The organism is Adlercreutzia equolifaciens, from assembly GCF_029076695.1.
GTDB classification, from domain to species: Bacteria; Actinomycetota; Coriobacteriia; order Coriobacteriales; family Eggerthellaceae; genus Adlercreutzia; species Adlercreutzia equolifaciens_A.
In genome coordinates this window covers 749,731-807,401 of sequence record NZ_JARFIK010000002.1, presented here as the reverse complement: position 1 = coordinate 807,401, position 57,671 = coordinate 749,731, and the positions used below count along the sequence as shown (strand labels likewise).

Here is a 57,671-nt window from a genome sequence, read left to right as displayed (position 1 = left end):
AGGCCGTCATGCCCTTGCCGCGCAGCTCGCGGTGGAAGGTAATGGCGAAGCGGTGCGCCTCGTCGCGTACCTGCTTCACCAGATACAGCGACGCCGAGCCGCCGGGGAGCACCACGGGGCCCGTGTCCTGCCAGGGCACGAACAATTCCTCGTCGCGCTTGGCCAGACCGCAGATAGCAATGTCGTCGATGCCCATCTCCTCGAACATGGCCAAAGCCGCGGTCAGCTGCGGCTTGCCGCCGTCCAGAATGATGAGATCCGGCTTGCTGCCGAAGCGCTCGTCGGCCATGCGCTCGGGGCTGTAGCGACGACGCATCACCTCTTGCATGGACAAAAAGTCGTTGGCCTCGTCAAGCGGCGTCTTTATCTTGAAGCGCCGGTACTGGTTCTTGTCCGGCTTGCCGCCGGTGAACACCACCATGGAAGCCACCGTGTAGGACCCGTGGATGGTGGAGATGTCGAAGCACTCGATGCGCATGGGCGGAGCGTCCAGGGCTAGAGCGCTCTCCAGCTGCAGCAGGGCGTTGTTGATGCGCTTGTCATCGTAGTTCGTGCGCACTTTGTAGCGCATAAGCGTGTGCTTCGCGTTGGTTTCCGCCATGGCCACCAAGTCGGCCTTCTCGCCCTTCTGGGGAGCGGTGAAGCGCACCTTCGCCCCATGGGCCGAGTCCAGCTTCTCCGTCAGCCACTCCCCCATGGCCTCGGCGTCTTCGGGCAGCACCCGCACGATGACCTCATGGGGAATGGACGTGGTGGTGTCGTAGTAGCGCATGAGGAAGTTGCGCAGCAGGTCCTGATCGGGCACGTCAGTACCGCGGTTGAGCACGAACTCGTTGGCGTTCACAATGCGCCCCTCGCGGATGACCAGCACATGGACGCCGGCCACGGTCTCCTCGCGGAAAAAGCCGATGACGTCGGCATTCAGGTTACGCGAGCTAACGGCGTGCTGTTTGTCGGCCAACGAGTTGATGGTGTCGATGCGGTTCTTGATGCGCGCCGCCCGCTCGAAGTCGAGTTCGGCGGCCGCCTCCTGCATCTCCTCAGTCAGCTCCTCCACAAACTCGCGGTGGTTGCCGGCCAGAAAACGCTCGATGCGCCGCACGTTCTTGGCGTACTCCTCGGGAGTGATCTGACCGCAGCAGGCGCCCGGCCCCAAACCCACATGGGCATCGAAACAGGGGCGGCTGCCGCGCTTGAGCGCCGCCAGCGGATCCTTCTCCAAGGCGCGCGTCAAGCTGCGCCAATCGGCGCAAGACGCCGCGCACAGGGGCACGACGCGTCGGGCAATGTCGATCATCTCGCGGGCGGCCCGGGCATCGGTAAAGGGACCGAAGTACTTCGTGTCGGAGCGATGCTTCTCGCGGGTGTACTTGATGGCGGGAAACACGTCGCCCTTGGTCAGCGCGATGAACGGATAGCTTTTATTGTCCTTGAAATCCGCATTGAAGAAGGGGCTGTACTGGTTGATGAGGTTTTTCTCCAGCACCAGCGCCTCGTGCTCGTTGTCCACCACAATATAGTCGAAGGACTGAAGCGCCTCCACCAGCAGCGGAATCTTCGCCCGCTCGTCCTGGAAGTTCACATACTGGCGCATGCGGGCGCGCAGCTGCTTGGCCTTGCCCACATAGATGACCTCGCCGGCGGCATCCTTCCACAGGTAAACCCCGGGCAGGGTAGGCACCGCGTCGAGCTCGCGTTTGATGCGCGCGAGTTTTTCCTGCTGGGATTCTTTCTTGTTCATAGTGCCAGTATACCCGCCTTCGCGCCCCTCTTCGAAATATCCAGAAGCCCCGAGACGGTCGCGAATTTGCGTTCTGTTAGCAGCAATCCGCTTGCCACCGGCCAGCGCTCCCCCCTTGCGTTTGCTTCGCAAGATTTCACCAGGAGTTTTGCTTGCCTTGTGCTGGAGACTGGACGAAATAGCAGCCGCCGAGCCATCCAAGAGGCTTCCCCCTGCTAACAGATCGAAAAAAGCGACCCCCTTTCCTTGGTTTCCAGAAAATCGAACCTAAAACCGTGCTCAGCCGCGCAGATGCCACAGAAACAAAGGCAATACAGGGAGTTTTTGCGAGTTCGAGGCATAGAAAGCCGCCTCATGATACTTTAGCTGTCTGCAATAAAACTTTCTCAGGGGGGAAGATTCGACACCGTCGAGGCTCTGCGCCCTTGCGTTACCAAAGGACTACTGCATTCATGAATATCGTCAGCAAAGGAAAAGGCTCCGCGACCCCGGCGCCCAACGCCGCTTCAGCCGCGGGCTCAACCTCCGCCACGCTTCTGCGCGTGGCCTTCTTCGCCATCGCCGTGGTGCTGGGATGGCTGCTTATCGAACTACCCTGGAACGATACCATTACCGGCATCGCCCCCAACTACGTGGCTGCCAACCTGGCCATTGTAGCCCTGCTGGGCGGCGTTATCTTCCTGATCGGCCAGCGCACGCGCGCCTCGCTCGCAGTCTTCGTGGCGCTCTGCCTGTTCATCGGCGCGGCCAACTTCTACATCATCACGTTCAAGGGGCAGCCCATCCTTCCCGCCGATCTCTTCGCCTTAAGTACGGCCGCCTCCGTGGCTGGGGGTTACACCTTGTTCCTGACGCCGCGCCTTGTGAGCTGCTTGCTCGCCTTCGCCGCCTTCTGTGTGGCCCTGCGCCTGTGGTGTCCGGCACGGCGCATTACCCAGTGGGACGTTATCGTCAACTGTGTCGCCGCGGCCCTGCTCATTGCGTTCTGCGCCATCAAGTACCAGAGCACCGACATAAAGAACGAGTTCAACGTCACCGTGGACGTCTGGGACGTGCGCGGCTCCTACGGTTCCCAGGGCACGCTGCTCTGCTTCCTCTCGCGTGCCCAGGAGTTGACCCCGGCCGAGCCCGAAGGCTTCTCCGACGAGGTGTTGTCCCATGTGTTGGAGCCCTTTGAGTCCTCGGCGCACCAAAGCGCCTCTTCGGCTCTGGCCGCCAAGGGCGGCTCGAAAAGCGCCGCACCGGACACGGCAGATTTCCCCAACGTCATTGCCATCATGAACGAAACGTTCTCGGATCTGTCCAGCTATCCGGGCCTGGAGGGCAGCAACGCCCAGCCCGCCTACTTCAAAGAGGTGCAGGCCGACTCCCTGGTGGCCGGCGATTTGTACGTGTCGGCCATGGGCGGCGGCACCTGCAACAGCGAGTTCGAGTTTTTGACCGGCTCGTCCATGGGCAACATGGGGGGCGGTGTGTACCCCTATGTGCTCTATGACCTGGACGGCACCGAGAACCTGGCCGCCTACTTCGACCGCCTGGGCTACGACACCCACGCCATCCATCCCGCCGAGGCCAGCAATTGGCGCCGCGACCGCATCTACGAGCAGCTGGGCTTCGACAGCTTCGACGACATCACCACCATGGAAGACGCCGACACCTTCCGCGATCTGGTCACCGACAAGGCCACCTACGAGCGCGTCCTGGAGAAAATCGACGCCGGCGACGGTCCGCAGTTCGTGTTCGACGTGACCATCCAGAACCACGGCGGCTACGACACGGGCCTAGTGCCCGAGGAGGATCAGGTGCATCTGGACTCCGACGCCGTGGACAACCCTGAGATCGACGAGTTCTTGGCTGCCATGCACCAGTCCGACGAGGATCTGCGCTGGCTCATCGACGAACTGAACCAGCGCGACGAGCCCACCATCGTGGTGTTCTTCGGCGATCACCAGCCTGGGTTCGCCGACTGGCTCTTCGAGGAGACCTACGACAAATCCGTCGACGACGCCACCATCGAAGAGGTGCAGGCGCGCTATCACACGCCCTATTTCATCTGGGCCAACGCCGCTGCCCGCGCCGAGGACTCCCCTCTTGAGCTGGAAAAGATCGGCACCGATACCGTCACGAGCCTCAACTATCTGGGCGCCATGCTGGTGGAAGCCACCGGCCTTCCCGGCACGGTGCACCAAAAGTACCTGAAGCACCTGCGCGAGACCCTGCCCGCTGTGAACCTTAACGGCTACCAGGACACGACGGGCACGTGGCACTGGTTCGAGGAGGAAATTTCCACCCCCGAGCAGGAGGCGGCCCAAGAGGCCCTCGACGACTATGCCATCGTCCAATACGACGACCTCTTCCGCAAGAACTCGCCCTACAAGGAGGAGTAAGCCCGAACACACGAGAGCCGCCCCGCAGGCGGCTCTCTCGTTGCAGGGCGCTGTTACAGGTTGTCCCTCGCCCACTGGATATTGCCCATCACCGTGGCGATGAGCTCCTCAGTGGAGTCGAAAGCGCGCATGGGGCGCAGCCATTCGATGAACTCCACTTCAATGGGCTGCCCATAAATATCCTGGTCAAAGTCAAGAATATGAACCTCGACGTTGCACTGGGAGCGATCGGCGAAGGTTGCGGGCACACCGATGTTTACGGCGGCCTTGTAGCGCGCGCCCTCCACCGTGGCATAGCAGGCGTAGACGCCCTCGCCGATGGCTAACAGCATGGGCTCTACCTCGAGGTTCGCCGTGGCGAATCCGAAATCGTGACCTTCACCGCGGCCCGGGCGCACGGTGCCCGACAGCGCATAGGGGCGCCCCAGCAACTCCGCAGCCTCGCGCACTTTGCCCTCTTGCAAAAGCCCGCGAATACGGGTGGACGTGACGGGCACGCCGCCCTCGGCTACCAACTCGTGGCCGTGCACGGCCATGCCGAAACGCTCGCCCCAGGAGCGCAGATCCTCGACGTTGCCCATGGCGCGCGCGCCGAAATGAAAGTCCGAGCCAATATGGATGGACGAGGGCACGCCGCCTCCGAAGCAGCGCTCCAAGAACGCATCGGGACTTTGGGCGGCAAACTCCCGCGAGAACGGCAGCACCACCACGGCATCCACATCCTGCTCGGCCAGCTTGGCAATGCGCGCCTCATTGGTCATAAGCTTCTTCAGGCGATCGGGTCGGAACAGCTCGTCAGGATCGATATCGAACGTGATGACGGCGCTGGGGCGTCCCTGCTCGCGAGCGGCATTGACCGCTTCGCCGATGATGAAGCGATGACCCTCGTGCACGCCATCGAAGACACCGAAGGCCACCGCGGCCCCGTCGAGCACTTTGCCGTCGAAGGCCTCATCGGCCCTAGAGATCACCGTAGCCACGAGCTACTCCTCTCGGAAACACGCAGCGGGACACGCACAAGGCCTTGTCCTGCTGATATTGGTACAGCGCAATGATGCGATTATCGTACACCAAAGCGACGATTTCGCCATCCTCCCACGGGGCGCAACTCTCGCGCACCCCCGAGGTGCAGGCGCAGATCTCATCGGCCAGGGCGCCGAAGGACCGCTCGCACAGGGTAAGCTCGGAGGCCGGGAGCGCATTGCCGTGAGACACGCGCTCGGCTTGGCTCTGGTTCACGTAGACAAAGCGCAGGCCCAGGGCGCGCAGCGGATCCAGGGCCGCGCGCTCCCCAATTTCCTCGAGCGTCTCCAGGCTCACGCAGTCGTCCAAGCCGATAAAGCCGGCCTTGGTGCGACGGAGCGCCCCCACATGGGCCGGGCAGCCCAAGGCGTTGCCGATATCGCGGGCCAACGCCCGAATATAGGTGCCCTTTGAGACGGAAAACCCGATGTCCCAACGGGCCGGCTCGGTGCCATCGGCCCCGTAGATGCCCAAAAGCTCGGCCGCGTACACCTCGATGTCCCGCGGTTCCAAGTTGATGATGCGTCCCTTGCGAGCAGCGTCGTAGGCCTTCACACCGTCCACCTTGATGGCGGAATAGGCCGGCGGCAACTGCTTGGACTTCCCTACCAGGCTAGCCAAGAAGGTGCTGGCGAAGAAAGGGTCGAAGACCTCATCGGGCACATCGCCCGTGCGGATGATGCGCCCTTCGCAGTCATCGGTATCGGTGGCAGCCCCGAAGACAACGGACACGATGTAGGACTTATCGTGCCCCGTCAGATAGTTGTCGAGACGCGTGGCCGGCCCAATGCAGATGGGCAGCACGCCCGAGGCCAAGGGATCGAGCGTGCCCGTATGGCCCACGCGGCGCTCGCCGAAGATGCGCCGACAGCGATTGACCACGTCGTGGGAGGTCATGCCCGAGGGCTTGTCCACCGCCACCATGAGACAGAGATCCGTGGTACCGCGCTTCACAGGCGCTCCTCCGCCACCACAGGACACGGGATGCCCAAAAGCTGAGCCACGGCGGCCACGGCCTGGGGCAGCGGCTTATGAATGGTGAAGCCCGCGGCAGCGCGATGGCCTCCCCCGCCGAACTGCGCCGCCAAGGCGGCCACGTCGGTGTCGTCCTTGGCACGGAAGCTGCCGCGCACCTCAGTGGGTTGCTCGCGCAGCATGCATGCCACTGACACGCCCGCTACCGAGCGCAGCACGTCGATGAGGGGCTCGGCGTCGGACTTCACCGCGCCGCAGCGGGCAAAGTCTTCCAGCGAGAGCCACGACATAACCGCGCGGCCATCAGGTGAGAAAGCCATATGATCGATGGCCACCGCCTCCAGGGCCACCGAGGCCCGAGAGCGATTCTGGTAGAAGTTGCGCGAGATAATCGAGGGCTCGGCGCCGGCAGCCACCATTTCGGCACCGGCCGTAAAGGCAGCCCCGTCGGCATTCTGGTACTGGAAGCGCCCCGTGTCGGTCATAAGTCCGGTGTAAGCGCAGGTGGCGATAAGCTTATCACGATCGCAGCCCAGAAGCGCCGCCAGCTGCCATATCAGCATGGTGGTAGAGGCCACGTCGGGATCGGTATAGCTGAGCTGGCTCATGGCTTGGGGCACCGCATGGTGATCGATGGTAACGGTAAAGGCCGCCTGTTCCTGGAGCCGTGCGCCGTCGCCCAATCGTTCGGGCGTAGGAACATCGACGGCAATAAAGCTGTCGCAGGGCCCTTCAAACGAAACCGCCGGCACCAGCTCTTGGCTTCCCGGCAGAAACGCCAGCGTGCCATCGATGGGCTCGTTGCGCGCCAAAACGCCCGTCACCTGCTTGCCGCACTGCCGCAGGGCCCAAGCTAAGGCCAGCTGCGAGCCCAGGCAATCGCCGTCGGGACTCACATGACCGCAGATAACATAGTTATCGTGCACCAGTAGCTGTTGGGCAATTTCTTCCAGGGTGGTGTTCGTCTGAGGGGTTACCGCCATAGATTAATACTCCCGATCCTCGCCAATGGTGTCGTCGACGATCTTGCTCTCCAAATGCTCGCGCTCGGTGTTAAGGGCGTAGTTGATAGCCTCGGCCTGGTCCACCGACTTATCGACGAAGAAGCGCAGCTCGGGAGCAACGCGCCACGAGAGCTTCTTGGCCATGAGCGAGCGGATATGACCCGCAGCAGCCTCGAAGGCAGCCTGCACGTCGGCATAGCGGTCGGGATCAACGGTGTAGTACACGTTGCACACGGAGCGGTCGTAGCTTACCTCGCACCCGGTGATGGTAACCATATGCAAGCGCGGGTCGGACACGTCGAACAGAAGAATGCTGGCAATAACCTCGCGGGCCTGCTCGTTCACCTTACGGTTGGAAGCACTCTGTTTCATAATGCCATCTCCTCAATTGAGACTTATAGGATGCTTCAAAGTATAAATAAGAAATGACCAGCAAGTACGCCGAGTGAATTACGTCACAAAACTGGAAACCTTGCGGTGCTGGAAATGCAGCTGCCGGACAGGGGGTGTGCCTCCGCGCGCAGGTTCCGCAGCGAACAGAACAGCCCAGTGGGCTGTTCTGCCGAGCGAGGACTGTTTGAGCACGGAGGTATACCCCTGGCCGGCAGCGAACGAGCGAGATTTATTCGGTGCGCTCGACTTCCTTCACCTGATAACCCTCGATGGTATCCCCCACCTTCAGGTCCTGGAACTTCTCGATGCCGATACCGCACTCGTAGCCCTGCTTCACGGTCTTCACGTCGTCCTTGAAGCGGCGCAGTGAGGCCATGACGCCCTCGAAGATAACCGTGCCGTCGCGCACGATGCGCACCTTGTCGTCGCGGTTGATCTCGCCTTCCACAATGTAGCAGCCGGCAATGGTGCCCACCTTCGGCACCTTGAAGGTCTCGCGCACCTCGGCGATACCGGTGTCCTCTTCCACGATATCGGGGGACAGCAGGCCCACACGGGCGGCATTGATGTCCTCGATGGCCTGGTAGATAACACGGTACAGGCGAATGTCCACCTTCTCCTTCTCGGCCTGCTGGCGGGACTTGCCCGTGGGACGCACGTTGAAGCCGATGATGATGGCGTCGGAGGCGGCGGCCAGGGTGACGTCGGTCTCGGTGATGCCGCCCACGGCGGAGTGCACGATGTTGATGCGCACCTCGGACTGGTCCATCTTCTCGAAGGCGTCGCGCAGAGCCTCGATGGAGCCCTGAACGTCGGCCTTCACAATGAGGTTCAGGTCGGTCTGCTTGCCTTCCTCGATGCGGCTGAACAGGTCGTCCAGGCTCATGTGGCTCTTGGTTTCCTGGGCGGCCAGGCGGGCGCGCAGGGCACGCTCCTCGGCCAGCTTGCGGGCGTCGCGCTCGTCCTCGAAGACGCGGAACTCGTCGCCGGCGGTGGGCACCGAGTTCAGGCCCAGAATCTCCACCGGGTCGGCGGGCTTGGCCTCGGACACGTGCTCGCCGCGCGGGTTCACCAGGGCGCGCACGCGGCCGTAGCTGGTACCGGCCACTACCACGTCGCCAGTGTGCAGGGTGCCGCGCTGGATAAGCACCGTGGCCACAGGACCGCGACCCTTGTCCAGGTTGGCCTCAATGACGAAGCCGGAGGCCTCGGCGTCGGGGTTGGCCTTAAGCTCCAGCACGTCGGCCTGCAGCAGGATGGTTTCCAGCAGGTCGTCGATGTGCAGGTTCTTCTTGGCCGACACCTCGACGAACATGTTGGAGCCGCCCCACTCCTCGGGGATGACGCCGTACTCGGTGAGCTCCTGGCGCACGCGGTCGGGGTTGGCGCCCGGCTTGTCGATCTTGTTGACCGCCACCACAATGGGCACCTCGGCGGCCTTGGCATGGTTGATGGCCTCGATGGTCTGCGGCATGACGCCGTCGTCGGCGGCCACTACCAGGACGATAACGTCCGTGACCTGGGCACCGCGGGCACGCATGGCGGTAAAGGCCTCGTGACCCGGGGTATCGATGAAGGTAATCTGGCGACCGTCGATGTTCACCACAGAAGCGCCGATGTGCTGAGTGATGCCGCCGGCCTCGCTGGCCACCACGCCGGTGTGGCGGATGGCGTCGAGCAGCGACGTCTTGCCGTGGTCGACGTGGCCCATGACGGTAACCACGGGCGGACGGGGCTTGAGGTCGTCCTCGGAGTCGTTGTACACCACGGCATACTCCTCCTCGGGCGATACCACGCGCACCTTGCGGCCCATGTCGTCGGCGATGAGCTCCATGGTCTCGTCGTTCATGGACTGGGTAAGGGTGAGCACCTGGCCCAGCATGAACAGACGCTTGATGACCTCGTTGGGCTGCACGCCCAACAGCTCGGCGAACTTCGCCACCGTGGCGCCCTGGGGAATTTCCACCACGGAATCGTCCAGCACGAGCGACGGATCGAGACCGCGCTCGATGGCCTCGAGCTCGGCGCGCTCGCGGGCCTCGGCCTCGCGCTTCTCCTTGCGCTTCTTGCGGCGTCCCTCGCCCTCGTGGGTGTTGGCGGCCTCGACGGCAGCGCGGGCCTCGGCGAGCACCTTGTCGCGCTGCAGCTTCTCGGCCTGGACGGCCATCTGGGCGTAGCGATCATCGCCCGTGGCGGCCTGCATTTCCAGCTCGGGCACCACCTGGTGGGCGCTGCCCTTCTTGCCGCGCTTGCCGCCGGCGCCGCGGGCGGCCTTCTTGGCCTCGGCCGCAGCGGCCTGCTGGGCCTCCATGCGCTGCTTCTCGGCCTCGATCTGCGAAAGCAGCGAGTCGAAGTTGTTCTTGGGACGGCCGACCGGCGCCGGAGCGGGCGCCTTGGGGGCCTCGGGGGCCGGAGCGGCCGTCTTGCCGTGCTTCTTGTGGCCTTGGCGCAGGGCCTCCTCCACCGCGCGCTTCTTGGCTACCTCGGCCGCGGCCTTCTCGGCGCGGGCGCGGGCGCGAGCCTCTTCGCGCTCACGCTCGACGCGCTCCTTCTCGGCGGCAATCTGCTGCTCCAGGCTGGCGAAGGCCGACGGGGCCTGGGGCGCCTTGCGCGGCGCCGGGGCGGCCTCTTCCTCGGCCTTGGCGCTCTCGCGGCGGGCGCGGGCAGCCTCGCGCTCGGCCAGCTCGGCCTCGACGGCGGCACGGCGAGCGGCCTCTTCCTCGGCCTTGGCGCGGGCGGCTTCTTCCTGCTCCTTCTTCAGGGCCGCTTCCTCTTCGGCAGCCAGGGCGCCGGCGCGGGCGCGAATTTCCGGCTCGATGTTCTTGCGAATGGTTTCGACGTCGGCGTCGGCAAGCACGCTGGCATGCGACTTCGCCGCGATCTTCATATCGCGAATGCGGTCGAGCAGCTCCTTGCTCGACATATCGAATTCCTTCGCCAACTCATGTACACGCATGCTGGCCATATATCACTCCTCAATCTTTCCTGGTGCCTCGGCGAGAGCAATCTCGCGAGCAACGCGCTCGTAATCATCTTCCGTTACCGGGCAGCGCAGAGCGCGCTCCAGCTTTCTTGTCTTTCTCGCCTGGGCGAAACACGCGGTCGAGCACACATAGGCGCCTCGTCCCGCCACACGACCGGAGGGGTCGAACTGCACGCCGTCCTCCTTCGAGCGCACCACGCGCCAGAGCGTTCCCTTTTCCTGGGAGGCTCCGCATCCAATGCAGCTGCGCTGGCGTTTTTTCGTCGTCGTGGGCACCGGGAAATCAACTTCCTTCGCTGCTACTCGTCCTCGAGGGAAGCATGGATGCCACAGTACCGGCTGCCCGGGCGGGCATGGTTGCGGCAGCGGCTGCCGTCCTCGTTCACAAAGACGCAGAACTCGTCGTCTTCCTCTACCTCTTCCACCAGCTCGGTGTCGTTGACCAGGGACGCGCCCTGGAAGCTGGCGGGCTTGATGTCAATGTGCCAACCGGTGAGGCGGGCGGCCAAGCGGGCGTTCTGACCCTCCTTGCCGATGGCCAGCGACAGCTGATCATCCGGCACCACCACGGTGGCGTAGTTGTTGTCCTCGTCGATGGTGACGCGGCTCACCTTGGCCGGCGAAAGGGCGTTGGCCACGTAGACCGCCGGATCGTCGCTCCACTGGATGACGTCCACGCGCTCGTTGCGCAGCTCCTCGACCACCATGCGCACGCGGGAGCCCTTCGGGCCCACGCAAGCGCCCACCGGATCGAGATTGGCCTCGCGGGAGTACACGGCCACCTTGGAACGGGCGCCGGGCTCGCGGGCCACCGACTTGATCTCCACCACGCCCTCGTAGATTTCCGGCACCTCGATCTCGAAGAGGCGACGGATGAGGTCGGGGTGCGTGCGGGACACGATGATGGCCGGACGGGCCTGCTCGCCGCGCAGACGCGGCGCATCGGAATTGGGATCGCGCACGTCGATGATGAGCACCTTCAGGCGCTGGTTGTGGCGATAGTGCTCGTTGGCCGGGCGCTCGTTGCGCTCGCCGGGATTGCGCTTGGCATCGTAATGGGGCAGCTCGGCCTCGACGCCGTCGCGAATCTTGATGATGGTGAAGTCGGGCGTGCCCTGGAGCACCGTGCCCGTGACCAGATCGCCCACGCGACCGGAGAACTCCTCGTAAATGGACTGCCGCCCCGCTTCGCGCACGATGGAGGCAATGACGCCCTTGGCGTTCTGGGCGGCAATGCGGCTCACGTCGTCGGGGGTGACGTCGCGCTCCTCGAACTCGGCGTACTCGCCGGTTTCCTCGTCGGGCTCACCGACGGGCACCAGCTCGTACACGTAGATCTTGCCCGTCTGGCGATCGATGGTCACGCGGGCGTCCCATTCCAGATCCAGAATGCGCTCGTAGCTTTTGGCCAGCGACTGCTCCAAACGCTCGATGAGGTAAAACTCATCGATCTTGCGCTCGTGGGCCAGCGCCTGCAATGCCTCGATCAGTTCCGAACTTGCCACTTCTGTGATTCCTTTCCCTAAGCGCTGAAATCTACGGTGCCCTTGATGCGGGCTCGCTTGATCTGATCGAAGGGAATGGCAACCGTGTTGCCGTCCACCTCGATCAGCACCTCGTCGTTCTCGTAACCCTTGAGCGTACCGGTGAACGAGCTGCGGCCGTCTAGCGGACCGCGCGTCTTCACCACGGCCTCCTCCCCGGCAAAGCGCTGGAAGTGCTCCGGCGTGCGCAGGGGGCGGTCGATGCCCGGGGACGACACCTCGAGCATGTAGGCGCCCGGGAACGGGTCGATCTCGTCCATGAGATCCCCCACCCAGGCCTGGGTGGCCATCAGCTGGTCGAAGCTGATGCCCTCCGGGGTATCGATGTACACGCGAATGGTGGGCGCCTTCTTCGAGCCGACGATCTCGACGGTGACGATCTCCACGCCCTCGGAGGCCGCGCGGGGCTCCAAGGCCGCCAAGAGCGACTTCTCTTTACCAGTGAGCATGACTACCTCCTTTTCGCGTTCGCAGGTTTCCACTTTCGGGGCATTTTGCCCTAACAACAAAAGAAAGCGGGAGCGATCCCACTTTCTCAGATGCGAAAGTATGTCCGCGCACCAGGGTGCGCAGCTTTTTCTTTATACCACAGTTGTCGCCGTTACGCTAGGGATTTCGCGGCTTTTGCACGGCCGCCCGTCAAGCACGGCCCCAACGGCGCGCCCCTGCGGCCCAGCGGCGCGCGCTTCGGACAGCGCGGCGCCTCTCTGCAAACGGCTAGTCGGCCGCCTGCTCTTCCTCCACCACCTCGGTCTCCTCGACGACGTCGTTGCCCGCATAGCTTTTCACGAAGTCGATGAAATCGGTCACCGTGCGCGAGTGCACATGCTTCTTGTGGTAGGCCAGGTACACGGTGTAGAAGTGCTCGGGCACGCCGTTCACGCGCACCTGCCGCAAGTTCGAGAACAGCTGGGCGCCCAGCGAGTCCAGCATCAGGGCACCGGCATTGCCGCCGTTGTAGGACAAGAAGGAGCCCATGGACACATCGTCGTCGTAATTGAACGAGGCGCTGTGCACCTCATGCTCCTCCAGCATGGCGCTGACGCGGTCGCCGATGGGTGTGCCGCGCCGGTAGGTGCACAGATCCACCCCGTTGAGGGCCTCGAACTCCACCTCGGCCGTGCCGGCCAGCGGATGGTCGTCGCGTACGTAGAGGGCCAGCTCGCACAGCTTCACGGGATAGTACTCGATTTCCGTCTCGTTGGGGCGTTTGCCGCAGAAAGCCACATCTAAGGTGCCGTGGCGCAGCTGCTCGGTCAGATAGTTGGTGAAACCCTGGGACACCTTCACAATGACGCGCTTGTCGAAAGCGTCCTCGAAATCGCGGATGAGGGCGGGGAGGTAGTGGTCCTGGGTGGTAAAGGTAGTGCCCAGGTTGACCGTGCCCAAGCTGGCGTTGGACCGGGCGCTGACCGCGGCCACACCGTCGTCGATAGCCCGCAGCGCCAGGCACACGTGCTCGTAGAACACCTCGCCATAGGGAGTAAGGGAGACCAAGCGCCCCTTGCGCTCGAACAAGGGCGCATCAAGCTCCTTCTCCAAAGAGAGAATAGCCCCGGAGAGCGTGGGCTGGGTAATGAAGAGCTCTTGGGCGGCCCGGGTGTAGTGCAGTACTTCGGCAAGCTTCTTGAAGTACTTGAGCTGAGACAGATTCATGCTTTCCCCTTGCGGATGTCGGACCCTGCACAAATTTCTTACGACCGATCGCTCCCCCTCGATCGTGGCTTTTCCGCCTCATTCGCCGTAGCAAACAATGCCATTCGAATGACTCAAGTATACTCGAAGCGAAATGTTTGCACCAGCAAAATTCACCCCTGCCCCGGGAGCATTGAGCAGGACGCACAAAAAGCGGGGAGCTTCCACTCCCCGCTTTCTAGATCGACAGAGGTTTGCGCAATAGCGACGTTACTCGGTCGTCCAATCCTTCTTGTAGCCCGCAGCAGCCTTGAAGATGTACAGGCCCAGCAGCAGGATGACCACCAGCATGACCATAGCCACGATGAAGGCCACGGTGAAGCCGAAGGAGGAGCCGATCCAAGCCCAGATCATAGCCGCGAAGGCAGCGATCAGGTTGAACACGGTGGACACGCGAGAGTAGATGATGGAGTACTCGCGGGTGCCGAAGGACTGACGGCAGATAACGGGAACCAGCACCACGGCGGTGGCGTAGCAGCCGCCGAAGATGAAGGCGCCGGCGTACATGGCGTACTCGCTGAAGGTGCACAGCCAGCAGAGCAGAATGCCGATGATGCCAGCGGCGAAGGCGAAGATCAGAGCGCCCTTGGCGTTCTTGTCAGCCACAGCGCCCAGAACCACCTTGAAGATAGCCTGGCCCACCATCATAACGGTGGACATAACACCGCCGACGATAACCACGTCGAAGGCCACGTCGGTCAGCGACTTGGTGTAGGTGGGGAACTGCATGGCGATGAGGATGGCGATGTTGATAAGGCCGGCGAACACACAGATGGCGTAGAACATCGGGGTCTTCATCACGAAGGAAGCGTCCAGGCCGGAGGGCTTGGCGGCCACTTCAGCACCGATGGCGTTCTGATGCATGGAAGCACCGTAAGGAGCCAGGCCGCAGTCCTCGGGAGAGTTGCGCACGCAGAACAGCGTGAAGGGCAGCGAGGTGACCAGAGCAATAACGCCCCAGATCAGGTACAGGGTGTGGAAGTCGTAGCCGTTCGTGATCAGAGCGGTGAACACGGCGTTCCAGATGGCGCCGCCGATGCCGGTGAAAGCCATGCACAGGCCGATGAAGAAGCCGGCGCGCTCAACGAACCAGCGGTTGATAAGCGTGGGGATGGCCAGCCACAGGATGGTGATCTCGCCCAGGCCCAGCATAACGGCAGCCACGTAGAACAGCACGATGGTGTCCGAGAAGCTCATCAGCAGGAAGGCGCAGCCAACGAGGGCGGCGGAGATGGACAGCAGAATGCGGATGTCCATAGTCTGCAGAAGCTTGCCCGCGAAAGGCGAGGCAATGGTCATGGTCAGATACATAACAGTCACGTACATGGCGAAAGCCGTAGTGGGAACACCCAGGCTCTCGGCGACGACGGGCTGGAACATACCCCACGTGGAAAAGCACAGCGCCGAACAACCGAACGTGATCATGATGCCGGTCAGTACGACAAGAAGGTGACGCACGCTCATCTTCTCTTTGGTAGCGGTCGCGCTCAAAATGAACCTCCTCTAATAGCGAAACAGAAAAACTTGCGCAAACTTCGAACCCCTGTTGAACGAAAGTTCACGGGCATTGCACCCGCACTGCACAGTCTAGCGAACTCGCCGTCGCATTTTGACGGTCAATGTTGAGCAGTTTGTCCCTATTTAGATATAAAAATGGGACAACTTATTTTTGTTGTCCCATTATTGATAATAATTATGCCGATTTACCTATAGTCAACGCCAATATATCCCTGAAGTATTCCGATAGAAACTGGACATATTTTCTAGCTTGAGTATTTCCTAGAAGCTGCGGTACTTCTCCATGATCAGCGGCGCGGCAATATAAACCATCACCTGATCGGTACCTTCGGCAATTTGATTGCCGCGGCTGTCCTCCCAGATGCGACTTACCCGCGAGCCCTCGGTATAGCCCAGGCCACCCAAAATTTGCATGGCGTCCGAGGCCACTTCCACGGCGGCCCGGGGCACGTAGCGCTTCATGAGGGCCACCATGAGCCGCTCCTCTTCCCCGGCGTCCTCAATTTCGCAGGCGGCGCGGTACACCATGGAGCGCATATTCTGCAGGCGCACCTCCATGTCAGTAAGCATGGTCTCGATTTGCTGGAAGCGCCCTACCTGAACACCGAAGGCCTTGCGGCTGCGCGCATGGGCCACGGCATCGTCCATGGCCGCCTGGGCAATACCCAGCGACGAGGCGCACAGAAGAACACGACCGTATTCCAGCAAGTGGAACAAGCGGCGGAAGCCGCCCTCGGCATCGTCGAGACGCCACTCCGGCTTGAGCTCTACATCGTCGAAGGAGATAAGCGCGAAGGGCAGCATGGATTGGCCGATCTTGCTGATGGGCACCGCATTGATGCCGGGCACATTGCGGGGCACCAGCCAGAAGGAAAGCGAAGGATGGCCGCCGGTCTCCTTCTCGTCGCGATCGATGGCGGCGGTCAGGATATAGGGCGCATATTCGCCGTTGTTCACGTAGGACTTACGACCGTTGAGGAGGATCTTGCCGTCGACGGTTTGGCAGGAGGTCTTCATAGCCATGGTGTCCGAGCCGCCGTCGGGCTCGGAAATGGCCAGAGCGAACATGAGGCGTCCGCTTTGGCGATAATCGGCCGTAATGCTGGCCGCTTCTCCCCCTTGGGCGAAACCCTGCATAATATGAAGGTTGAAAAGATCATTTTGGAAAGGCAGCACCGTGCCCGCGCAACGCGAGAGCTCCTCCACAATGAGCACTTGGGAAAACAGCGTATGGGCCACATCGGCGGGCACGTTGTCCTCGGAGGTCTCGTAATAAAGATCGACGAACTCCTTCATAACCATATCGGGAAGGCCCTGATCGCGGCACCAGCGGCTTACGCGCTCGGGCGCAAAGGTTTCCATGCCGAAATTCCGAAAAGCACCGACGAGCTTCTTCTGCTCATCGCTTAGAGTGAAGTCCACCGTCTCTCCCCTTTCATATATAAGAGTTGTCTCCCATTAAAATAGTGATGGATGCGAAGCGCAAGGATCATTCGCAAAAAATTGTCCAACGGCAGCCGCCATCTGCCCCATTTTGCTACCCAATGTGAAACATAAAATTAATCTTGTCCTGTTTGTTTCCCGTATTAATCACTCAATATAGCTAATTTTTATAGAAATTGAAGCCTTTTTTACTCATATCTTTCATATTGTCCATAGTTGGATGTCAACAATCCTGCGAATATATAACTGCAAACAAACGAACCGCCCGACCGACACCAAAGAGAGGAAGGAGAGTCGTTCCATGACCGTCACTGAGAAACTCAATGGCTACGGACCGCTCGCCGGCATCAAAGTAGTGGAGATGTGCACCTACGTGGCCGCTCCCGCCACCGTCCGCGTTCTGTCTGAGATGGGCGCCGAGGTTATCAAGATCGAGTCCTTCGCTGGCGATACCCAGCGCACCCAGGGCCCGGGCTTCGGCTGCGAGCTGACCGACACGGAAGATCCCACCATCGACCTGAACAACACCAACAAGAACTGGGTGTCCCTGAACCTCAAGGACCCCGAGGGCCTGGCCATCGCCAAGAAGATGATCGGTGAGGCCGACATCTTCATGAACAACATGCGTACGGCCGCTCTGCAGAAGCTCGGTCTTGACTACGAGACCCTGCATGCCGAGTTCCCGGGTCTGATCTGGGGCCAGATGCGCGGCTACGGCGAGTTCGGCGAGTTCGCCCATGCCCCCGGCTATGACGCCGTGTGCTGGGCTGCCCGCGGTGGCGTTGCCGGTACCTTCCCCGAGAAGGACACCTCCCCGGCCATTCCGCCTCAGGCCTTCGGCGACTACAACACCGCCATCATGATGGCCGCCGGCCTGCTCGGCGCGCTGGTGAACAAGCTGCGCACCGGCCAGGGCGAGAAGGTTGTCGTCAACCTGTACCACTCCGCCATCTGGGGCGGCTCCATCGGCCTGTGTGCCCAGCAGTTCGGTGCTGACTACCCGAAGTCCCGCACCGACGTGCCGAACCCCTTCAACAACACCTACAAGACGGCGGACGACAAGTGGCTGTACATCTGCCAGCCGCAGCACAACCGCTACTACAACGACATGATGAAGATCATCGGTCGCGACGACCTGGTGGACGATCCGCGCTTTGCCACCATCGAGAACGTCAAAGAGCATCATCTGCAGCCGGAGCTCATCACCATCCTCGACGAGGGCTTCTCCAAGAAGGACCTGGAAGAGTGGCTGAAGATTCTGGCCGAGTGGGATGTGCCCAGCCAGAAGGTGTTCCGCTTCACCGACATCCTGAAGGACGACGAGGCCTACGTCAACGACGCCATCCGCAAGGTGAACTACGAGGCCTTCGGTGAGCACGCGCTGCCCACCACGCCGATCCGCTACGCCGGCTTCGGTGACCCGCCGATCATCCTGTCCAAGCCCATCGGCTACCACACCGCCGAGTACCTCGAGAAGTACGGCTACACCCCCGAGCAGATTGCCGAGCTGGAGGAGAAGGGCGCTGTGAAGTGCTACCACGGCGAGGAAGTGCCGGACACCATCTTCAAGTCCGAGCGCCAGGTCAAGGGCGAAGCCGCCTGCAACTGGTAGGCCCTACCAACCCAACCTGCACCTGGCAGGTACGACAACCAGGCTCCTATCTCTCGAAACCCCCTCTTCGGAGGGGGTTTCCTTATGCGGCAACCCTGAAAGGGAGTGCTATACTGGCCCTATGAACAGCAATTTTCGTCACATGTTTTCCGCTCTTGACCTTCGCTTCGTCGCCGGCCTTGCAACCATCTGGTTTACCCTGATGGTCTCGCCCTACTACCCGCTCTCTCTTTCCTCGGCCACTATGGCCAACTCGGCGGCTCTGCTGTCCACCTACCACCTGCTTTACTCGCTGTTCCTTATTCTTGCCTACGGCTGCCTTATCGGCGCCCGTCGCCCTCTTGCCGGGCACCGTCCCGTTTGGTTGCGCCGCGTAGCCGGTGCGGCAGGCTTTGTCGGCTGCCTGTTTTTCCTCCTGAGGCCCGACCAAGGTCCGAACTTGCTGGCCTTCGATGTCATCGCCCTGGCTCTGACGGCCTTTTCTACGGCGTTCTTTTTCATTGCATGGCTCGCGGCCTGCTCGCAACGCGGCCGTGCCCGCAGCGTTCTGACCATCGGCTTTTCCTTCGTGGTTTTCAGCGCTCTTTGGATTGTGCTCATCTTCCTGGGCAAAGGGCCCCTCAGCTTCGTCTCGACGCTGTGCCCGCTCTTGTCTCTTGCGCTGCTCGAGGGCACCGGAGCCCTTCCCCGTGAGACGCCGGTATCGGAATCGGTGCGCTCGCTGCGCCCCCTGCCCTGGGGCCTCATTGCCCTGCTCGTGGTTTTCATCTTCTTCGGCGCCCTATCGGTGCGCCTGTTCACCACCATGGGCTCGGGCATCGATATGATCGGCCTGCTTCAGCCCGTGGCCCAAGTCACGACAGCGGCCACCGGTCTCGTCCTTATCGGAGCCGCCACGGCGTTCTTCTCGCGCAGGGAAGCCTCTACCTCCAACATCATCTCCATGGTGGCCCTGGTGGCGCTCATCTACATGGCTATGCTGCTGGTGCTCAACCTCGCCCATCCCGACGGGCTCTGGGCCACCTTCGCCAAACGCGTTCTTGTCGGTGCCGAGCACAGCACCGAGGTTCTGCTGCTCATTTGTCTGGCAAGCAAAACAGCGCGGCGGCACCTCTCATGTCCGCTGGTCTACGGCCTCGTCGGCATCGCGGCCTTCACCTTGCCCCAGCTGGTATCTCAGGACGTCATGCTCTCGAGTGGCGCACTGGCTTCACTGGCAGCCTCTCCCTTGGTAGCCCCGCTCGCCTCGGCCGGCGCCTTCTTTATTGCCGCTGCCGCCATCGGCCTGCTCGTCGCGTATTCCCGAGGCACCGTAGAGCGCTTCCAACTTCAGGGCGACGAGTGGCAGGCCGAGGTATGCCGACGCGCCACGGCCTCCTACGACATTTCCTCCCGCGAGCTCGAGGTGGTCTCCCTTACCTATCGCGGCTACTCCGCCAAACGCATTGCCGAGACGCTTCTGGTCTCCGAATCGACGGTCAAAAGCCACCTTTCTCACGTGTACCGAAAACTGTCCGTTAAAAACAAGCAAGAACTTATTGCCCTGCTCGACACCTATCGGTCAAATTAATTTCTTGTCAAATCTGTTATTCTACCTGGGAGTTGTTCGTTTAGTCTAGGCGCTACACCCTGGGCTAAACCAGATTTGTCCCTTTGGACGGTTGTCCCTTCCCCACCATTTATCCATAGTTCTTCCCACGACGGAAGCAGCCAAGCTTTCGCCGTGGCCGGTTTGAGGATACCGGCTGTTTGCACAATGAAGGAAGGATGGATACATGAGTAACTTCATGGACGAATCTCGCTCCGATGGTCTGTCTCGCCGCGCTTTCCTGCGCGCCGGCAGCCTGGCTGCCGGCGGATTGGGCCTTATGGCTTTGTCCGGCTGCGCTCCCCAGGAGGCGTCTGAGAAAACCGACACCGCCGCAACGGGCGATGCGGCATCGGGCGAGACGCGCGTCACCACCGAGTTGGCTATCCCGGCGGCCGCGGCTCCCGAGAAGACCACCTACGACTGCGACGTGCTCGTCATCGGCGGCGGTTTCGCCGGCCTGAACGCGGCCATGGCCGCCAAGGACGCCGGCGCCAGCGTCGTCATGGTGGACAAGGGCAACCCGGGTTATTCCGGCCTGTCTCCGTGGCCCAGCTCCCACCGTTGGTTCGATCCCGATATGGGCGACGACGCCGATGCCTTCAAGAAGGCCATCACCATGGGCGGCGAGTATCTGGTAAACCAGAACTGGTACCAGATGTGGATCGACCACTCCAAGGAGACCTACCAGCGCCTGGCCGACTGGGGCCTGATGGATCGCTACGATCGCTGCGCCGACACCGAGTACTGGAACGATCTGGATTTCCAGGGCTACTACGACGCCAATGCCAGCGTTGACCGTCATGCCCGCTGGCTTCCGCTCATCGAGGAGGCCGGCATCGAGGTAGCGCCCTTCACCATGGTGGTGGATGTGGCACGCGACGGCGATGCGGTCTGCGGCGCCGTGGGCTTCCATGTCCCGTCCGGCACGCTGGTTACCTTCAACGCCAAATCCGTGATTATGGCCATGGGCGGCGGCTGCTACAAGCCCACCGGCTACCCGGTTGGCGGCAACACCTTCGACGGCGAGTACATTGCCTACAACCTGGGCCTGCCCATTGCCAACAAGGAGTTCGATGACTTCCACGTCACCACCTCCTATGCTTCGGGCAACTCCTTCGTGGACAATCAGTGGGACTGGCTGGAGAACATCTGGCTGTGCGGCGGCGACATTACCGCCGACACGGCGGAAAGCTACGCCACCGGCAAGGAGAAGGCCATGGTAGTGGCCCGCGTGACGGGCACCATCGACGGTATGGCCGTGAACGACGGCACCAACATCGAGGATCAGGCCGCTGCCGACATCGGCCGCCGCGGCGGCACGCTGTCGGGCAACGAGGACGATATCCGCATCGGCAAGATGCTGTCCCCCAAGCCCAAGGGCGACTGCTACGGCGCTGCCGTGGGCATGCAGTCCCACTTCTCCGGCGGCGTGTTCTGCGGCCTGGACGACGTCGAGGGCGCTACGGGCATTCCGGGCCTGTGGGTGGCCGGCGACGGTATCAACGGCTGCGCCGTGACCGGCTCCGCCTACCCCGTGGGCGTGGGCTTCACGTCGAACTTCACCTCCATCCAGGGCCACATCGCCGGTGAGGCCGCGGCCAAGTACGCTGCCAGCGCCTCCACGTCCGGCAAGGTGCCCCAGGACACCATCGACGCGGTGAAGGCCGAGATCGAGGCGCCGCTCAACCAGGAGAAGGGCTTCAGCCCCGACTGGGCCCGCGACGAGCTCCATGGCATCATGTCGCCCTTCTGGGTACTGGTGGACAAGAGCGAGCCGGCGCTGAAGGCCGCCCTCACCCAGGTGCAGCAGATGCGCGACAAGGTGGTTCCCAAGCTGCAGGCCACCAACCCGCACCAGCAGCGCCTGTGCATCGAGATGAAGCACAAGGTGCTCTCCGCCGAGATGAAGCTGCGCGCGAGCCTGGAGCGCCAGGAGAGCCGCGGCGCCCACTACCGCAGCGACTTCCCCTATCGCGACGACGACAACTTCCTGTGCTATATCACCATCACCAAGGGCGACAAGGGCGACATGGTCATCGACCGCGTGCCGCTCAAGCAGGACTGGGTTGGCGACACCAAGCAGGACTACGCCACCCGTTACGCCGTGCGCTTCCCCGGCGAGGCGAAGGCCAAGGGCCTGCCCGAGGAAGAGTCGACCGGCGGCTGGGGAAAATAGGCAGGAAAGGAGAAGAGATATGAGCGTTGTACGCTACGATTTGAACAATTGCATCGGTTGCCAGCACTGCGTGACCGTATGTCCCATGGACGTGTTCCGCTTCGACACCGACAACAACAAGTCGGTCATCGCCTACCCCGAGAACTGCCAGAGCTGCGGCCAGTGCTATATGGGGTGCCAGGGACGCTCTTTGGATATGAGCTACTACCAGACCTCTATGGTGAATGCTGCGGCCCGCGCGGCCGTGCCCGACTCGGTCACGCCGGATTCCGTCAAGGAAGCCACCATCGCCCAGCCCGAGAAGTCGGCCGAAGAGGCCGCGGCCAAGGAGGCCGAGGGCGGCGACAAGTCAGGCGGCTGGAGCGGTAAATAGCCCCTTTCAACAGAGTCGGCCCGACCGCATCCTCCCTGGCGATCGAGCCGACTCCTCTTTTTTCTATCCTCCGGGAGCTTCGCGCGCAACCGCACGCGAAGTTGGGCTTAAGAACGCGCTTCGGGATCAATACCCCAGGCGCGTTCCCATTTCTACCACATCAAGGCCCATCTGACGGGCCAGATCGAAGCCGATGGGATCGGCCTTCACCGAACGCCACTGCGGGCGCCCCTCCTCGTCCAGGCCGGCAAAGCCCGTGGCAATGGCACCCGGCGCCAGCACCGGGCCCTTGGGGCGCGGATGCACGGCGATCATCTCATGGGTGGCCAGCCAATGATCGATGAGCTCCAGCGTGCCCTCGGCGCCGCAGTTGTTCAGACCAGCGGTGGCCAAGCCGCCGCCCAGCTTCCCCTTGAGCACGTTCTCCACCATATGGAAGGGACGGGTGCGGTCCATGAAGTTCTTCATGCGCGCACTGACCGTACCGAAGTAGTCCGGCGAGGCCAGCAGAATGGCATCGGCATCGCGCATCTTCTCGTACAGATCGTTCATGTCATCGGACAGCGTGCAGCTGGTGCGCCCCAAACAGGCATTGCAGCCGATGCAGAATTGAATGTCGAGCTGCGCCAATTCCACGAGCTCGGTCGACGCGCCCGCCTCGGCCGCCGCGTCCAGCGCCGCCTTCAGCAGCGCCGCCGTCCCCTTCCCCGGCCGATGGCTCCCATTGATTCCCAATACTTTCATAGCGTTCCTTTCAAAACTCTCTGGTTATTCAGCTAAGGCTGAGTGTAGAGGGGTACCGGGTGGTGCTCACCAAGCGAGTTCACCCCAAGGGTACTTCCTCGCTTCGCTCGGGCGCCGACACGCAACGAAAACAGTCCACTGGACTGTTTTCCAAAGCGAGGACTGTTTGAGCGACTGAGCACTAACCGGTAGCCCGACCCCGGAAGAGCCCCAAACAAGAAAGAGAGCCCCGGCCATGCGGCATCGGGGCTCTCAAGGTACGAACGATTATCCTCGTCCGAACTCTTACATGTTGTGGAAGGCGTACTTCTCGGGGTTGGCCTTCACGTCCTCGCGGTTCTTCGGGTTCATCTTCAGGGTGCCCATGATGCCGTCGTTGGTGTTGGAGGCCAGAACCTGGTTGCGGTTCTCCATCTTGATGACGTTCTCGAAGGAGGTGCCGTCGAGCGAGGACTGCAGGCACTCCTTGGTCAGGCGCAGACCGAACGGAGCGGTCTCGCGGCAGATCTCCTCGGCCAGGGCCACGGCGGTCTCAAGCACGTCGTCGTCGGCCACGACCTGGTTGGCGAAGCCCCACTCCAGCAGCTTCTGAGCGTCGAAACGACGGGGGTTCATGAGGATCTCGCAAGCGCGAGCATAGCCCACGATCTTCGGGAGGAAGAAGGCGCCGCCCATGTCGGTGCCGGTGTAGCCGATGGACAGGTAGCCGGCGTTCATCTTGTAGGACTCGCCCAGGATGCGCATGTCGCAAGCGCAGGAGATGGACAGGCCACCGCCCACGGCGAAGCCCTTCAGGGCGCCGATGATGGGCTGCTCGCAGCGACGCATGTTCACGATCTGGTCGGAGCACATACGCTGCATGATGTAGAAGTCACGCTGGATGCGGCCCATGTCCTCGGGGGGCTCGAGCGCGAGGTCGTTCAGGTTGAAGCCGGCGCAGAAGGACTTGCCCTCGCCGGTCAGCACGATCACGCGGCAATCCTTGTCCATGCGCACCTTGATGAGGAAGTCGTTGAACTCCGCCATCTGAGCGTAGGACATGGCATTCAGGTTGCCGGCGTCGTTGAAGGAGCAAATGTAGACCGGGCCGCGCTGCTCGATCTTCAGCTTCTCGTAGTCGTAGGTGAACTCGGGAAGATGATAAGCCTCCTGGTACACGCTCATGTAAAACCCCTTTCTCAAACCTTTACTCAAGTTGGTTGATTTAGCCCATCGGAATTCCCGTTCCGTCAAGCTTTGCTCTTATCATGCCTGGATTCGAACGCTATTTCCACGGACAAAAATTAATCTTTGTCCTTTTAGATACACAATTATTAAAAAGTGTGGGGTAAATTTCTCGCTGGTATTGCTGAGCTCTATTGAAGTATCGCTTCTTCCAATAATCTTTTCTCATTTTACACTGTTTGTCCCACATACAAGTTTGTATGCTGAAAGCAAGCAACAACTCGTGGGCTATCGGCGGACGGCTTGCTTCGCATTACTTGAAGGCTTCTCAGGGAAGTCCAACGGAGCGGCAGTCGACTGCTTTTAGATTGAAGGTTCTCTTAAGGAAGGAAGCCTATGATCACCGATCTGAAGATCAACGAGGAGCAGCGGAAGAAGTACTACGAGAAGGGGTACTGGACCGAAGACACCATCCGTGATGTCTGGGACCGCCAAGCAGCCGCCCATCGAGATGACGAGTACGTCGCCGACGACCAGGGTGCACGCTATACCTATGGCGAGATCGACGATGCCGCCAGCCGCCTGGCCGCGTGGCTCGTGGACCAGGGCATCGAATCGGGCGATGTGGTGACCCTGCAGTTCCCCAACTGGGCCGAGTTCTGCATTGCCTATGTAGCCTGCTTCAAGGCCGGCGCGGTCATCCAATCCCTGGCCCGCAACTTCAACGGCGCCGATTTGACCTACGCCATGAACCTGGTGGGCTCGAAGGCCTACATCGGCCCTACCTATTTCCACGGCGTGAACTACGAGGAGCAGATCCTTTCCATTGCCGACGACATTCCCACGCTGAAGGCCATTGCCCTGGTGGACAAGAAGGCCCCGAAGGCCGTGGGCAGCACGCTGCCCACCATCAACGAGATCGTCGCCTCCACCGAACCTCTGGCCAGCTATCCGCCGGTCAAGTCCGACGAGGTGGCCTGCCTGCTGTCTACCTCGGGCACCACGGGCAAACCCAAGGAGGTCATGCTCACCCACAACAACATCCTCTTCTCGGAGGGGGTGTTCGTGAAGGGCCTCGAGCGCACGGAGAATGACGTCATGTGGATGCCCGCGCCGCTCAACCACGCGGTGGGCTTCTTCCATGGCCTGCTCTCCCCCATGCTTCTGGGCGGTCGCTCGGTGCTCATGCAGGACTTCGACGTAGAGAGCGCCATCAAGCTCATCAACGCCGAGAACGCCACCTGGTCCATGTGCTCCACCCCGTTCATCTACGACATTCTGAAGTACCTGGATGCTCATCCCGACGAGTCCATTCCCACCTACGTGCTGCATTCCTGCGGCGGTGCTCCCGTGCCCGGCGCCCTCATCGACCGCGCCCATCGCCATAACATTCTTCTCTGCGAGATTTTCGGCTCCACGGAAAGCTGCCCGCACATCTACGTGCCGCCCAGCAAGTGCGTGGAATGGAACGGCGACTGGTCCGGCGTGCCCTTCGAGGGCATCGAGGTACGCTACGTGGACGAGCAGGGCAACGACGTGGCCCCCGGCGTCCAGGGCGAGCACATCAGCCGCGGACCGCACCAGTTCGTAGGCTACCTGAACGAGCCGGAGCGCACCGATCGCGCCTTGAACGACGACGGCTGGTGGTTCTCGGGCGACCTGGGCTACATGGACGAGCAGGGACGCATCCGCATCAACGGCCGCCGCAAGGAGATCATCATCCGCGGTGGCGAGAACCTGTCGGCTCGCGAGATCGACGACAACTTGGTAGGTTGCCCCGGCGTGGGCGAGTCCGCCACCATCGGCATGCCCGACGATCGTCTGGGCGAGCGCATCTGCACCTTCGTGGCGCCCCTCGGCGACGCGGTGCCCACCCTTGAAAGCGTCACGGGCTACCTGGCGGAGAAGGGCGTTCCGAAGCGCCTGTGGCCCGAGCGCATCGAGATCATCGAGGAGATCCCCAAGACGCTCATGGGCAAGGTGCGGCGCAATGTGCTCACCGACGAGCTGGCAAGTCGCATGGCCGCCGAAGTCTCATAGAACATTCCTATCGAAGCACGCCCACCTACGATGATCAGCGAGGTCAAACGTAGGTATCATAGTGTCAACAGGGTAATTCGGCTCTTGGGGAGGAAGGCCGAAAAGAGAGAAGTCAGAAGGGGCTGGCATGATTGATGATCTGAAAATCAACGAAGACCAGAAGAAGAAGTACTACGAGCAAGGGTACTGGACCGAGGACACCATCGCCGATGTGTGGCATCGCCAGGCAGCGGCCCTGGCCGAGCAGGAGTACGTCTGCGACGACCAAGGCGCCCGCTACACCTACGGTGAGATCGACGACAAGGCCTCGCGTCTCGCCGCGTGGCTGGTGGCCCAGGGCATCGAGCCCGGCGATGTCGTTACGCTGCAGTTCCCCACCTGGGCCGAGTTCTGCATTGCCTACGTGGCCGTGCTCAAGGCGGGCGGCGTGCTGCACCCGGTGCCGCGCAACTACAACGACGTGGACCTGGAGTACGCCATGAACCTGGTGGGCTCCCGCGCTTACCTGGCGCCCACGTTCTCCCACAATGTGGACTACGAGGCCCAGATCCTCTCGGTCCGCGACCAAATTCCGTCCTTGAAGGCCATTGCCGTCCTGGCCAAGGTGGCCCCGAGCCACAGCGATTTGCCCACCTTCGAGGACATCTTTGCCACCTGCGAGCCACTGACGGAGTACCCGAACGTCTCGGCCGACTCCGTGGCATGCATCCTGCCCACCTCGGGCACCACGGGCAAGCCCAAGCAGGCCATGCTCACCCACAACAACATTCTGTTCTCGGAGCGCGTCTTCACCCGCGAGCTTCTGCGCACGAGCCACGACGTCATGTTCATGCCCTCGCCGCTGAACCATGCCACGGGCTTTTTCCACGGCCTCATCTCCCCCATGCTTCTGGGCGGCCGCTCCGTGCTTCAGCAGGACTTCCATCCTCGCGAGGCCATCGAGCTGATGAACCGCGAAGGGGTCACCTGGTCCATGTCGGCGACGCCCTTCATCTACGACATGCTCAACGTGCTGGAGGCCGACGACAGCCTCAAGTTCGAGACGCTGAACCTCTTCGGCTGCGGCGGCGCTCCCCTCCCCGCCTCGCTCATCGAGCTGGCCTACAAGCACGGCATTCTGCTCTGCGAGATCTACGGCTCCACGGAAAGCTGCCCCCACGTCTACGTGCCGCCGGCGAACTGCATCGAATGGAACGGCGCCTGGTCCGGCGTGCCCTTCGAGGGCATCGAGGTGCGCGTGGTCGACGAGTTCGGCAACGAGGTGGAGCGCGGCGTTCAGGGCGAGGAAATCTCCCGCGGCCCCCATATGTTCGTGGGCTATCTGAACGAGCGTGACCGCACCGACGAGTCCCTCGACGACGAGGGCTGGTTCTTCAGCGGCGACTTGTGCTACCAGGACGAGGAGGGCCGCATTCGCATCAACGGCCGTAAGAAGGAGGTCATCATCCGCGGCGGCGAGAACATCTCGGCCCGCGAGGTGGACGACGACCTGATCGGCTGCCCGGGCCTGGTCACGAGCGCCACCATCGGCATGCCCGACGAGCGCCTGGGCGAGCGCATCTGCACCTTCATCGTGCCCGCCGATCCCCTGAACCCGCCCAGCAAGGAGGATCTCATCGCCTACCTGCAGACCAAACACATCGCCAAGCGTCTGTGGCCCGAGCGCGTCGAGGTCATCGCCGAGATCCCCGTCACCGCCACGGGCAAGGTAAAGCGCTTCGTGCTGGCCCAAGAGCTGAAGGCCCGCATGGAAAGCGAGATCTAGCACAGAGTCCAGACAACCATCCACCAGCAAGAGAAAAGGGCCCACGGGCCCTTTTCTCGTATGCGCTTGAAGCTCCCCGAGGGGCGGACTGCCCAAATCCCTGCGACGTTAGTTCCCAGATCGGCCTGTTTGGTACCCCAACAAACGACAAAAAAGCCCGCTTTGGTTCCCCCTCCTGATAAAACACCAGGTCAGACTCTTGCTTGGAAATGAATCAGGGAACCAAAGCGGGCAATTTGGGAACCTAGGATACCTAGCGGTCCGCCTGCTCCTTCACTCAACCGAGAAAACGCCAAGCGGACCGCCGGGTGTCCTGACCGAGCGAGTTCCGCACGAGCCGAAACGTCCAGTGGACGTTTCGCGCGAGCCCAGGACTGTTTGAGCGAATCAGGATACCCGGCGGTCCGCCCCCGGGGAGCTTCAAGTTTTTTTGCAAGCTACTTGTACTCGCGGTCGAGTTCTTTGGCGATGGTCATGCGCTGGATTTGGTTGGAGCCTTCGAAGATCTGGAAGATCTTGGCGTCGCGCATGAGCTTCTCCACGGGGTAGTCCTTGGAGTAGCCGTAACCGCCGAACACCTGGACGGCGTTGCTCACCACTTCTTGCATGGCATCGGTGACGAAGGTCTTCACGATGGCGCCTTCCTTGCGCACCATCTGCCCGGCGTCCATCTGGCGCATGCAGTTGTTCACCAGAATGCGGGAGGTCTCGGTCTTGATTGCCATATCGGCCAGCATCTGCTGCACCATCTCCATGTCGATGAGGCGCTTGCCGAACTGCTTGCGCTGCTTGGCGTAGGCCACGGCCTCGTCTAAAGCGCGCTGCATGATGCCCACGGCCAGGGTGGAAATGAAGGCGCGGGACAGGTTGAGGGCGTTCAGGGCAATGCTCATGCCCTTCCCCTCCTCGCCGATGACGGCCGAGGCGGGCACGCGCACGTTCTCCAGCACCACTTCCGTGGTGTCAGACAAGCGGAAGCCCATCTTGTGCTCCTTGGCCCCGGCCGAAAGGCCCGGAGTGTCGCCGTCGATGAGAAAGCCGGTAATGCCGCGGCCGCCCGCCTCGGGGTCAGTCTTGGCGAACACCACGTAGGCCGAAGAGATGGAGCCATTGGTAATGAAGGTCTTCGTGCCGTTGATCACGTACTCGTCGCCATCGCGCACTGCCGTGGTGCGCATGGCGGCCACATCGGAGCCAGCACAGGCCTCGGACAGGCAGAAGGCAGCGAAGCCGTTGTTCTCGGTTAGCTCCACGAAGTGTTGCGCCTGCTCGGGCGTACCGTGGAGATGGATGTTGCGGAAGGCCACGAAGTTGGTGACAAAGGTGTCGGCGTAGGCGGCATCCACCCAGGCCAGCTCCTCGAACATCATGGCGCAGGTCTCATAGTCCAGACCCATGCCGCCGAATTCCTCGGGGATCTCCACCATATGGAGGCCCATATCGAAGCCCCACTGGAACAGCTCTCGGGGGCACTCCCCCGCCTCATCGGCAGCAGCCACGTGGGGCATTACCTCGTTGCGCGCCACATCGCGCACCAGCTGGACAAGTTCCTTCTGTTCCTCGGTCATGGTAACGGCCATGCTCTTCCTTCCTCTCCATATATCCTTCTCTATGCTTCAAAACGCTCAAGGCGATGGGAAACCATCGACGGACGAAACGTTCTGCGAAGTCCTTGGCGCTGCGGACGGACGGCCAAACCGGCCGTCGCATGCCCCAGCTGCCCCACGCGTGCGCTTGGACCAACTCACAGAGGCCCCAAAACGCGTCTATCGTGCACGCTCTCGATGCTCCTCGAGAATTCCCTGGTCGAATGCGTAGCGCAGCTGGGCGTTCACGCTTCGCAGGGCGCCCTCGTGCAAATTGGGGGGCACGTCGTTGTACACGGCGTCCACCAAAGGCTCCGCCTCGGCCGGAATGCCGCTGCGCACCGCCGACACCACCTGGTTCAGCCGCTGGATGCGATGACGACGCGCCTGCTCGATACGCGGTCCCGGGTTCTCGATGACCGGTCCGTGACCGGTCAGCAGTTGGCGCACGCCCTGTTCGCGCACAAGCGCGGCCAGCTTGTCCAAACTGGCCAGGTAGGCCTCTAGGCGCCCGTCGGGCCAATAGACCATAGTGGAGCTTTGGGCAAATAGCATGTCGCCGGTGACCACCAGATCGCCGTCGGGCACGTAGATGCCCACTGAATCGCTGGAATGGCCCGGCAGCGGCACTACCTCCAGCGCCAGCGACATATCGTCGAAGGTCAAGGGCCCTTCGCCTAAGGTGCCGTGCTTGGCCGAGAGAATGGGCGCGCTGAACACCCGCGAGGCCAAGCTGGCGCAGCCGGCGTGGTCGAAATGGTCGTGGGTCAGCAGAATAGCGGCCACCTCGAGCCCCCGTCGACGGCAGGCCGCCGCCAGACGATCGACGCAGCTCTCATCGGGAGGACCGGGATCCACCACCACGCAGCGCTTCTCTCCGGGCTCGGCCAAGACCCAGCTGTTCGTGCCCCGATAGGTCAGCGGCGACACGTTCTCGTGGCGCACGCATTGCGCGTAAGGGCCGACAAAGGCCTCGTTGGCCGGTATTTCGCCAAGACGAGCAGCCATGATCAGACCACCTCGCACATCATTGCGATGGAGCCGTCGGCGGTCTCGGTGGGCATGGGTCGCACGTGGCCGTCGAAGGGCAGCGCACAGGCATCGTCCACCGAGGTGGCCTTGGCCAACGAGCGCAGGTTGGAAATAGTGGGAGGCACCAGCTTGAGATACCCGTCGTCAAACCGGGCAAACGCCTCGCCGGGCGTAATCCAGGAGGACTCGACAGCCTCGGAGGTGCGTCCGTCGGCATGCTGCCCCTCGGGCAGACGCGCCAGGAAGAAGTAGGTGTTGTAGCGCCGGGTCTCGCTGGGCGGTGTCACCCAATGGGAGCGCAAGTGCAGAAGATCGCTGCGCAGCACGAGCCCCTCCCGATTCAGGAACTCGCCGAACAGCAGCGAGCGCTCAGCAATGGCCGCCCGCTCGAAGGCCCAGTGATCGCCGCGCGCATCCCGCGCCATGGCGCCGTCGGCCGTGGAAGCCAGCAGCACGCCGCTCTCCTCGAACAGTTCGCGCGCCGCCGTCACCAGCACCGCCTGGGCCAGATCCGGCGTGCAATCCATGGCCTGGGCCCACGTCTCGGGGTCCGGGCCGCCCCAGGCGCCGTCGAACTCGCGGTCAGACGGATCCATGCCGCCGCCGGGAAACACCACGGCATCGGGCACAAAGGCCATGGTGGAGGCGCGTCGCAGCATGAACACGTCCACCGGCCCTTGGGCCGGCTCCAAGACGGGCTCGCCCAAGCGGCCGAATTCGTCGCGCTCCCAGGCGCGATGGTGGGGTCGCGCTGTGCTTACCAGCAGCACCGTGGCCGCATAGCGCGGCTCCACCACCTCCACCGCCGCCGGGTCGGCCAGAAACTGCCGCGCGCGCTCGGCCGTGGGCGCCTCGATATCGTAGGTAAGCCAGCAGCCGGGACTAATGGCGTCCCTTACCGTGCACGTTCTCTCATGATTCGTCATCCCATGCCCCTGCCATAAGTTCTGCGATGTCCAGGACATCCTTGTTCCCCTCGAGCGTCGTCATGCCATCGGCCAACATGGTCAGGCAGAACGGGCACGCCGTCGCCACGGCATCGGCCCCCGTGGCCAAGGCCTGCTCGGTGCGGGCCACGTTGATGCGCTCGCCAGTATTCTCTTCAAGCCACATACGGCCGCCGCCGGCACCGCAGCAGAAGCTGTGCTTGCCGTGGCGCTCCATCTCCACCACGCTGGCACCGGTCTGCGCAATCACCTGGCGCGGGGCATCGTACACGTCCTGATAACGGCCAAGGTAGCACGAATCGTGGAAGCATACCGTCTCGTTCACCGTGCGCGGCACCTCCAGGCGCCCCTCGCGCACCAGTTGGGCCAAAAGCTCGCTATGATGGATCACTTCGAAGTTTCCGCCCAGCTGCGGGTAGTCGCGAGCCAAAGACTGGTAGCAGTGCGGGCACTGCACGATGATCTTCTTCACCCCGTAGGCCTGGAGCGTGGCAATGTTCTCGCTGGCCAGCATAAAGTAGACGAACTCGTTGCCCATGCGTCGGGCCGAGTCGCCGCAGCACTTCTCCTCGTTGCCCAGGATGGCGAAGTCCACGCCGGCTTTCTTCAGCAGCTTGACCAGGGCCAGCGTCACCTTGCGGTTACGGCTGTCGAAGGCACCCGAGCAGCCGGGCCAGTACAGGTACTCGGCCTCGGGATGCTCGGCCAAGGTGGGCACGTCGTGGCCCTCGGCCCACTTCGCCCGGGTTTGCCATCCCAGGCCCCAGGGATTGCCGTTGTTCTCCATGTTGCGGAAGGTGGCCTGGGCCTCCGGCGGGAAAGCGCTTTCCATGGACACCTGGTAGGTGCGCATCTTCACAATCTTCGGCACATGCTCGAGCAGGGCCGGGCACTCCTCCATGCACGAGGCGCAGGTGGTGCACGACCACAGGGCCTCGGGCTTGATCACGTCGCCCACCAAGGTGCGATCGACGATGGCGCGATCGGCCTCGGACAAATCGGCCTGCTCCAGAAGCTCGGCCGTGGGAGGCATCTCCTTGCCTTCGGCCAGGGCTTTGCGGGCCTTCTTCTGCACGTTGTAGACGATGGGGCCGCGCTGCTCCAGTTCGCCCAGCATATCCTGCATGAGGGCCTTGGGCGAGAGCGGCTTGCCGGTATTGAAGGCGGGACAGGCCTCCTGGCAGCGATTGCAGCGCGTGCAGGCCTCGGTATCGAAGAGATCCTTCCAGGTCATCTCCTCCAAGGTGCCCACACCCATGGTCAGCAGGTTCTCGTCCTCCATGTCAATGAAGGGCAGCTCCCCCTTCGGCGCCAGCGAGCGATAGAAGGCCGCAGCGGGCACCAGCAGTACATGGACGAGCTTCGAGTAGGTCCAGTAGGCGATGATGCCGAAGGCCAGGGCCAAGTGGAACCACCAGAAGAACTGATGGGCCATATGCAGTTGCTCGGGCGTCCAGGTAATGAACAGCTGAGCGAAAAGACTGCCAATGGGCGACCAGGCGCGCCAGGGATCGTCAGTGGCCTCGATGCGCATGCCCTCGACGATGAAGCCCGTGATGCCAATGACCAGCAGCGCCACCAGCACGATGATGTCCTGGGGCTTCGTGTCCAGGCTTTTGTTCACCAAACGGCGGATAATGCAGCCGATCATGGCCATGCAGAAAGCGGCGCCGGCCAAATCCACCGTCAGGGACAGGAAGTACAGGTAGAAGTCGCCCTGCACCGTGGGCAGGCCCAAGTCAGCCTGGGCCGCCACGGTAACCGTGGCCACCAAAAGGATGATCATGGCCACGTACATGAACAGGTGCATGATGCCCGAGCCCTTGCGCTCGAGCACTTTAATTTGCAAGAGGGAGTCTTTGGCGGCCCCGATCAGGCGCTCTTTCCAATGCGACGTGCGATCCTCGGGCTGACCGATCTTCCATAGGCGCCAGCGGCGCACAAAGAAGAACACCGCCACTCCCAGGGCCAGCAAAAAGAGCGGATACATGATCCAGCTGTTGTCGATATTCCACAGTACCTCACGGGTGGGTGTCTCGCCCATCGGTGCGCACGCTCCTCTGCCTCGTTTACTCCCCTACGATTGAACGCGGGCCGCCAGCTCCTTCTGGAGCAGGGGCACGGCGTCGAACAAATCAGCCACAATGCCGTAGTCGGCCAGCTCGAAGATCTCGGCCTCGGGATCTTTGTTGATGGCCACCACGCACTTGGAGGCGGCCATGCCGGCCATATGCTGAATGGATCCGGAAATGCCGCAGGCAATGTAGAGCGTGGGGGCCACGGTCTTGCCGGTCTGGCCCACCTGGTACTGGATGTCTACCCAGCCCTCGTCCACGGCGGGACGCGAGGCGCCCACGGCGGCTCCCAGGGAGTCGGCCAGAGCCTCGATAACCGCAAAGCCCTCAGGGCCCTTGCAGCCGCGGCCACCGGACACCACAATGTCGGCCTCGCCCAAATCCACGCGGTCGGAAGCCGAGCGTACTACGTCCTGGATGGCCTTCGCGCAGGCAGCGGCATCGGCCGGGGCCGTTACCACCTCGACGGCACGGCCCTCGACGGCCTCGCCCAGAGGCAGGGCCTTGGGGCGCACCGTGGCCACCACGGGAGCCGTCACGCCCTCCTTGAGCGCCACGCGCTCCACCACCTTCGCCGTGTAGGGCAGACGCGAGAACACCACCGGGGAGGCCGCCTCGATGGCCACCACGTCGGACACCAGCGGCGCCCCCAACTTCTGGGCCAGGGCGGGGGCCACTTCGCGCGCTTCGGCGCCGTCGGCCATAAGCAGCACGGCGGGAGCTCCCTCGCCCGCCAGCGCGGCCAAGGTGCGGCCGAGCGCCTCGGCGCCCAGGCGCTCCTCGGAAGCCGCGACACGCACCAGGCGATCGGCACCCCAGGCCGCCACCTCGGCATCGAGCGCGCCCTCGGGGTCGTTCCACACCACTGCCTTCACGGACGCTCCCTGAGCGTCGGCCAGCGCGCGGGCGGCGCTCAGCATCTCCTTGTTCACTTGACGAAGCGTCTGTCCGGCACCGTTGATGCCCACCCAAATATCAGCCATGGTAAGCCCTTTCAATGTATAGCGAATAGCAACAGATTCCTGTAAGACAGCCCGCGGCGCTTAGAAGACCTTGGCCTCTTCGACGAGCAAACGGGCCGTTTCCGCTACCGCCTCGTTCCACTCGCCCTCGATGATGCGGCCGCCGCTGCGGGCCGGCTTCAAGGTGCGCTCGACCACCGTCAGGGCGTCCAGGCCGTCGCCCTCAACGGCCAGATCGGCTACGGGCACCACGTCGCTCTTCTTGCGACGGGCCTGCATGACATCGCGCACCGAGGGGTAACGGGGCTCGGCCAGGCCCTGCTGCGCAGCAATAACGGCAGGAAGGGGCAGCGACGCCACCTCGACGCCATCGTCCACCTCGCACGAAACCGTCGCGGTACCGTCGGCCACTTCAAGGCCCGTGGCCATGTTGGCAAGGGGAAGGTCCAGCAGAGCGGCCATACGGCCCATGACCTGGGCGCTGGCCGTATCGCCCGACTTCCAGCCGCCCATGATAAGATCGGCCCCGCGGTCCTTGACGGCGGCGGCCAGAGCAGCGGCCACGAAGGCCGCGTCGCGCTCGAGCCACTGGTCGTCCTCGACGAGCGCGGCATCGTCGGCGCCCATGGCCAGACCATGGCGCACGGCGGACAGGCAATCTTGGGTGCCCAAGCAGACAAGGGTGACGGTTCCGCCCAACTGCTCCTTCAGCTGCACGGCCCGCTCCACGGCGAATTCGCTGTAGGGATCAATGACCAGGGTCTGGCCTTCAAGGACCACATCCCCGGCGTCGTCGAGCTCGATGACCGCTTCGGTATCGATCACTTGCTTCACGCACACAATAATGTTCATCTTTACCCTTCCCGCTCGCTCTTTTTCAGCTTATTGACTATTGTACGGGAGGCTCATTCGCAGCAACATACATACTCGCGGCCTTTTGACCGTGAGTGATGGACGAATCAGCTAATTTGGGTAAAATTAATATTGGATTATTTCAAAGTGAAAGGGACAAAACCTATAGCTTGGGGGAATACTGAGATGGGAAAACCCCTAAGCCGCAGGCTTTTGTCCTACTTCTGAGGTGTGACTCCCAGTTCGGCGTACTTGCGAATGAGCGCCTCATTGGCGCAGGGGGGCACGAACTGCGACACGTCGCCGCCCAGCGAGGCAATCTCGCGCACAATGGACGAGGACAGGTACATGTGCTGAGGCGTGGACATGATGAACACCGTCTCCAGCTCCTTGTCGAGCTGATAGTTCAGCGCCGTCATCTGGAACTCGTACTCGAAGTCGGTAATGGCGCGCAGGCCCTTGACCACCGCCGTGGCGTCCATGCGCCGGGCGAAATCGACGAGCAACTCATCGAAGGCCTCAACGCGCACGTTGGGCAGATGGGCCGTGGCCTGGCGCACCAGCTCCACGCGCTCGTCCAGGGAGAAGAGGGGCTTTTTCTTAGCCGAAACCGCCACCGAGACGATGACTTCGTCCACCAGCTGCGAGGCACGGGTGATGATATCGATATGACCCACGGTAATAGGATCGAAGGTACCCGGAGTAAGTGCGCGCTTCAAAAGACCCTCCTGTCATTTGCGAGGGCCTCTGCGTCCCCCGCGCTTAGCGATGATCCCAGTGTAATAGAGCCCTCGGGCGTCGATGAGATCGTTTGGTGCAATTGTAGGAAATCGACTGAAAACGGTATATACACATATATTTATTTTTGTCCATTAAATTACTTTCAAATTGGCGCATTTCACCCGTAAAAGCGCTATTCTCCCCTTTTCATTTTGGATTTATTGCTAAAATAGTCCCATAAATAAGCATCAATGAGGAAATGAGGGGCTATGCAGGTTCATACCGTCCACGAAATCGACTGCTCGGTAGAGCAGATCGATCCTGCCGTGGTCGAGGCCTTCCTCGACCAGGAGCTAAGCGATGACCCCATGCTCGTCGACTCCATTGCGCCCATGGCCGACGCCCTGTGCGCCCAGCTGCACCCCCGCGGCGTGTACAAGTTGTTCAACCCGGCCACCTGCACGTTGCCCCCCAAGTATGTGACGCCGGCCATCAAGCTGGTGGGCACCTTGGCCATCCTCTACGGCGAGGCCGCCTATGAGCGCATGAGCGACGCCGAGCACACCGCCATGGTGGTATCCACCGTGGGCACCAACGAGGAAATCGAAGCACTCCACGACCGACTGGTTCACAACGAGCTCGACGAGCTGCTGTTCCGCGCCTGCCTGGAGGCCCTCACTTCGATGGCCGCCGACAAGCTGGCCGCCGCCGTGGCCGACGACGCCCACGAGCGCGGGCTGCATCGCGGCAGCACCCTGGAGTCGGGCACCGAGGACTTCCCGCTCACCATGAACAAGACCCTCGTGTTCTTCACCCAAGCAGAGAAGCGCCTGGGGCTGACCTCCGATGACGAAGGCACCGTGTCGGATCAGTGGAGCACCCTCGGCATCATCGGCCTGTACAACGAGACCAAGAAGAAGCGCCGCGGCTGCGCCTACTGCCACAACGTGAAAACGTGCACTATCCGCAAGATCGGCATGACCTGCCACGGCCGCCGCACTAAGGCGAAAATCCGCAAGCGCATCGAAGAGGCCGAAGAGGCCAAGAGCAAATAAAGCGCCCTTCTCCAGCGCTCTCCCCTATCTCCTCGAACTTGCAGGGCCCGCGATTATCCGCGGGCCCTTTTCGCAACTCCCTCGAACAATCTCCCCATCTGCTCATCTTCCCTTTCCGCTTTCCAACTCCCCACCCTCCCGCCTGTCTTCTCCCCCACCCTATGTCGAGCGCCATGGCCAATTTCTGCCGCATCGACACCTACCCCGTTCTCGACAAAAAAGAGAACCCGCCGAAGCGGGTTCTCTCACAGAGCAAGGTTGCTCGAGCTTAAGCGGCTGGCGCCAACTTAGATGGTCCAGAGGTAATCCGGATCCTGCTCGGCCTTGGCGTACTCCTTGAGGATGCCACGGCCGGAGATGTGCACCATGATCTCGACGGTGCCGCCACCGATCTGGAAGCCACGGCAGTCGAGCATGAGGCGGGACACGCGGGTCTCATCGGTGAAGCCGAGGCCGCCCATGAGCTGCAGGGCGCGAGAGCACACGTCGGTCAGAGCCGGGGCACCGTAGCGCTTCAGCATAGCGGCGTCGTTGTTGACCGGAATGCCGTTGTCCATCTTCCAGCAGGTGCGATACAGGAAGTTACGGGTGTTGGTCAGAGCGATCTGCATCTCAACGATGTGCTCCTGAACCAGCTGGAAGGTCTTGATGCCCTTGCCGAACTGCTGACGCTCGTTGGTCCACTTGCAAGCGTCGTCCATGGCAGCCTGAGCCTCGCCGAGGAGCTCGGCCAGCAGCACGCAGCGCTCCCACTCGAAGTTCTTCATGAGCTGCAGGAAGCCCTTGCCCTTGATGCCCAGCAGAGCGCTCTCGTCAACCACGACGTCGTCGAAGATGATCTTGGAGAAGGGCATGATCTGCATGCCGATCTTGTTCAGCGGCTCGATGGTGACGCCCTTGGAGTTGGCGGGCACCAGGTACATGGACATCTCCTTGTTCTCGGGAGAGGGGTCCTCGTCCTTGCACACCACGATGAAGCCGTCGGAGTTCTCACCAGAGGTCACCCAGGTCTTCGTGCCGTTGATGTGGATCTTGCCGTCGGCGTCCTTGGTGGCGGTGGTGGTCATGTACTGGTTGGCGGAGCCGGCCTCGGGCTCGGAGATGGCCAGGCAGTACGGCGGGTAGCCGTTCTCCTGGTAGTAGTCGATGGCGTACTGGATCTGCTCAGGGCTGCCGAACTCGACCATGTCGAACATGATGAGCAGGTTGGGAGCCATGGGGATGTTACCGCCGCAGTGGTTCAGCTCCTCGATGATCATGGCCATGGTCTGGTGATCAACGGGCTTTCCACCGTACTCCTCGGGCAGACCGTACATTCCCCAGCCGTCATCAACCCAGGCCTTGGCAACCTCGGGAGCAATGCCGCGGTTCTTGTAACCGGCAGCGATAACTTCCTCGGTCAGGTGCTTCTTGCCCCACTCGCGAATGCCGCGCTTGATCTCGAGCTGCTGCTGGGAATAGCTGAAATCCATTTCTTCCTCCTTAAGGAACCTTTGCCTTCTATTCAAAACGCTCCTGCGTTTGAACCCATTGAAAAGAGCGGGCGCCGGATTCGTTCACGACGCCCGCCGTGAAACCTGTTGGCTAGATGGCCATCGAGGCCTCGTAGCCGCCCTTGACGGCCTCGAGGGTGCGGTACACCTTGCCGTCGGGGGTGGTGGCGTCGCCGATGAGCTTGGCATGGGGCCAAACCTTGACGACCTCGTCGTAGAGCTTCGTGTTGGACTCGACGCCCAGGGACGTGAGCACGGTATCGCACTCGAGCAGCTGCTCCTCGCCGGTCTCCACGTTCTTGACCTTGGCGCCCTTCTTGGTCACCTCGATCAGCTTGGTGAGCGGCATGAGCTTCACGCCCTTGGACTTCACCAGGTTGATGGTGGGGTTCTTGTCGATGATGCCGATGCCGTTGCCCATCTTCTTGGCCTCGTCGATAACCGTGATCTCACGGCCGTCGCACATGGCCTCGGCAACCTCCAGGCCGGCGAAGCCGCCGCCCACAACGACAACCTTCTTGCCCACGATGGCGGTCGGGCCGCTCTTCATGTTCAGGCCCATGCGCATGAAGCCCACGGTACCGCCCTGAGCCTTGATGGCAGCCACAGCGGCCTTCCAGATCATGCCCTTGCCCTCGGGAACCACGCCGTTGCACATGGCCTTGATGTCCTCGGACTTCACCACGTTCTTGCCGTCGATGCCGGGCACGTCTAGCGGAATGATGCCGCCGCCGGGAGACAGGATGACCTGATCGGGGTTGAGCGTCTTCAGGTAGTCGACGTCGACGTCCTGCTTGAGCACCACCTTGATGTTGTCATGCAGCTTGGCCTCGCCCTGCCAGTAGGACACGAGGGGCTCGATGTTGGCATTGAGCACCTGGGCCATGTTCAGCAGACCGCCCACGCGATCGGAGTGATCCACCACGGTCACCTTGTGGCCGCGCAGAGCGGCAACGCGGGCAGCCTCCATGCCGCCGGGGCCGGCGCCCACGACAACCACGTGCTGCTGCTCGGTCGCCGGATGATCCTCGGGCAGACCCACTTCCACGCCCTGCCACACGTTGGCGTTGACGGAGCACTGGCACGGCTTGCCGATGAAGATGTTGTCCAGGCAGCGGGAGCACACGATGCAGGGACGAACCTGCTCCGGATGGCCGGCAGCCACCTTGGCGGCCGTGGCCGGGTCGGCGATGAACTGACGGGCCATGCCCACCGCGTCGCCGTAGCCCTCGTTGACCACCTTGTCGCACATATCAAGGGTGTTGATACGGGTGCCGGGGAACACGGGCTTGCTGGTCACGGTCTTGCACTGCTTGGCCAGGTCGATGAACTCGCCCTCGGGAACGATCTGGTTGGCCACGGGGCGCGGAGCCTCATGGAAGCCGGCCTGGATGGACCAAGCGTCCACGCCGTGAGCCTCGATGATCGGAATGAGCTCGAGGGTGTCCTCGATGCGGTTGCCGTCGGGCATGAGGTCGTCGGCGGAAATGCGGACCAGGATCGGCATGTCGTCGCCGCAGGTCTTGTGGATCTCGTCGATGATCTCGGTCAGCAGGCGGGCACGGTTCTCCGGGCTTCCGCCGTACTCGTCGGTACGATGATTGGAGTACTTGGAGAGGAAGCGCATCACCATGTAGCCGATACCGGCGTGAATCTCGATGATGTCGATGCCGGCGTCCTTGCAGCGCTTGGCGGCCTCGCCGTACTGCTTCACCACGATGGCGATCTCTTCCTTGGTGTACTCACGCTCGGGCATGCCCACGAACGGGCCGGAGGGCACGTCCTTGGACGGAGCATAGGACAGCAGCGGATCGTCGCCGTTGGCGCGCCACTCGTAGCACAGCTGCAGCTGAGCGGCCACCTTCGCGCCATGCTTGTGGCACACTTCGGCGATCTTCTGATAACCCGGGATGAACTGGTCGTCCCAGCAGCCGCAAGCACCGGTGGTCGTATGGTACTTGGGCTCGGTGCCGAAGCAATCGCACACGTAGCAGGAGCCGATCTCGATCAGGCCCACGCCGCCCTTGGCGCGCTGCTCATAGAAGTCCACCAAGTCATCGGTGACGTGATAGTTGTCCACCTTCTCGATGGTCATAGGCAGCATCACGAAACGGTTGCGCAGCTGCACGTTGCCGATATTGAGCGGCTCCAGAAGTTTCTGGTACTTCGCCACAGCTTACTCCTTTCATTACTTCCCCACAGAATGTAAAGGTTATTGAGAGTTTTTCCCTCAAGTCTCCTCGTGGCTTTTATTCTACGCACTTCACTTCGTTTTACGATGGACAGATTTTTAATTCTGTGTATTCTGGTATCGGCTTTTATCGTTGAACTATAGGATTTATCGCCAAATTTAATAGGTTTTGCCCATCAATTGGGACATTTTTAATGGTTCATTGCAAAACCTATTACACATTTGATTAAATATGTCCTAAACCTGAGTGGAATTGCGTATAATAGGCCCAGAAGCTTTCCGAGGAGAGGAAGGATGCTGCGAGATGAACGCCCTCAATACTATGCTTCTTATTTCAGACGCGTTCGTGTCCCTGTGCGATGAGATGCCGCTGCGCAAGGTGTCCATCAGCGACATCGTCGAGCGCACCAACAAGAACCGCAAGACGTTCTATTATCACTTCGAGAACAAGGACAAGCTGATCATCTGGATCTTCCGCTACGACCTGGGGCAAGTGCTCAAGCAGCACTTCTCGGAGTCGGTGCTGCTCTACGAGGACGACACTGAAAACCCCTGTGCCCGCTTCCCCTACTATATTATGCAGAAGTCCGGCGTGCGCTCCTTGGACCACGCCGAGTTCTTCGAGTGCTTCGCCGAGGTGCTGGAGGGACGCCGCAACTTCTACCGCCAGGCGCTGGTGGACAACGGCCCCTATTCCCTGCGGAACTATCTCTACGCGCTCTATCTTGACGCCATGAAGAAGGACATCGACATCATTTTGTCCAACCGCTACCTGCCGCGCGAGAACATCGACTTTCTGGCCGAGTTCTACACCTGCGCTTTTCTGTACTACTACATCCGCCGCTGCGACCAGAACTCCGTCGAGCATCTGGCCAGCGACTGCGGTCCCTTCGCCAACATTATTCACAACTCCCTGGAAAACGAGATCAAAGAGGCGCAGATGCGCCGCAACCTCTAGCCATTCCAGAGCCTTAAGGTGCCGGCGTCCCCCTTCCGGGCGGCCGTCGGCGCGTCGCAATCTTCAAGCGCCCCAAAGCCGTCGGATCATAGACGCCGAGGGGCGCATTATAGAAAGCGCCTATGGAACAGGACGAACATGGGCGCGTTTCCCATTAGACTTTTCCCCACATAAGCTGGCAAACTGTAGATAAGGCACGATGCGGGGCAGCCCCTTGGAGCGTCGCCCCGTCGGAGCAGAGGGTAAGAACGACAAGGAGAAGCTATGAAGTTGACTGAGCAGGAGTTCCGCGCATTCCTCAAGACCGTCCGCGAGCTAGCGGAGGGCCCCTTCGAGGAAATGCAGAAAGAGGTGGAGGTCACCAACAAGTTCCCCCAGGAATTCATCGACATGGCCATCGCCAACAACCTGTACCGCTACGCCCTGCCCGAGCAGTACGGCGGCTGGGGCTTCAATGAGAAGGAAATCCTCCAGGTGCAGGAGGAGTTCTCCCGCGGCCCTGGCGGCATGCGCATGCATCTGCACTACGCGGCCGACTTGAACTGGCGCATCCTTGACGACTACGGCTGCGAGGAGCTGAAGGCCGAGTTCATGCCGCAGTTCGCTGACAAGTCTGTGTTCACCTGCTTCGCCCTGACCGAGCAGACCGGCGGCACCGGCGCCGACGTGCACACCACCGCCGTGAAGGACGAGAACGGCAACTGGGTGCTCAACGGCGAGAAATGGCTCATCTCCCACACCGACGTGGCCCAGTACGCCTACGTCATCGCGCAGACCGACCCCGAGAAGGAAGGCGACGAGCGCCTTTCCGCCTTCTGGGTGCCCATGGACGCCCCGGGCTTCGAGCTGGTGCCCATGCCCCACATGATGGGCTGCCGTGGCGCCGGTCATGCCGGTTTCAAGATGACCAACGTGGTGCTGCCGCCCAAGTTCCTGCTGGGCAAGGAGGGACAGGGCATGGAAGTGGCCATGCACTCCCTGGCCGTCTCCCGCGTGCACATTGCCGACTCCAACCTGGGTATGTGCCAGCGCATGCTGGAGATCTCCATCGCCCGTGCCCGCGACCGCGTCACCTTCGGCAAGCCCATTATGCAGCGCCAGGCCATCAAGATGAAGCTGGCGAACATGGCCACCATGATCCACGCCCTGCGCTGCATGGTCATCGAGTTCGCCGACGAGTACGACAAGGACCCCCACGGCCCCTACATTGCCGAGAAGGCCGCCATGTGCAAGCTCTTCTCCATCGACACCACCCGCGTGGTATCCGACGAGATGCTGGAGATCTTCGGCGGCGACGGCTACTTCGAGGACTCCCCCTACGGCCCCACCGAGCGCCTGTACCGCGACGTGCGCGCCATGTGGCTGGAAGAGGGCGCGCCCACCATTCAGCGCATCACCATCGCCCGCGAGATGGACAAGCACAACGGCATCGTGGAGTACCCCGAACAGAACTGGATTGCGGGCACGAACCTGTAAGCGAGGCTGCCTCTATCCTCAAACACGCGAAATGGCCCCTATCGGGGCCATTTCTTGTTGGTGCGGCAGAAAACGTAGGCGACATTCCTCCAAGTTCCAAAACATCCAGGCAACACCCCCTAAGCTCCAGAACTAAGTTCCAGAATCGGGCGGTTTGGTTCCCTCGTTGCCATGGAAGGTAAAAGCTGACCTGGTGTTTTACTCGTAATGAGTACCAAATCGGCCGATTTTGGCTTCCCGCAGGGAACCAAACTGACCATTCCTGGAACCTAGGAGGGGCGCCTCCACCAGCACCGCGCCCGCTTGCTCGGCCTTCGGCCTTGCGCGCGGTTGCTAGGCGATTGCGGGTTGCTCCACCAGTCCGCGGACGGGGGCGGTGTCCCGCTCCGGGCACGCGCCGCTCCGCTGCCTGCTTCGCTCGGGCGCTGCACTCCCTCATGCTTTCACTTTGCGGCCTTCGGCCGCCTTTTCAAGGCAGTGTTCAGACGGTGCCCTCCGGGGACGCCGCCCCCGCCCGCTGCATGGCCATATTTGCATAGAGGCCCCGTCGCCTGCGCGACGGGGCCTCACTTGGTTCCGCGGGTGTCCTTACTCTTACCCGAAGCGGTACTCCACTCCCATGGTGGGCTGGGGGTTCTCCCACTTCTTGACGATGGTGTCCTCGCAGGCGATGCGGCAGGTGCCGCACTCAAGGCAGCCGGCGTAGTCGAAGCTGGTGGCGCCGCTCTCGTCGATCTTGTACAGCGCCGCGGGGCAGACGCGCACGAGCTTCTTGAACTCCTCGATGTCCGGGTCGTCCACCAGCTCGATGTGGGCGTTCTCCTCGTCCACCTCGTACTTGTTCACGGCGATGAGCTCGTCGACGTTCACCGTGATCGGTGCGATCTGACTCATAGGGCCTTCACCGCTCCTCTCATCTCGCGGGCCAGCTTGAACAGGCCGCGCTTCTTCACAATGGGCATCATGCGCTTCATCAGGTGCTCCTGGGGCTGGCCGTCCACGCAGAACAGGGCGTTGAACACCTCGCGCACCATGACGGGGTAATCGTTGAACATGGCGTCCCACTCCTCCATGACGTGGGGCCACTTCTGGAAGGTCTCCAGGTCCTTGATGACGAAGGACCCCTCCATGCGGGTCTTGTACCCGTTGAGTCCCGCGGCGCTGGTGTCGCCGGCGTCCAGGGCCTCGACGGCGGCCTCGCCGGCCATGCGGCCGGAGGCCACGGCGAAGTCCATGCCGCGCACCTGGTAGCCCATGTTCATGCACAGGCCCGCCGCCTCGCCGGCCACCAGGGCCCCGTCGAACACGTACTGCGGGATCATGTTGTAGCCGCCCTCGGGCACCATGTGCCCCGAATGCTCCACCATCTTCGCGCCGCGGATGATGGGAGCCACGGCCGGGTGGTTCTTGAAGTCCTCGAGCATCTGGTAGACCGGCGTGGGGTTCTCCCCCGCCGCGGCCGTAGAGATGGTGGCCACGAGGCCCAGGCTGATGGAGTCCTTGTTCGTGTACAAAAAGCCGCCGCCCACCTTGCCGTGGGTGCAGTCGCCCACGAACAGCATGGCCGCGCCCTCGCCCTCGGGCACCAGGAACCGGTCCTCGATGACGTTCGCGGGCAGCTCGAACACTTCCTTGATGCCCACGGCCATCTGGCTCGGCTTCGGGCGCGGGTTGCCCAAGCTGCGCTCGCACAGCAGCGAGTTCACGCCCTCGGCCACGATGACCACCTCGGCGGTGATCTCGTCCTCACCGGCGCGCACGCCCGTCACCTTGCCGGACTCGTCGCGCATGAGCTCCTCCACGGCGATACCGCAGATGTACTCGGCCCCGGCCTCCTCGGCCTTCTCGGCCAGCCACTGGTCGAAGGGCGCGCGCAGCACCGCGTAGGAGTCGGCGCCCTCGCGGGCCAGCTCGGGGCTCGTGAAGTCGATGGTCATGGAGGACGCCGGATCCATCATGGCGATGCGCTCGTGGGTGATCTTGCGCTCCAGGGGCGCCTCCTCCTCGAAGTTGGGGAACACCTCCTTGAGGGAGTGGCTGTAGATGCGGCCGCCGGTCATGTTCTTGGCGCCGGCGAAGTTGCCGCGCTCCACCACGAGCACGCTCTTGCCCGCCGAGGCCGCCGTGTAGGCCGCCACGGCACCGGCACAGCCGGAACCGACGACGATGATGTCGAAGTCTGCCACGGGTCTCTCCTTCTCCTACAGAGCCGCCGTCAGAGCCGGCAGCACATCGGCAATGTCGCCCACCAGACCGTAGTCGCACTGCTTGAAGACGGGGGCGTTCTTGTCCTTGTTGATGGCGAACACGGCGCCGGAGCGGTTGCAGCCCACCATGTGCTGCATCTGGCCGGAAATACCGCAGGCCACGTACACCTTCGGCGTAAGCATCAGGCCGGACACGCCCACATAGGTGCTCTGGGGCATCCAGTCGACGCCCTCGGTCAGCGGACGGGAGCAGGCCAGGCCGCCGCCCAGCTTGTCGGCCAGATCGCGCGCCCAGTCAAGCTGCGACTCCTCGGTGAAGCCGCGACCGGCGGCCACTACCACGTCGGCCTTGAACAGATCGGCGCCGCCCTTCTCGCGCACACGGGAGGACTTCAGGCGCAGCGGCTTGGCAGGGGCCACCCAGGCAGCCTCTTCCACCACGCCGGCACCCGAGGGCACCGCCTCGGCGAAGGTGCCGGGGGCCGCCGTGTAGAACGCCACGGCGCCGACGGCCTTCTGAACGCGCTCGCCCACACCGCCGAAGTAGAGGCTCTCGGCTCCGTCGGCCGTAATGGCGCTCGCATCGGTGATGACGGCGGCGTCCGCGTGGGCAGCCACGCGACCCACGATGGACTTCACATGGCGCGTGGGCTCGGCCAGCACCACCTGCGGCTGCTCGGCATCGAAAACGGCAACCACAGTTGCGGCGGCATCATCGGCCACGGCACCTTCGGGCACCGTCACCACGACGGTCTTGTCGGATACGCCCTCGGGAGTCTCCCCCAAGGTAACGAGCACCACCTCGTCGGCCAGGGTGCGGGCCCCGGCGCACAGCTCGCGGGCGGCGTCTCCATGCTCGGCAATAACCAGTGCTTTCATAATCAACTCAGCCTTTCTATGAGAATGCGGGGGGAATCGGATTACAGCGCGGCCTTGAGGGCGGCGGCGAACTGCTCGATGGCGCCATCGGCGGCAGCGTCAAGCACGTTCTGGGCACGCTCGGCCTGCTGGGGGGCGGCGCAGGAAACTACTTCGATGCTGCTCTGGGCAGCCACCGGAGCCGCGGATACCTCCATGGGCTTCTTGCCGGCCGCCAGAATATCCTTCATGCCGGGGATGCGAGGCACGGCCACATCGGGAGAAACAGCCACCACGGCGGGCAGGGGCACCTCCACCTCTTCGATAACGTCCTCAAGGGTGCGCTCCACATCCAGGCCGTCGCCGGCGGCCTCAAGACGCGTAACAGCATTGACGGAAGGAACGCCCAGGGCCGCGGCCAGCTGCACGTCTACCTGCTGCGCGTAATCATCGGCGGAGCCGTCGCCGCAGATCACCACGTCCCACTCCATGTTGCCCAGCACCGCCGCCAGTTCAGCAGCCGTCGCACGGGCATCCAAGCCGGCGCAAGCATCGTCGGCCACCATGCGCAGCTGATCCGCACCGCGCGCCAGAACATTCTTCTTCAGCTTCGCATCGTCGATGGACGCGTCGCCCACGGTCAGGGCCGTCACCGTGGAGCCGGGGTTGGCCGCAGCCAGCTGGGCAGCCGCCTCAAGGGCGTTCAGGTCGTAGGCGGACACAATGCCCTTGGCCTTCGAGAAGTCGAGGGAGCGGTCGGCTCCAACCTGGATGTCCTGGTCGTCGGGCACCACCTTGAATGCAACGACAATGTTCATCTGCGCACCTTTCTCTTCTTGCTTTCGCGGAATGAAACAGCCTTGGTCTTGGAAGGGGCGCCGCTCTCTCATCGACGCCGCTTCGATGCCCCTATCTTCGGCCGTCCAAGACGCCCCGTCATCGCCAAAACCCCGTGAAACTCCCACTACTTAAAAACGTGCGACCCCTTATTACCTGGCGATTTACCCGATACGCAACAACTAGTGATGCCCTGTCAATATCGTCCACGTACTATCGAAGAAGCGGTGCGAGAGGAGCACCGAAGAAGGAACGGTCGCCCTATAAGGAGGAACGCATGACTGATTACTTTGGTACCGATACCGTCGTATCCGAGCTGCGCGAGGACGGTCTGCTGATCATTCGCATCAACCGCCCCGATGTGGCTAACGCCCTGAACGGCGTCACCTCGGCTGCCATGGAGAACATCATGAACCACGCCGAGACCGATGCCGCCGTGCGCGCCATCATCGTCACCGGCACCGGCAAGGTGTTCTGCGCCGGCGAGGATCTCTCCGAGCTCTCCGAGGGCGGCGAATGCCAGACCGTTACCGAGCACGGCTTCGGCGGCCTGACCGCGCGCCTGTGCTCCAAGCCCGTCATCTGCGCCTGCAACGGCTCGGCTGCCGGCGGCGGCATGGAGATCGCCCTGTCCTGCGACATGGTGGTGGCCGCCGAGAACGCGAAGTTCGGCTGCACCGAGGTGGGTCTGGGCATCATCGCCTCTACGGGCGGCATCGTGCGCCTGGCTCGCGACATCAACCGCAAGGACTGCATGGAGCTGCTGCTCACCGGCAAGAAGATCAAGGCTCCCGAGGCCAAGGCCCTCGGCCTCATCAACTACGTGGTGCCCGCCGAGGAAGTGCTCGACCGCGCCATCGAGCTGGCCGAGGAGTGCCTGAAGAACGCGCCTTTGGCCCTCAAGTGGACCAAGTTCATCGTGCACGCCGCCGACCAGATGTCCGAGGAGGACGCCATGCGCTTCTCCGACGCCGCCTACCGCTTCCTGGAGAAGACCGACGACGGCATCGAGGGCCCGGCCGCTTTCGTCGAGAAGCGCGCCCCCCACTGGACCGGCCGCTAACTCTCGCACCGACGGCTCGCAGAAGCGCGGCAGAGAGCCGGCTCGGCACGGAGCCGGCTAGCTTAGCCCCAGTTCGGCAGAACCCCAGCCGGTACAGGCTCGGATCTGCAGAACTCTAGCTGGCACGAGCTCGGCAGAGACCTGGCTCGGCACAGGCCTGACTCAACGGAGACCTAGTTTGACCCAGCCCCGACTCCCATGGCTCGAGCCAAGCACCTAAATCTGACACCTTCCAGCCAAGAAAGCCCCGCACCGCGGGGCTTTCTTTCCGCCCTCCTTCCTCACCTCGATTCCCGGGCGCCCTTGCCTGCCCCCTCCTGAAAGTGGTCAATTGAAGGGTGTTTTCCATTGTCGGTGTGTCAACAAGAGATTTTTGGTCAATCGGAGTGCGTTTTCCGCTCATTGGGTGGCAAATCAGGGGGTGTTTTCCATCAAGCAAAAGAAGGATCTCCGTATCGCCTGGTCACAAAGCCAAGCAAAAAGCGGCCTCCCGACGGAAGGCCACGAATTGATGGAAAACGCACTCCATTTGACCAGAAACAGCGCCTTTTGAAGAGCTCGATGGAAAACGCCCTTTAATTGACCATCCAGGTCGTTGGAAACTCCCGCAGCTCCACCGGGCCGCCGCGGTCGCCCCCCCCTGCAGCTTTACGGGTCCGCCGCCACTTCCCCTACAATCGGCTTGCCTCGGCAAGAGACTGACCGCGGGTCTCGGGGGCCATGATCGCCGACAGGATCAAACCCAGTAACACCAGGCCAGCGGCCACCAGCATCGTGGGGCCAACGCCGAAAGTGGCCAAAAACAGCGGGGTGCCATAGGTGGACACGATAGTGCCGATGCGCGAGATGCCAATGGCCACGCCGACAGCCGTGGCGCGCACCTCCGTGGGAAACAGCTCGTTGGGATAGAGCCACTGCAAAATGCCCGGACCGCCGCTGAAGAACGCGTACAGGCCGAAGGCCAGCACAATGACCCACACCGGCGCCGTGGGAAACAGCCCCAGCACCACCAGGCCCGCCGCCATCAAGGCCAGCGACCCGATCAAAAGCGGCCGACGCCCCAAAGAGTTCAGCCAGAACATAGCCGGAATGGTGCCGATCAGGAAGAACAAGCTTACGACGGCCTCGCCCAGAATGGCATCATCGCCCTGGCCCAGGCCGAACGCGCTCATAATATCGGGACCGAACGTGTAGATGGCGTACATGGGCACCACCTGGCAAAGCGTGAGGATGCCCAGAAAGACAATGCGCTTGCCATAGCCGCCGCGAAAGACCGCCAGAATGCTTGTCTTGGCCTCGGGCTCCTCAAGCTCGAGCACCACGCCTTCGCCGAACACGCGCTCCACCACCTCTTCGGACTCGCGCACGCGCCCCTTGGACAGCAGCCACAGCGGAGACTCGGGAATGTCGTGGCGCCCTACCAGCAAAATCACGCAGGGCACCACCGCCGAGCCCAGCATCCACTGCCAGCCGTTTTCAACGCTGAACAGGAAGAACCCCACAAACGCTGCCGCGGTAGCGCCCAGATACCACGCCGCGGACACCATGCCCATGGACACGGAGCGGTGCTTCTTGGGCGTGAACTCGGCAATGAGCGATGTGGCAATGGGATAGTCGGCCCCCACGAACACCCCGATGAAAAAGCGCGCGGCCACCAGCTGCCACGGCTCTGTGCAAAACACGCTGAGCAGCGAGAACAAGCCAATGGCCACCAAATCGATGATGAACATCTTCTTGCGCCCAATAAGGTCGGTCAAATACCCGCCCCCGATGGTGCCCACGAAGATGCCCACCAGCACTGAGGCGCCAATGGCGGCACTCCAAGCATCCGAAAGTCCGAACTGGGGAACAATCTGCGTCAGCGCTACGCCGATAAGCGACAGCACATAGCCGTCCAAAAAGGCGCCGCCACTGGAAAAGAAGGTAATCTTGCGCAGAAACGGCGTCATGGCCACGTCGTCCATAGTCTTCTTCGCCGTGCGCTTCACCCGTTGGGCCACCTCCCCGCCCAGCTCCAAAGCCAAGTCCCCCGCTTCGCTCACCGTGGGGCTCACCACCTGCGTTGCCGCTTTCACGTTCGAGGCCATGGAGATGCTCCTTTCTGCCAGCGTTTCGCGGCAATGTCGTCTGCGAATGCGCGGAGAGGCTCCGCCGCGCGATCCATCAGGCCCGAGGAGGCCGAGGCGCTCTCGAGCCGGGAGGCGTACGCCCCGCTTCCTACTCCCACTCGACGATGCCGTAGTTCAGATGCGGCTTGGCGCCAGTCTCGTCGGCATCGGCGTCCACCAGCTGGAAGCGCGCCTCGTGCTCCCCTACCCGCCACAGCCGGGTCTCCAACGTCGTACCGGGAAGCACCGGCGAGGTGATGCGCGTCTTGAAGCGGCGTAGCCGCTCGGGCTCGCCGGGAAAAAACGCGCTGATGGCATGGCGCATGGAGAACCCGCCCAGGGCCACGCCGTGGGCGATGGGCCGCGCCAGGCCCGTCTGCTCGGTGTAGGCGAAGTCGATATGCTGCTGATGCCAGTCGCCCATCAAGCGATAAATAAGCGGCATGTTGAGCGCCATGGTCTCGCGCACCACGGCATCGGGCGCCCCGTCGGGCATCTCCACCCGATCGGCCGGCGGCTTCGGGCCGCCCCAGCCGCCGTCGTAGATGCACACGTCCCAGGTTTCGGTCTCGCACACCAGCACGCCGTCGGAACGGTAGGAGCGCCCCGTCTGCTTCGACAGGCAGCCGCGGCCCTCGCCGCGGTCGTAGAGGGCATCCTGGGTGACGAACGTCTCGATGCGGTCGTTCATAAAGAAGGGAGCGTGAACCCGCAGCTCGAAGCCGTAGTGCAGCGAGCCGTCGTAGTTGTAGCCGTAGTCCAGCGTGCGCGTCATCTCCTCGTGCACGGTCAGCGGCACGCCGAAGATGGGCAGTACCTTGAGCGACGGCGCGGCCGCGTCGTGCTCGTTGACGTACTGCAGATCGGTGACGCCGTCGAAGGCCGCATTGCAGCCTAGCGCGCAAATCTCCAGATCACGGAAGGTGTACTCCCGCACAAAGGGCCCAAACTCCTTGCCCACAATGTCCGTGCTGATAGCCATCGATGCTCCTCCTTCGCGCTTAGCGCAACAGCTTCTTCTCGATCTTCAGGGAACAGGTGCGCGGGAACTTCTCGACGAACTCCACGAACGAGGGCACCTTGAAATCGGCCAGACGGTCGGCGCACCAACCGCGGACGTCCTCCACGCCCAGGGAAGCCCCCGCCACGGGCAGTACGAACGCCTTGACGGCCTGATCGCGAATGGGGTCGTCCACGCCGATGACCGCAGCCTCATCGATAGCCGGGTGCTCCATGAGTACGTTTTCGATCTCGGTGGTGGAAATGTTCTCGCCGGCGCGCTTGATCATGTTGGCCTTGCGGTCCACGAAGAAGAACCATCCGTCGGCGTCGCGATAGCCGCGGTCCCCCGTGCGCAGCCAGCCGTCCTCGGTGAAGGTGCGGGCCGTGGCCTCCGGGTCGTTGAAGTACTCGGCCATAATGGTGCGTCCGCGCACGCCTTTCACCTGGATCTCCCCCGCTTCGCCCACGGGCGCCTCGGTGCCGTCGTCGCCCATGATGCGCACCTCGTAGCCGAAGCCGGGACGCCCCACCGAGGGCCAGCGACGAGGGCCGACGGGCGGATCAGTGAGCACCCAGCACACCGATTCGGTGGACCCGTAGGTGTTCATAAGACGCACGTCGAAACGCTCTTCGAACGCCTCTTTCTCCTCGTCGGTCACCGACAGGAAGTACAGCACCTCGCGCAGGCAGTGATTGCGCTCATTGACGGCCACGGGCTGCATGAGCAGCGTGCGCAGCATCATGGCCACGCATTGGGTAACGGTGGCGCGGTAGCTGACCACCTGCTGCCAGAAACGGCTCGCGCTGTATTTCTCCACCACAATGAGGGTGGCGCCGGCCACAAGCACCGGCGTGAGCGCCGCCAGTTGGAAGTTGGAATGGCAGGCCGGCATGGTCGTCAGCAGACGGTCGGATGCCGTCAGCGACGTCTCCCAGCAGCCGTACACACCGGAGTACAGCAGGTTCGCGTGAGTCAGCACCACGCCTTTGGGCGCTGCGGTGGTGCCGGAGGTGAAGATGATCTCGACCGGATCGTTGGACGAGAGCGGCCTCAGCTCCGTCAGCAGGGACGGCTGGGCCGCGCGTTCGCCGTCAAAGCAGCGCACGGCCCCTCCCTGCCGCAGCCTTTCGAGGGCGGCCGGCGGCCAGCCGTCGACTCCCTCCGGGGCGCGCGCAATGAGCAGCCCCTTGGGAAGATAGCGCTCGGTAGCTGCCAGCGTGGCGTAGAGCTCGGCGAACTCCGCCTCCACAACCGCGCAAGTGGCACCCGTGCGCTCCAGCACGAAGGCGGCTTCCTCCGCCTTGTACTGCTCGTTCATGGGCACGGCCACGGCGCCGATTTTCGCCAGGCCGAACAGGCACAGCATGAACTCGGGGCAGGTGTGCATCTGCACGGCCACCCTCTCGCCAGCCTGAACGCCCAAGGAAAGGAAGAGATTGGCCGTACGATTGATCTCGTCGTCGAACGCGCGATAGGTGTAGCAGCTCACTGCTCCCTCGCGACTCTGGAACTCCAGAAACGTCGCATCGCCGCGTCCCGCCCGCAGGCGCTCCCACAGGATGCGCAGGGTGTCGTCGCCCACGATATCGGCCATGATCTCCTCCTCTCTTGAATCGCGCCGAAGCTACTCGGCAACCTTCACGACGCCGTCAGCAGCCAGCTGGTCGATCTGCTCGCGGGTGTAGCCCAACTTGGTCAGCACATCCACGGTGTCGCCGCCGTGCTCGGGCATGGGACGCCAAATCTGGCCCGGCGTCTGCTCGAAGCGGGGCATGGGCGACAGGCCCTTGAAGGTCTCGCCGTCCTTGGTCTCCCACTCCACGAAGTTGCCGCGGGCGGCCATGTGCGGATCGGCCACCATGTCCTCGAACTCGTAGACGCTCTGAGCAGCGATGGCGTGCTCGGCCAGAATGTCCTCCAGCTCGGTCTTGGTGCGCTCGGCCAGCCAGGCCTCCAGGCGCTTCTCGAATTCCTCGGCGATGGGCATGGACAGCCACAGCGAGGCGGTGTCCTCGGGCAGCTCCGGCGTGCCCCACTGATCGCCCAGGCCCAGCTCCTCGATGATCCACTTGTTCTGGCGAATGCCGAAGAGGTTCAGCGCGATGAAGCCGTCGGCGCACTTGTACACGCCGATGCCGCACAGGTTCTGGTTGCGGGCGCCGGCGCGAGGCCACTTGATGCCCTCGTTCAAGAAGTCCACCAGGTAGTACTGGCTCATGTACATGATGCCCTCGTACATGGCCCAGTCGATGGACTCGCCCTCGCCGGTGCGCTCGGCCTTGCGAAGCGCGGCCAGGGAGGCAGCGATGAGCAGGTAGGAGTTGATGTAGTCGCCGGAGTAGGGCATGGTGATCATGGGCTGCTCGGGCGTGCCGTTCTGGCAGGTGAAGCCGGCATAGGGGCCCACGGTGCCGTCATAGGCGGGGCGCTTCACGCGGTCCGGGTCGCCGAACTTGCCGAAACCGGAGCAGTGCACGATGATGAGCTTGGGGTTCACGGCCCACATGTCCTCATCGGTAAAGCCCTTGCGATCCCAGGTGCCGCCCTTGGAGGACTCGAAGAAGATGTCGGTGTCCTTCAGCATCTTCAGCAGCACCTCCTTGCCCTCGGGCGTGAACTGGTTCAGACCCACGGAGCGGCAGTTGCGGCGCTCGGCCTGAGCGGCGTTCTTGGCGTCGCGCACGGTGTCGCCGTAGCCGGTGTTCTCCAACCAGGTCACGTCGGCGCCCCAGTCGGCCATGATGTTGCAAGCGCGGGGAATAGCCTCCTCCATGGCCGCGAACACCACTTTCACGTCATCAAGAACACCAAACGAAGGCTTTTCAGTAGGCAGAGACATAGGTAAGTTCCTTTCTTAGGGATGGATCCTGTTGCGAACGAAAAGAGGTTCAACAAAGAACGAGATCAGAGGGGACAGGGGGTGCCCTGACCGAGCGAGTTCCGCAGTGACTGGAACAGCCCAGTGGGCTGTTCCACCAAGCGAGGACTGTCTGAGCGAATCAGGGTACCCCCTGGCCCCGACCGGCGAGGAGCTTCGAGCTCAGCTGCTATCGGGCAACACGCCTCAAGCTCCTCACCGGACAAGCAAGCACTAGGCCTTGTACTTCTTGCAAGCACCCTTGGCGGTGGCCAGAATCATCATCTCGTCCGTACCGCCGGACACGCGGTCGACGCGCAGGTCGCGCCAGATGCGGTTGATGCGATGCTCGCTGGCCACGGCGATGCCGCCCATGACCTGCATGGCGTCATCGGTCACCTCGAAGGAGGCGTTGGCGCAGTAGTACTTGCACATGGCGGCGGCCGCAGCATCGAAGTTGCCGCCGTTGTTGTCGGCGTTCCAGGCGGCCTCGTAGAGCATGTTGCGCATGTTCGTCAGCTTGATGCACATCTCGGTGATCTTGAGCGAGTTCAGCTGGAAACGGCTGATGGGCTTGCCGAAGGCGATGCGGGTGTTGGCATGCTTCATGGCGTCCTCGAAAGCGCAGATGGCGGTGCCGTAGTCGCAGGCGCCTACCAGCCAGCGCTCGAAGTTGAAGTCGGACACGCCGCGCATGAAGCCGTTGCCCTCCTGGCCAAAGATGTCGGACTCCTCCAGCTCCACGTTGTCCAGGTACACCTCGCAGCAGCTGTCCATGCGCAGACCCAGCTTCGGCAGCGGCGACAGCTTCACGCCCGGCTTGGACATATCCACGAAGAACTCGGTGAACACCGACTCGTCATCGGCGTTCTTCGCCATGATAACCAGATACTTCACGCCAGCCGAGGAGGTAATGAAGGTCTTGGTGCCGTTCAGGTAGATCTTGCCGTTCTCGCGCTTGTAGGTGGTGGACAGGGCGCCCACGTCGGAGCCGGCGCCCGGCTCGGTGCAGGCGGAGTTCCAAATCTGCTCGCCGGAGCCCAAGGTGCACATCACGGCCTCGATCTGCTCGGGCGTGCCCTCGCGGATGATGGTCTCAAAGCCGGGCAGCTGATAGAGCACGTAGGTGGGGGCACCGTAGCGGCCCAGCACCTCGTAGACGGCCATCAGGGTCACACAGGGCTGCTCAAGACCCAGGCCGCCCTCGGCCTCGGGCAGCATGATCTGGTCGAAGCCCAGCTCGCACAAGCCCTTCACCCAACGCAGCGGATACTCGTGCTTCTCGTCGCACTCGTGGAAATAGGTCTCCCAGTTCTCGCTTTCCATGTACTCGCGATAGCTGTCGACGATCAGCTCCTGCTCGTCAGTGAGTCGGAAATCCATGTTCTTCTCCTTTTCAGATAGTCAGTGGCTTTGATTACAGCGGGGCGTGGGCCGCTCGCTGGAAAACCCGAGGAACGTCCTAGGCCAGGCCCAAGGTCTCGCGGTAGAAGGTGGCGCCGTGCTCAAGCGCGTCGTTGGCGGCGTCCAGCATCTTGGTGTAGTGCAGGAAGGCGTGGATAACGCCCTCGAACACCTCGTGACGGTAGGGAATGCCGTACTGCTCGCAGATAGCGGCCAGGCAGGCCGAGTCGTCGCGCAGCGGGTCGAACTCCGCTGCGGCGATGTAGCAAGCGGGTACGTCGTGGGTCAAATCGTTCAGGAACAGGTTGGCGTAGGGCTCAGTGGCCAGAGCGGCCGGGTCGGCGGCGTACAGGTTCAGGTAGAACCGCCAATCCTCCTCGGCCAGGCCATCCCAGGGACCGCCCAAAAGGCGCATGGAGGCGGAATCGGTCAGGCCGAACCAGCCGTAGAACAAAAGCAGGCACTTCACAAAAGCCGCTCCCCCACCTTCGTTGCGCAGGTACAGCGTGGCCGCCAGGTTCAAGTGAGCCCCGCCCGAGTCGCCGGCAAAGGCCAAGCGCTCGCCGTCGATGCCCCAGGCCGCCCCCTCGCGATGCAGGAAGTCGGCCACCGCGGCCACCTCCTGCACCGCGCTGGGATACTGGGCCTCCGGCGACAGGCGATAGTCTACGGCCACCACGGGCACGCCCGCGCGCTCGGCCAGAATGCGGCAGATGCGGTCGTGCGTGTCCAAGCTGCCCAGGACAAAACCGCCGCCATGCACGTAGATGATGGCCGGCTGAACCTCGCCCTTCCCGTTGACAGCTGCCGTAGCAGCGCCCGTCGGGTCGTAGCGGCGCACGGGAATGTCGCCGAAGGGGCCCGCGACAACATCGTCGGCAACGGCGGCCATGCTCGGTGCCCCCTCGTTCCACCAGGCGCGTCCCGCCACGTAGTTCTCGCGCATCTGGGCGAACCCGGCGCTCGTGTCGTTCGCGTCGCCGGCTAGCTCGTCCTCGCGGGCCAGCACCGCCTTCATCTGCGGGCAAATGCGGGCAAGGACGTCGATCTTGTTGGGCATGGCACAACTCCTTTGCAATAGGCGCTCAGGCGAGGGAAGCGGAGCCGGTGGGCCGGGGGCGCGACCGGCTCGCGGTCGAAAGGCGGCGCCCATGCGGTTAAGGCGCAGGGCTGCCTTGAGGGGCGCGGCGGCAGGGTTGGAAAACCGCCGCGCCGTAACAGGGGTGGCCTAGACGGTGGCCTCGCCGCCGGCAATCTGGGCAGCCTCGGCCTCTTCGGCCGCATTCTGGGTGGCCGCCTCGCCGGTACCGAAATGCTTCTTGATGGAGCGGAGCAGCATGATCAGGCAGATGCAGCCGATGACGCCGAACATGATCTCGAAGCCGAAGATGCTCGTGTAGGCCTCGATGCCCTGGGCGTCGATCATGCCGCCGTACCAGGTGTGGATGAACACGTCGGGCAGGAAGCCGATGACGGAGAGCAGGCCGGCAGCGGTGCCGAAGATGCGCATCGGGATCTTGATCTCGGACAGCGGCGAGGAGCCGATGGAGAAGGCGCCGTAGGTGGTGAAGCCGAACACGACGACCAGCACGGCGGCCACGGTGGCGGCACCGGGATCATGCGGGAAGAGGATGAAGCCCACCAGCACGGCGATGGACAGGATGAAGCCGCCGAGGATGACCTTGGAGGGGCTCTTCAGCTTCGTGGCCAGCCAACCCACGATGGGGCCGGCAATGAGGCCGATGCCGTAGGTACGGATGAGGCCGATGACGTTCACCAGGTTGCCGTCGGCGTCGAAGCACTGGGTCAGGTACGG

Annotated in this window: 45 protein-coding genes (2 of these 45 only partly in view); 11 read left to right on the top strand and 34 right to left on the bottom strand. The window is 62.6% G+C overall.

Annotated features, from left to right (window positions below; translation table 11 throughout):
- On the bottom strand, nucleotides 1-1,741 hold the 5' portion of the coding sequence (gene uvrC, locus PZH32_RS09155; RefSeq protein WP_275207708.1) for an excinuclease ABC subunit UvrC. It extends 227 nt beyond the left edge of the window; 1,741 of the gene's 1,968 nt are visible here — the first part of the coding sequence; it begins with the start codon at nucleotides 1,739-1,741; the stop codon falls past the left edge of the window.
- A 452-nt stretch (nucleotides 1,742-2,193) separates the two neighbouring features.
- Here uvrC and PZH32_RS09150 point away from each other — a divergent pair, with 452 nt between their 5' ends.
- Nucleotides 2,194-4,128, top strand: coding sequence for an LTA synthase family protein (locus PZH32_RS09150; RefSeq protein WP_275207707.1), 1,935 nt, complete (start codon nucleotides 2,194-2,196; stop codon nucleotides 4,126-4,128).
- 53 nt (nucleotides 4,129-4,181) lie between these two features.
- On the opposite strand, the gene ribF is transcribed toward PZH32_RS09150, so the two are convergent.
- From ribF to PZH32_RS09095, 11 genes are all read right to left on the bottom strand, one after another.
- Nucleotides 4,182-5,108 (bottom strand): riboflavin biosynthesis protein RibF, encoded by a 927-nt coding sequence (gene ribF, locus PZH32_RS09145; protein ID WP_275207706.1) that lies wholly within the window; start codon nucleotides 5,106-5,108, stop codon nucleotides 4,182-4,184.
- Nucleotides 5,089-6,105: a tRNA pseudouridine(55) synthase TruB gene (gene truB, locus PZH32_RS09140; RefSeq protein ID WP_275207704.1), complete on the bottom strand. Its 1,017-nt coding sequence runs from the start codon at nucleotides 6,103-6,105 to the stop codon at nucleotides 5,089-5,091. The genes ribF and truB overlap by 20 nt, the downstream gene beginning before the upstream one ends.
- The gene (locus PZH32_RS09135) at nucleotides 6,102-7,109 is read right to left on the bottom strand and encodes a DHH family phosphoesterase (RefSeq protein ID WP_275207703.1); all 1,008 of its coding nucleotides are present in this window, start codon (nucleotides 7,107-7,109) and stop codon (nucleotides 6,102-6,104) included. The genes truB and PZH32_RS09135 overlap by 4 nt, the downstream gene beginning before the upstream one ends.
- A 3-nt stretch (nucleotides 7,110-7,112) precedes the next feature.
- On the bottom strand, nucleotides 7,113-7,502 hold the full coding sequence (gene rbfA / locus PZH32_RS09130) for a 30S ribosome-binding factor RbfA (RefSeq protein ID WP_275207701.1): 390 nt from the start codon (nucleotides 7,500-7,502) through the stop codon (nucleotides 7,113-7,115).
- A gap of 250 nt (nucleotides 7,503-7,752) precedes the next feature.
- A complete protein-coding gene (infB, locus tag PZH32_RS09125) occupies nucleotides 7,753-10,488 on the bottom strand; it encodes a translation initiation factor IF-2 (RefSeq protein ID WP_275207699.1) in 2,736 nt (911 codons plus the stop codon).
- A gap of 3 nt (nucleotides 10,489-10,491) precedes the next feature.
- Nucleotides 10,492-10,782: an RNase P modulator RnpM gene (gene rnpM / locus PZH32_RS09120; RefSeq protein ID WP_275207697.1), complete on the bottom strand. Its 291-nt coding sequence runs from the start codon at nucleotides 10,780-10,782 to the stop codon at nucleotides 10,492-10,494.
- A 23-nt stretch (nucleotides 10,783-10,805) separates the two neighbouring features.
- Complete coding sequence (gene nusA, locus PZH32_RS09115) at nucleotides 10,806-12,011, bottom strand: transcription termination factor NusA (RefSeq protein WP_275207695.1); 1,206 nt, start codon at nucleotides 12,009-12,011, stop codon at nucleotides 10,806-10,808.
- A gap of 17 nt (nucleotides 12,012-12,028) precedes the next feature.
- Complete coding sequence (rimP, locus tag PZH32_RS09110; protein ID WP_275207693.1) at nucleotides 12,029-12,499, bottom strand: ribosome maturation factor RimP; 471 nt, start codon at nucleotides 12,497-12,499, stop codon at nucleotides 12,029-12,031.
- Nucleotides 12,500-12,767: 268 nt separating this feature from the next.
- The gene (locus PZH32_RS09105; protein ID WP_275207691.1) at nucleotides 12,768-13,706 is read right to left on the bottom strand and encodes a LysR family transcriptional regulator; all 939 of its coding nucleotides are present in this window, start codon (nucleotides 13,704-13,706) and stop codon (nucleotides 12,768-12,770) included.
- A gap of 249 nt (nucleotides 13,707-13,955) precedes the next feature.
- Complete coding sequence (locus PZH32_RS09100) at nucleotides 13,956-15,236, bottom strand: CynX/NimT family MFS transporter (RefSeq protein WP_275207689.1); 1,281 nt, start codon at nucleotides 15,234-15,236, stop codon at nucleotides 13,956-13,958.
- Between the two features lie 288 nt (nucleotides 15,237-15,524).
- Entirely contained in the window at nucleotides 15,525-16,685 is a 1,161-nt protein-coding gene (locus PZH32_RS09095; protein WP_275207688.1) for an acyl-CoA dehydrogenase family protein, read from the bottom strand.
- Between the two features lie 322 nt (nucleotides 16,686-17,007).
- Here PZH32_RS09095 and PZH32_RS09090 point away from each other — a divergent pair, with 322 nt between their 5' ends.
- The 4 genes from PZH32_RS09090 (at nucleotide 17,008) to PZH32_RS09075 (ending at nucleotide 22,458) form a co-directional block, all read left to right on the top strand.
- The gene (locus PZH32_RS09090; RefSeq protein ID WP_275207687.1) at nucleotides 17,008-18,318 is read left to right on the top strand and encodes a CaiB/BaiF CoA transferase family protein; all 1,311 of its coding nucleotides are present in this window, start codon (nucleotides 17,008-17,010) and stop codon (nucleotides 18,316-18,318) included.
- 142 nt (nucleotides 18,319-18,460) lie between these two features.
- The gene (locus tag PZH32_RS09085) at nucleotides 18,461-19,888 is read left to right on the top strand and encodes a helix-turn-helix transcriptional regulator (RefSeq protein ID WP_275207686.1); all 1,428 of its coding nucleotides are present in this window, start codon (nucleotides 18,461-18,463) and stop codon (nucleotides 19,886-19,888) included.
- A 205-nt stretch (nucleotides 19,889-20,093) separates the two neighbouring features.
- Nucleotides 20,094-22,085 (top strand): FAD-dependent oxidoreductase, encoded by a 1,992-nt coding sequence (locus tag PZH32_RS09080; protein ID WP_275207685.1) that lies wholly within the window; start codon nucleotides 20,094-20,096, stop codon nucleotides 22,083-22,085.
- Nucleotides 22,086-22,104: 19 nt separating this feature from the next.
- The gene (locus tag PZH32_RS09075; RefSeq protein ID WP_343074514.1) at nucleotides 22,105-22,458 is read left to right on the top strand and encodes a 4Fe-4S dicluster domain-containing protein; all 354 of its coding nucleotides are present in this window, start codon (nucleotides 22,105-22,107) and stop codon (nucleotides 22,456-22,458) included.
- 126 nt (nucleotides 22,459-22,584) lie between these two features.
- Here PZH32_RS09075 and PZH32_RS09070 read toward each other — a convergent pair whose 3' ends face one another.
- Both PZH32_RS09070 and PZH32_RS09065 read right to left on the bottom strand, forming a co-directional pair.
- Nucleotides 22,585-23,202, bottom strand: a complete 618-nt coding sequence (locus tag PZH32_RS09070) for a flavodoxin family protein (protein WP_275207683.1) — start codon at nucleotides 23,200-23,202, stop codon at nucleotides 22,585-22,587.
- 285 nt (nucleotides 23,203-23,487) lie between these two features.
- Complete coding sequence (locus tag PZH32_RS09065; RefSeq protein WP_275207682.1) at nucleotides 23,488-24,366, bottom strand: enoyl-CoA hydratase/isomerase family protein; 879 nt, start codon at nucleotides 24,364-24,366, stop codon at nucleotides 23,488-23,490.
- 396 nt (nucleotides 24,367-24,762) lie between these two features.
- Here PZH32_RS09065 and fadK (PZH32_RS09060) point away from each other — a divergent pair, with 396 nt between their 5' ends.
- Both fadK (PZH32_RS09060) and fadK (PZH32_RS09055) read left to right on the top strand, forming a co-directional pair.
- A complete protein-coding gene (fadK, locus tag PZH32_RS09060; RefSeq protein ID WP_275207680.1) occupies nucleotides 24,763-26,406 on the top strand; it encodes a medium-chain fatty-acid--CoA ligase in 1,644 nt (547 codons plus the stop codon).
- Between the two features lie 127 nt (nucleotides 26,407-26,533).
- Nucleotides 26,534-28,171, top strand: coding sequence for a medium-chain fatty-acid--CoA ligase (gene fadK, locus PZH32_RS09055; RefSeq protein ID WP_275207678.1), 1,638 nt, complete (start codon nucleotides 26,534-26,536; stop codon nucleotides 28,169-28,171).
- Nucleotides 28,172-28,608: 437 nt separating this feature from the next.
- Here fadK (PZH32_RS09055) and PZH32_RS09050 read toward each other — a convergent pair whose 3' ends face one another.
- From PZH32_RS09050 to coaD, 7 genes are all read right to left on the bottom strand, one after another.
- Nucleotides 28,609-29,751, bottom strand: a complete 1,143-nt coding sequence (locus PZH32_RS09050; RefSeq protein WP_275207676.1) for an acyl-CoA dehydrogenase family protein — start codon at nucleotides 29,749-29,751, stop codon at nucleotides 28,609-28,611.
- A gap of 186 nt (nucleotides 29,752-29,937) precedes the next feature.
- Nucleotides 29,938-30,765, bottom strand: coding sequence for an MBL fold metallo-hydrolase (locus PZH32_RS09045; RefSeq protein ID WP_275207675.1), 828 nt, complete (start codon nucleotides 30,763-30,765; stop codon nucleotides 29,938-29,940).
- A 2-nt stretch (nucleotides 30,766-30,767) separates the two neighbouring features.
- Nucleotides 30,768-31,715, bottom strand: a complete 948-nt coding sequence (locus PZH32_RS09040) for an NUDIX hydrolase (protein ID WP_275207673.1) — start codon at nucleotides 31,713-31,715, stop codon at nucleotides 30,768-30,770.
- Nucleotides 31,702-33,780 carry a heterodisulfide reductase-related iron-sulfur binding cluster gene (locus PZH32_RS09035; protein WP_275207671.1) on the bottom strand — a complete coding sequence of 693 codons (2,079 nt, stop codon included), beginning with the start codon at nucleotides 33,778-33,780 and terminating at the stop codon, nucleotides 31,702-31,704. Before PZH32_RS09035 ends, PZH32_RS09040 begins: the two co-directional genes overlap by 14 nt.
- Before the next feature lie 33 nt (nucleotides 33,781-33,813).
- On the bottom strand, nucleotides 33,814-34,794 hold the full coding sequence (locus PZH32_RS09030) for an electron transfer flavoprotein subunit alpha/FixB family protein (protein WP_275207670.1): 981 nt from the start codon (nucleotides 34,792-34,794) through the stop codon (nucleotides 33,814-33,816).
- A 60-nt stretch (nucleotides 34,795-34,854) separates the two neighbouring features.
- Nucleotides 34,855-35,625, bottom strand: a complete 771-nt coding sequence (locus PZH32_RS09025) for an electron transfer flavoprotein subunit beta/FixA family protein (RefSeq protein ID WP_275207668.1) — start codon at nucleotides 35,623-35,625, stop codon at nucleotides 34,855-34,857.
- Nucleotides 35,626-35,843: 218 nt separating this feature from the next.
- Nucleotides 35,844-36,344 (bottom strand): pantetheine-phosphate adenylyltransferase, encoded by a 501-nt coding sequence (gene coaD / locus PZH32_RS09020; protein ID WP_275207666.1) that lies wholly within the window; start codon nucleotides 36,342-36,344, stop codon nucleotides 35,844-35,846.
- Between the two features lie 270 nt (nucleotides 36,345-36,614).
- Between coaD and PZH32_RS09015 the strand changes: the two genes are divergently transcribed.
- Nucleotides 36,615-37,400, top strand: coding sequence for a phage tail protein (locus tag PZH32_RS09015; RefSeq protein ID WP_275207665.1), 786 nt, complete (start codon nucleotides 36,615-36,617; stop codon nucleotides 37,398-37,400).
- A 287-nt stretch (nucleotides 37,401-37,687) separates the two neighbouring features.
- Here the strand turns inward: PZH32_RS09015 and PZH32_RS09010 are convergent, their stop codons facing one another.
- Both PZH32_RS09010 and PZH32_RS09005 read right to left on the bottom strand, forming a co-directional pair.
- Entirely contained in the window at nucleotides 37,688-38,872 is a 1,185-nt protein-coding gene (locus PZH32_RS09010; RefSeq protein ID WP_275207663.1) for an acyl-CoA dehydrogenase family protein, read from the bottom strand.
- Between the two features lie 112 nt (nucleotides 38,873-38,984).
- Entirely contained in the window at nucleotides 38,985-41,066 is a 2,082-nt protein-coding gene (locus PZH32_RS09005; protein ID WP_275207661.1) for an FAD-dependent oxidoreductase, read from the bottom strand.
- Between the two features lie 322 nt (nucleotides 41,067-41,388).
- On the opposite strand from PZH32_RS09005, the gene PZH32_RS09000 reads away from it, so the two are divergent.
- Both PZH32_RS09000 and PZH32_RS08995 read left to right on the top strand, forming a co-directional pair.
- A complete protein-coding gene (locus PZH32_RS09000; protein WP_275207659.1) occupies nucleotides 41,389-42,042 on the top strand; it encodes a TetR/AcrR family transcriptional regulator C-terminal domain-containing protein in 654 nt (217 codons plus the stop codon).
- A 264-nt stretch (nucleotides 42,043-42,306) separates the two neighbouring features.
- Complete coding sequence (locus PZH32_RS08995) at nucleotides 42,307-43,518, top strand: acyl-CoA dehydrogenase family protein (RefSeq protein WP_275207657.1); 1,212 nt, start codon at nucleotides 42,307-42,309, stop codon at nucleotides 43,516-43,518.
- A 594-nt stretch (nucleotides 43,519-44,112) separates the two neighbouring features.
- Here PZH32_RS08995 and PZH32_RS08990 read toward each other — a convergent pair.
- Genes PZH32_RS08990 through fixA form a run of 4 tightly spaced genes read right to left on the bottom strand, consistent with a single transcriptional unit; the run spans nucleotide 44,113 to nucleotide 47,401 of the window.
- A complete protein-coding gene (locus PZH32_RS08990; RefSeq protein WP_275207656.1) occupies nucleotides 44,113-44,412 on the bottom strand; it encodes a 4Fe-4S dicluster domain-containing protein in 300 nt (99 codons plus the stop codon).
- Entirely contained in the window at nucleotides 44,409-45,704 is a 1,296-nt protein-coding gene (locus tag PZH32_RS08985) for an FAD-dependent oxidoreductase (RefSeq protein ID WP_275207655.1), read from the bottom strand. Before PZH32_RS08985 ends, PZH32_RS08990 begins: the two co-directional genes overlap by 4 nt.
- A 15-nt stretch (nucleotides 45,705-45,719) precedes the next feature.
- On the bottom strand, nucleotides 45,720-46,604 hold the full coding sequence (locus tag PZH32_RS08980; protein ID WP_275207653.1) for an electron transfer flavoprotein subunit alpha/FixB family protein: 885 nt from the start codon (nucleotides 46,602-46,604) through the stop codon (nucleotides 45,720-45,722).
- Between the two features lie 41 nt (nucleotides 46,605-46,645).
- Nucleotides 46,646-47,401 carry a putative electron transfer flavoprotein FixA gene (gene fixA, locus PZH32_RS08975; RefSeq protein WP_275207652.1) on the bottom strand — a complete coding sequence of 252 codons (756 nt, stop codon included), beginning with the start codon at nucleotides 47,399-47,401 and terminating at the stop codon, nucleotides 46,646-46,648.
- Between the two features lie 296 nt (nucleotides 47,402-47,697).
- Between fixA and PZH32_RS08970 the strand changes: the two genes are divergently transcribed.
- On the top strand, nucleotides 47,698-48,483 hold the full coding sequence (locus tag PZH32_RS08970; RefSeq protein WP_275207651.1) for an enoyl-CoA hydratase/isomerase family protein: 786 nt from the start codon (nucleotides 47,698-47,700) through the stop codon (nucleotides 48,481-48,483).
- Nucleotides 48,484-49,154: 671 nt separating this feature from the next.
- Here the strand turns inward: PZH32_RS08970 and PZH32_RS08965 are convergent.
- The 7 genes from PZH32_RS08965 to PZH32_RS08935 form a co-directional block, all read right to left on the bottom strand.
- Entirely contained in the window at nucleotides 49,155-50,570 is a 1,416-nt protein-coding gene (locus PZH32_RS08965; RefSeq protein ID WP_275207649.1) for an MFS transporter, read from the bottom strand.
- A gap of 130 nt (nucleotides 50,571-50,700) precedes the next feature.
- The gene (locus PZH32_RS08960; RefSeq protein ID WP_275207647.1) at nucleotides 50,701-51,573 is read right to left on the bottom strand and encodes a MaoC/PaaZ C-terminal domain-containing protein; all 873 of its coding nucleotides are present in this window, start codon (nucleotides 51,571-51,573) and stop codon (nucleotides 50,701-50,703) included.
- A gap of 19 nt (nucleotides 51,574-51,592) precedes the next feature.
- A complete protein-coding gene (caiC, locus tag PZH32_RS08955) occupies nucleotides 51,593-53,188 on the bottom strand; it encodes a crotonobetaine/carnitine-CoA ligase (RefSeq protein WP_275207646.1) in 1,596 nt (531 codons plus the stop codon).
- Nucleotides 53,189-53,218: 30 nt separating this feature from the next.
- Complete coding sequence (caiB, locus tag PZH32_RS08950; protein WP_275207645.1) at nucleotides 53,219-54,433, bottom strand: L-carnitine CoA-transferase; 1,215 nt, start codon at nucleotides 54,431-54,433, stop codon at nucleotides 53,219-53,221.
- A gap of 252 nt (nucleotides 54,434-54,685) precedes the next feature.
- Nucleotides 54,686-55,834, bottom strand: coding sequence for a crotonobetainyl-CoA dehydrogenase (gene caiA / locus PZH32_RS08945; protein ID WP_275207644.1), 1,149 nt, complete (start codon nucleotides 55,832-55,834; stop codon nucleotides 54,686-54,688).
- Between the two features lie 79 nt (nucleotides 55,835-55,913).
- Nucleotides 55,914-56,915 (bottom strand): acetyl esterase, encoded by a 1,002-nt coding sequence (gene aes, locus PZH32_RS08940; RefSeq protein ID WP_275207642.1) that lies wholly within the window; start codon nucleotides 56,913-56,915, stop codon nucleotides 55,914-55,916.
- 168 nt (nucleotides 56,916-57,083) lie between these two features.
- Nucleotides 57,084-57,671, bottom strand: the final stretch of a protein-coding gene (locus PZH32_RS08935) for an MFS transporter (protein WP_275207640.1). Its footprint extends 759 nt past the window's final position; the window shows 588 of its 1,347 coding nt (coding positions 760-1,347); its start codon lies beyond the right edge, outside the window; it ends in the stop codon at nucleotides 57,084-57,086.

Bases quoted from the DNA above. Each gene is read 5' to 3' on its own strand.
- PZH32_RS09150 (WP_275207707.1), top strand. From the start codon at position 2,194: ATGAATATCGTCAGCAAAGGAAAAGGCTCCGCGACCCCGGCGCCCAAC.
- PZH32_RS09135 (WP_275207703.1), bottom strand. From the start codon at position 7,109: ATGGCGGTAACCCCTCAGACGAACACCACCCTGGAAGAAATTGCCCAA.
- rbfA (WP_275207701.1), bottom strand. From the start codon at position 7,502: ATGAAACAGAGTGCTTCCAACCGTAAGGTGAACGAGCAGGCCCGCGAG.
- infB (WP_275207699.1), bottom strand. From the start codon at position 10,488: ATGGCCAGCATGCGTGTACATGAGTTGGCGAAGGAATTCGATATGTCG.
- rimP (WP_275207693.1), bottom strand. From the start codon at position 12,499: ATGCTCACTGGTAAAGAGAAGTCGCTCTTGGCGGCCTTGGAGCCCCGC.
- PZH32_RS09105 (WP_275207691.1), bottom strand. From the start codon at position 13,706: ATGAATCTGTCTCAGCTCAAGTACTTCAAGAAGCTTGCCGAAGTACTG.
- PZH32_RS09090 (WP_275207687.1), top strand. From the start codon at position 17,008: ATGACCGTCACTGAGAAACTCAATGGCTACGGACCGCTCGCCGGCATC.
- PZH32_RS09085 (WP_275207686.1), top strand. From the start codon at position 18,461: ATGTTTTCCGCTCTTGACCTTCGCTTCGTCGCCGGCCTTGCAACCATC.
- PZH32_RS09080 (WP_275207685.1), top strand. From the start codon at position 20,094: ATGAGTAACTTCATGGACGAATCTCGCTCCGATGGTCTGTCTCGCCGC.
- PZH32_RS09075 (WP_343074514.1), top strand. From the start codon at position 22,105: ATGAGCGTTGTACGCTACGATTTGAACAATTGCATCGGTTGCCAGCAC.
- PZH32_RS09070 (WP_275207683.1), bottom strand. From the start codon at position 23,202: ATGAAAGTATTGGGAATCAATGGGAGCCATCGGCCGGGGAAGGGGACG.
- PZH32_RS09065 (WP_275207682.1), bottom strand. From the start codon at position 24,366: ATGAGCGTGTACCAGGAGGCTTATCATCTTCCCGAGTTCACCTACGAC.
- fadK (WP_275207680.1), top strand. From the start codon at position 24,763: ATGATCACCGATCTGAAGATCAACGAGGAGCAGCGGAAGAAGTACTAC.
- fadK (WP_275207678.1), top strand. From the start codon at position 26,534: ATGATTGATGATCTGAAAATCAACGAAGACCAGAAGAAGAAGTACTAC.
- PZH32_RS09050 (WP_275207676.1), bottom strand. From the start codon at position 29,751: ATGGCCGTTACCATGACCGAGGAACAGAAGGAACTTGTCCAGCTGGTG.
- PZH32_RS09045 (WP_275207675.1), bottom strand. From the start codon at position 30,765: ATGGCTGCTCGTCTTGGCGAAATACCGGCCAACGAGGCCTTTGTCGGC.
- PZH32_RS09040 (WP_275207673.1), bottom strand. From the start codon at position 31,715: ATGACGAATCATGAGAGAACGTGCACGGTAAGGGACGCCATTAGTCCC.
- PZH32_RS09035 (WP_275207671.1), bottom strand. From the start codon at position 33,780: ATGGGCGAGACACCCACCCGTGAGGTACTGTGGAATATCGACAACAGC.
- PZH32_RS09030 (WP_275207670.1), bottom strand. From the start codon at position 34,794: ATGGCTGATATTTGGGTGGGCATCAACGGTGCCGGACAGACGCTTCGT.
- PZH32_RS09025 (WP_275207668.1), bottom strand. From the start codon at position 35,625: ATGAACATTATTGTGTGCGTGAAGCAAGTGATCGATACCGAAGCGGTC.
- PZH32_RS09015 (WP_275207665.1), top strand. From the start codon at position 36,615: ATGCAGGTTCATACCGTCCACGAAATCGACTGCTCGGTAGAGCAGATC.
- PZH32_RS09010 (WP_275207663.1), bottom strand. From the start codon at position 38,872: ATGGATTTCAGCTATTCCCAGCAGCAGCTCGAGATCAAGCGCGGCATT.
- PZH32_RS09000 (WP_275207659.1), top strand. From the start codon at position 41,389: ATGAACGCCCTCAATACTATGCTTCTTATTTCAGACGCGTTCGTGTCC.
- PZH32_RS08995 (WP_275207657.1), top strand. From the start codon at position 42,307: ATGAAGTTGACTGAGCAGGAGTTCCGCGCATTCCTCAAGACCGTCCGC.
- PZH32_RS08990 (WP_275207656.1), bottom strand. From the start codon at position 44,412: ATGAGTCAGATCGCACCGATCACGGTGAACGTCGACGAGCTCATCGCC.
- PZH32_RS08980 (WP_275207653.1), bottom strand. From the start codon at position 46,604: ATGAAAGCACTGGTTATTGCCGAGCATGGAGACGCCGCCCGCGAGCTG.
- fixA (WP_275207652.1), bottom strand. From the start codon at position 47,401: ATGAACATTGTCGTTGCATTCAAGGTGGTGCCCGACGACCAGGACATC.
- PZH32_RS08970 (WP_275207651.1), top strand. From the start codon at position 47,698: ATGACTGATTACTTTGGTACCGATACCGTCGTATCCGAGCTGCGCGAG.
- PZH32_RS08965 (WP_275207649.1), bottom strand. From the start codon at position 50,570: ATGGCCTCGAACGTGAAAGCGGCAACGCAGGTGGTGAGCCCCACGGTG.
- PZH32_RS08960 (WP_275207647.1), bottom strand. From the start codon at position 51,573: ATGGCTATCAGCACGGACATTGTGGGCAAGGAGTTTGGGCCCTTTGTG.
- caiC (WP_275207646.1), bottom strand. From the start codon at position 53,188: ATGGCCGATATCGTGGGCGACGACACCCTGCGCATCCTGTGGGAGCGC.
- caiB (WP_275207645.1), bottom strand. From the start codon at position 54,433: ATGTCTCTGCCTACTGAAAAGCCTTCGTTTGGTGTTCTTGATGACGTG.
- caiA (WP_275207644.1), bottom strand. From the start codon at position 55,834: ATGGATTTCCGACTCACTGACGAGCAGGAGCTGATCGTCGACAGCTAT.
- aes (WP_275207642.1), bottom strand. From the start codon at position 56,915: ATGCCCAACAAGATCGACGTCCTTGCCCGCATTTGCCCGCAGATGAAG.